The following is a 55,642-nucleotide window of genomic DNA, read 5'->3' as shown; positions in this document are numbered from 1 at the left end:
CCGACACGGCGGTGATCCAGCACGATCTGCACCTCAACTTCACCGGCGCGGCGGTGTTCAGCCGCGCGCTGCTGCCGGCGTTGCGGGGGCGGCCCGAGGGGGCGGCGGCGGTCTTCGTGGCCTCGGTCAACGGGATTTGCCACTTCGGCAGCCCGGCCTATTCCGCGGCCAAGGCCGGGATCATCGCCTGGGCCAAGGCGCTTGCGACCGAGGAGGGCAAGCATGGACTGCGCGCCAACGTCGTGGCGCCGGGGTCGGTGCACACGCCCGCCTGGGACGAGCGCAAGGCCCGCCAGCCTGACATCTTCGCGAAGGTCACCGCGCTCTACCCACTGGGCCGGCTGGTCAGCCCCGAGGAGGTGGCCAAGGCCGCGATTTTCCTCGCCTCGCCGATGGCGAGCGGCATCACCGGCGCGGTCCTGCCGGTTGATGCCGGGCTGACTGCGGGCAACCTGCCGTTCATCGACATCATCACCGCCTGATCGACAGCGCGGCCTCGATCGCAGAAACACTCTTCTGCGCCGCATTCCGCTGGGGCAGAAGCGTGCCTGGGGCTTTGCCCCCCTGCGCGGCTGTGGCATTCTGGGCCTCTCCGTCTTCCTCCCGCAGCGGGACACCTCATGGTCCGAGACTATTCAGCTTTCCTTCCCGGCAAGGGCGACGCCCCGCAGCCGGCCCGCCCTGCGCTCTCGGCGCTCGAGGCGCTTGGCTGGAGGAATTTCTTCGCCCAGCAGATCGACGCCGAGGCCCTGATCGAGACGCCGCCCGTCCGAGTGCTCTCGGTGCATCGCGGCGGGCTTCACGTGGCCGGAGACGGAATCGACACACTGATCCCCGCGGGACCCGACTCGACGGTGGGCGACTGGCTGCTGCTCGACCGCGCGCTGCCGAAGTCGAGCCGGGTGCTGGAACGCGCCTCGCTGATCAAGCGGCGCGCCGCCGGACACGACCGGCAGGTCCAGCTCATCGCCGCAAATATCGACACGCTGTTCATCGTCACCTCCTGCAACCAGGATTTCAACGTCGCGCGGCTCGAGCGTTACCTCGCGCTGGCCTTCGATGCAGAGATCGAGCCGGTGATCGTGCTGACCAAGACCGACCTCGTGGACGACCCGGCGCCCTATGTGGAGGAGGCACGAGGCCTGTCGGACCGCGTGCAGGTGGTGGGGCTCGACGCCCGCGGTGGCGCGCCCGCTCAAGCGTTGGCCGATTGGTGCACGCCGGGACGGACGGTGGCCTTCGTCGGCTCCTCGGGTGTGGGCAAGTCGACGCTGACCAATGCGCTCTCTGGCGCGCAGCACGTGGCCACGCAGGGCATCCGCGAGGACGACGCCAAGGGGCGCCACACCACCACCCACCGCGAGCTGCACCCGGTGCCGGGCGGCTGCCTGCTGCTGGACACGCCGGGAATGCGCGAGCTGCAGCTGACCGATGTCGCCGCAGGGATCGCCGAGGTTTTCGAGGATATCGAGGAACTGGCGGCGGGCTGCCGGTTTCGCAACTGCGGGCATGAGACCGAGCCGGGCTGCGCGGTGCGCGCGGCGATCGACGACGGCCAGCTCGACGCGCCGCGTCTTGCCCGCTGGCGCAAGCTGAAGGCAGAAGACGAGTTCAACTCGGCCAGCCTGCAGCAGCGGCGCGTGAAGGACCGGGCCTTTGGGAAGATGGTCCGCGGGGTGATCAAGGACAAGTCACGCCAAAAACGCTGAGCGCCGGGCGTGGCGGCGCGATGTCCCTGCGGAGGCGCTGCGCTGGGGTGGCCCCTATTCGTCGCCGACGAAGAACGACGGGCGGATGACACGCAGGGTGATCGCCCCGACCCCGGTCAGAACCATGGCCAGTACAAAAAGCCAGCCGAGGAAGGGAATGAGCCCGATGATGCCCGCGGCCAGCGCGCCGAGACCCGCCGAGAGGGCACGTGCGCCAATGCTGAGCGGCTCGCTTCGGCCAAAGGCGAGGAAGAGCCCCACGCCGAAGGCATAGGCAGCGACCAGGTAGCCCGCGAAGCCCCCCACAAGGGCCAGCAGGATCATCGCCGGGGTGAGCAGCAGGCCGATGAGCGTCAGGGCGAAGAGCACCCCCGCGCCGATCACCGCCGATTGGGTCAGGAAACCGAGCCAGAGCGTGTGGAAAGGCCGGTCGAGGATCTGCCGCCGCATTTCGGCGAGCCGCTCGGGCACCAGCACGGCGATCAATGCACCGAGCGCGGCGATCCCCACCACGCCCAGCAGGAAACCGATGATCGCCCGCCGCCAGCTCGGCGGCGTCGGCCCCTCCCAGGCCTCGATCTCGCGGCGCTCGATGCGGGCGTCCGGTGCCACCCGGTCGGGTACGTCGAGATCGCCTGGGGTCTCCTCGTAGACGATCAGCCGCCCGCGAATGCGCGCCGCCTCACCCCAGATCACCTGCTCGGCGGCAAGGCTCACATCACCGGCGACCTCCGCGTCGAAGCCGACCTTCTCGCCGGCCACCATGGCATAGCCGGCGACCGGGCCGGTGAGCTGCAGGTCCGACCCGGCAATGCGCAGGTCGCCCCCGATCGAGGACACCGAAAGCGCCCGTCCGAAAAGGGTCGCGTCGCCACCGACGGGGCCTTGCTGCGTGACCTCGTCGCCCGCCGCGTAGAGATCGCCGCCAACAGCGCCTTCGACCCGGACCTCGCGCCCCGCAAGATGCGCGGAGCCGGTGATGTCGCCGGTCACGGTAACGATCTCTCCGGCCAGGAAAAGGTCGTCCGACCCCGCGCCATCGACCTCGACCGAGCGCCCGGCGCGGAAGACATCTGCGCCGATCGCGAAATGCGCCATCTCGCCCTCGGCCAGGGCGGGCAGGGCCAGCAGGCAGGCGGCCAGGCACAGAATTACTTTCTGCATGGGTTCCTCTCTTCGCACCGAATGGAGCTACCCTAGGGTCAATCTGGCGGCGGCGTCTTGCTTTAGATCAACCCGGCGGTCGGAAGTCATGCGGCGGGGCGACTTTGACGCCTCGCGCTCACGCATTAGGTTGACTGGAAATCATGGTCCGGCCTTTGCGGCGGGCACGCGTGCGCCGCGCTTTTCTGGCGCGCCCCTCCCGCCATCTCGGGAGCCACCGGGTTTCTTGGCCGGACCGATGCCAAAAAGGGAGCAAGGGCTTATGCAGCACTCGCAGCGACGCACACTCCAGACTGAGCACGATAAGGACCGGCCCCATGCGCCTTCGCGGTTCGGCCCGATCCTCGGCGAGCTGGACGTCCATCTCATCGCGGAGGGTCGTCACGGGCGCCTCTGGGACGCGCTCGGCGCCCATGTGATCACGCATGAGGATGTCCGGGGCACGCAGTTCGCCGTCTGGGCGCCGAATGCGCAGCGGGTCTCGGTCGTCGGCCCGTTCAACGACTGGCAGGGCGGGGCGGACGCCCTGCAGCAGCGCGGCGCGGGCCTTTGGGAGCTGTTCCTGCCGGGGCTGGGCGAGGGCACGCTCTACAAGTACGAGATCGTCGACGCCGCCGGAAACACCCTGCCGCTCAAGGCCGACCCAATGGGATTCGGCAGTCAGCACCGGCCCGAGAACGCCAGCGTGGTGCGCGACATCACCGGCTACGGCTGGCACGACGCCGACTGGATGGCGGCGCGCGCGGCCCGCAATGCGCCGGACGCGCCAGTGTCGATCTACGAGGTCCACCTTGGCTCGTGGAAGCGGGATCACACGCAGAACGGCCGCCCGATTTCCTACAGGGAGGCGGCAACGCAGCTGGTCGACTACGTGGCGGACATGGGCTTTACACATATCGAGCTGCTGCCCATTGCCGAGTATCCCTTCGACGGCTCGTGGGGGTATCAGCCTACGGGCCTCTATGCACCTACCGTACGTCACGGCCCGCCACATGAGTTTCGCGACCTCGTGGATGCCGCGCACCGCAAGGGGCTCGGGGTGCTGCTTGATTGGGTGCCGGCGCATTTTCCATCAGATGCGCATGGGCTCGGGCAGTTCGACGGCACCGCGCTTTATGAGTACGCCGATCCGCGCGAGGGGTTTCACCGCGACTGGAACACGTTGATCTACGATTTCGGCAAGCCGCAGGTGGTCAATTTCCTTGCCGCCAACGCCCGCTACTGGCTCGAGGAGTACCACGCCGACGGTCTGCGCGTGGATGCGGTGGCTTCGATGCTCTACCGCGACTACTCGCGCAATGACGGCGCATGGGTGGCGAACAAGGACGGCGGGCGCGAGAACTACGAGGCGATCGACCTGCTGCGCCGGATGAACGCCGAAGCCCAGGAGGCGATGCCCGGCATCATGACCGTCGCCGAGGAGAGCACCGCCTTTCCCGGCGTCTCGCGCCCCGTCGAGCAGGGCGGGCTTGGCTTCGGCTTCAAGTGGAACATGGGCTGGATGCACGACACGCTCAGCTATGTCGCGATGGACCCGATTTACCGGCAGCATCACCATCACCAGATGACCTTCGGTCTGACCTATGCCTTTTCGGAGAACTTCATCCTCGCGATCAGCCACGACGAGGTGGTGCATGGCAAGGGTTCGCTCTTGGGCAAGATGCCGGGCAGCGACTGGGAGAAATTCGCCAACCTGCGCGCCTATTACGGGTTCATGTGGGGTCACCCGGGCAAGAAGCTGCTGTTCATGGGGCAGGAGTTCGCCCAGCCCACCGAATGGGACTTCGAGGGCGAGCTGCCGTGGGACCTGCTCAAGCAGCCGGACCACATGGGCATGCGCTCTCTGGTTCGCGATCTCAACCGGCTCTACCGCGAGCTGCCTGCGCTTCACCGGCGCGACTGCGAGGCGCAGGGTTTCGAGTGGATCCTCGCCGATGCCGCGGCCGAGAATGTCTTCGCCTGGGTCCGCAAGGGGGCCGAAGGTGATGATCCCGTGGTCATCGTGTGCAATTTCTCCCCTGTGACCCGCGGTGACTTCGAACTGGGCTTGCCCCACGCGGGCGTCTGGCGCGAAATTCTGAATACCGACGCCGAGATTTACGGCGGCTCGGGAGCCGGAAACATGGGGCAGGTCGAAGCGGGCGCGCCGGGCGCGCAGGGCCGGCCTGCCGCGACGCGCATGACCCTGCCGCCCCTGTCGACCATCATGCTCACCCCGGCGCGCTGAGCGCGGGCCGCACGCAAGGGCCGAGGCGCCCGCAGATCACACAGGAGACCCGGACGTGTACGACCGCATCGAAAGCCTGTCCCACGACGCAGACGCAACTCTCGAGCTTTCGCGATGGTGCGAGCGCATTCTGACCACCGCAGAAGACCGGTTCTCGGCCGGGCGCACGATCGCGCGCAGGCTCGGCGCGCAGGTCGAGGGTGACCGGGTCGTCTTTGGCTTCTGGGCGCCAGAGTTGCAGGACTGGAGCGTCTCGGACGGCGACATCTTCGTCGAGATTCTACGCCCCGAGGGAGCGCTCGACCTCACGCTGTCGCATAGCGAGACGAGCTTCGACCGGATGCTACTGCCGGTCGAGAGGTGCGAGGCCTTCGTGTTTTCCATTGCCACGGGGGTCAAGGCGGGCAACCGCGCCGAGACCGGCGACTTCTACGCGCTTGTCTGGCGAGATGCCGAAGGCAAGATGACCCGCATCCTCGACCCGCTTGCCATGTCGGTGCCCTTTGGCGCGCTGGCCCCCGCCGAGGTTTACGACGTCGCCGCGATGCAGAAGGACCGCCCCGACAAGGGGTATTTCGAGGCGCTGAAGCGTGACGGCCCGCATAAGTTCGGCGCTCCGACTTCGATCCTGCAGCTGCATATCCCCACCGCCACCGCAGGCGGCACCATCGCGAGCCTCACCCGGCAAATCCACCGCATCGGGGAACGGGTGGCCAACGGTCTGCCGCTGGAGCCGGCGGACGAGCTTTTCATCGGCTATGACGCGGTGCAGCCGCTGCCGCTCGAGCCGACCACCGTCTACGAGGCGGGGCCGGATTTCTGGACCGAGAGCCTGAGCGAGGAGGGGCGCGTCGAGGCCACGCTGATGCGGCCCAACACCACCAACTGGGGCTATGACATCGTCATCGCCGGCATGGCGACGGTAAATCCGGTGCTGCTGGAAAGCGCCCGGCCCGACGAGCTGGTCGATTTTGCCGCCGCGCTGCACAATTTTCCCGGTACACCCAAGAAGCTGATCCTCGACGTGGTTTTCGGTCATTCCGACAACCAGGGGCTCAATGCGCTGTCGAGCCACTACTTTGCCGGGCCCAACATGTACGGGCAGAACCTCGACTACCTGAACCCCTATGTGCGGGCGATCCTGCTCGAGTTGCAGCGTCGCAAGGTGAACTTCGGCGCCGACGGGGTGCGGGTCGACGGCGCACAGGACTTCAAGTGGTGGGACTGGGCGGCGCAGACCCTGCGCCACGACGATGACTACCTGCGCGAAATGTCGGGCCTTGTGCAGGAAGTGGCGGGCACCGAGTACCTGCCCTGGTTCGTTTTCGAGGACGGCCGCCCCTGGCCCGACGAAGACTGGGAGCTGAGCTCGACCTACCGCGCCGTGATCGAGGAGCAGACCCACGACCCCGACGTGTTCCAGTGGGGGCCGCTGACTTTTGCCCACAACACGCCGTTCATCTACACCTTCTGGTTGTCGAAGTACTGGCGGATCAAGGAGATCCTCGCGCACGGGGCGAATTGGATCTCGGGGACGGCGAACCACGACACGTTGCGCCGGGGCACTCAGGTGAACCCCAAGCTGAACATCAACACCCGGCTCGGCGACACCAAGATGGAGATTCTCGACAAGGCCTATGACAACCCGGCGGTGTCGATCCTCACCTACGCGGTCTTCCCAGGCGTGCCGATGGATTTCCTCAACGCCACGGCGCGGGCAAGCTGGGGCTTCATCCGGAACCAGGACGATAAATACGGGGTCAAGGTGGTGGCTGAAGAGGCGATCAGCCTCAAGTGGCAGGTCGACACCTACAGCTACTCGATCCCCGGCAATTTCCGCCGGCTCAAGGAGATGGGGTTCGAGACCCGCGAGGACCTGGCGCGCTTCTTCGAGTTCCTGCCGGCGCTGGTCGAGGTCACCGACTACGACCTCAACACCATCGCCGCCCTGCTGAGCGCGGTCGAGCCGCCGCTGGCCGGGCCGGAGCGCTACACCGTCGGCGCGCTCAAGCGGATCGCCTGCGCCTGGATGGATGACATGCACGAGTACTGCAATGTCTCGCACTACCTGTCGTGGCTCGATCCGACCCAGACCGGCTTCATGCGGCGGCTGCGCGATTTCCGGCAGCAGAACCCCTGGCTGCGCGGCAACTTCGGCCCCGACGACAGCTTCCGTTATCTCGAGCCGATCGAGGGCCGCACGGTTTTTGCCGCCCTGCGCCACGGGCCCGATGGGCGGCGGGTGTTTTCCGTTTGCCACATGGAGGGTCGCGAGACCGAGGAGATCGACCCGCTCGACCTGCTGCCCGAGGGGGCGCGCGGCGGCGACTGGCGGCTGATCCTGCGCAGCCCCGGCATCGGCGAGGACTACCTTGGCGGGCCAATCACCCTGCGCGATTCCATGGGGCTGGTCTTCGAGGCGGGGTGAGCGCGCTCGGGTCACGGGAAAAGGGGCCGTAACGGGGTGCGGCCCCTTTCGTGCGTCTGCGTGGACGCAGTGTTTACCGGTCGGACAAGGCTCGGATGATGCCCCGCTTTTCCACTTCGGGTCGGCTCGAATGCACGACCGCCAAAGCGTCCCCGATGTGCTGGCCGGACATGCGGGACAGCTCTTCATCGGTGAGATATCTGCCCACGAGATCGAGTTGCGTGCGCGAGTAGGTACGCGGCGCGGACCCGCTGGTGGCGATATAGGCGACCCGTGACGCCTTCTGCGCGTTGGTCTCGCGGCTTGTCGACATGCTGAAAGCGGTCAGGATCTCGGATTCGCTCAGCAGCGACAGCACGGAGTCGGGCACATATTGCGACAGCTGGTCGACAAGGCTCTGTTGCGCCGTGGCCGGGGATGTCGTGGCCAGGGCGAGAGAGAGGGAGGAAATGGCGAGAAAGAACTTCATGGCTATTCCTTTCAGGATTCAGAAATCGTCTCTGACAAGGAATTCACGCGACAAGGTCCGGAAATTGCGGGCCCTGGGACAATTGAAAACGAGGCGGGAGAGGCGAAAGAGCCGCCGGAGGTGCTCCGGCTTTTTCACTTGGGAGGTGGGGAAAACCGAAGGTGTCCCAGAGCTTAACCTTACCATAATTCCGCTGTGGATAACATGAGTCTTCGGCGAGCTTCACGAAAATGAGATCGCGTCCGTTCTCCGGGCACCGCTGCAGAGTGCATTTTTACCGGGGGAGCCAAGCGGGTCAGACGCCCAGCCAGCGCCGCCCCGCCATGCGCCCGACCAGCCCGCAGAGAACGATGGCCAGCCCATACCACAACAGGAAGAACGCCGCGCTGTCTTCGTCGCAATGCACGGCGTAGACCGCCGCCGCCGCGCCACCCGAGAATAGCCCTGCGAGCAGGCCGCTGCGCGCCGGGCGGGTCTCGACCCGGTGCCGCAGGCCACGGAAGAGCGCAAGGGCAATAGGAAGGGCGAGCGCCGGGATCGACAGCAGGCAGGCCCAGAGCGTCTGGCCCAGAATGTCGCCGCCGCCGAGCACCGAGAGCCCCCAGCCGGCGGCGCTGACCCCTGCCAGCAGCCAAAGCGGCCAGAGCGGCGCCTGCGCCTCGGGATCGCTCCGGCGCAGCAGCGGCCAGGCCGCCAGTGCCACGAGGATCGGCAGGCTCTGCTTGACCAGCAGCGGTGCCATCATCAGCATGCCCGGCCAGCCCGGGCGCATGCCCCAGAACACCAGCAACAGCGCCAGCGACACCGCAAGGCCAAAGGCAACGCGCCACAGCAGGTGCGGGCGCTTGGCGGGCACGTCATCGGCGGCGAGCGCAGCGATCAGCTCATCGGTGTCCATTCTTCCTCCTTCCTGGCAGCATCGGCCAGACGTCTCAGCGCCCGGTGCAGGGCGACGCGCAGGGCGCCCGGGCTGAGATCGAAATCCTTCGAAAGCGTCTCGGGGTCGGCGCCGCCGATCGCATGTTCCCGCACCAGCGCGGCATCCCGTGGCGAGAGCCGCGACAGTGCCTGCTCGAGGTGCAGCCCCGCAAGCGGGTCGACCGCCGGAGCATCGAGCCCGGGGTGATCCTCGACCGGGTCATGCGGCGCGCTCGGGGTCTTGCGCAGGGCGTCGATTGCCTTGTGCTTCACGATCACCCGCACCCATGGCAGCAGCGGCCGGTCCCGGTCCCAACTGCCCCGCTTGAGATGGATCGAAAGCAGCGCCTCCTGCACCACGTCCTCGGCCAGATGCCAGTGCTGCGCGGGCAGGTCATACGTGGCCATGACACGCAAGCGTGGTACCAAGCGCTGCAGGCAACCCGCATAGGCCCGCCGGTCGCCGTCCAGCGCCTTGCGCATCAGCGCCTCTATCTCGTCATCGCGTCCGGTCATCTGGGATCGCCCATGGGGTCGGCTCAAGTCCACCTCTAGGGGAGGTACCTGCGCATACGGGCGCGCGGGGCCACCCGTTACAACAGCGCGCGAATATTTCATCTCTATCACACAAGCGCGAGCCGCGTAACAAAGAGGCCTCCCGGTTCGAATACCCCGGTGCAGACGCGATGATCTGCCTGTCACACTGGAGAGACGGACATGACCCTTCACAGCAAACACCTCGCCCTCGCCGGAGCCGTTGCCGCCGGTCTTGCGCAATTCGCCGGGGCCGCCCAAGCCCAGGAGCAGGAGAAATGCTTCGGCGTCGCCATGGCGGGCCAGAATGGCTGCGCCGCTGGCCCTGGAACCACCTGCGCCGGCACTGCCTCGGTCGATTACCAGGGCAATTCCTGGACGCTGGTGCCCGCCGGCACCTGCGCCGAGATCGAGCTTCCGGCCATGGCCGACGGCACCCCGCGCATGGGCTCGCTCGAGCCGCTGATGCGCGATCTGCCCAAGGGCTGAGGCCCGCGGCTGACCCCGCGCGCGGCGGCCTGCCGGTTGCCGCGCGCGCCCCATCCCGCCCAAGCCCAGGGAGGCATCCCATGCAGAGCAGCACGCTCCCGAACACCGCGGGCGTCGGCTTCAAGTCGGCACATTTTGCCGAGCTCGCCGACCCCGGCGCCGTCAGCTGGCTGGAAGTCCACGCCGAGACCTACATGGTCGAGGGGGGGCCGCGTCTGGCCATGCTCGACGATCTGCGCGCGCGGTTTCCCGTCTCCGTGCATGGCGTCGGCTTGTCGATTGGTGGCGAGGGGCCGCTCGATCCTGCGCATCTGGCGCGCCTGAGGCGGCTCATCGACCATGTGCGCCCGGCGCAATTTTCCGAGCACCTCGCCTGGTCTACCCACGAGGGCAGTTATTTCAGCGACCTGCTGCCGCTGCCCTACACGGCGGCCACGCTCGAGCGCGTCGCCGCCCATGTCGACGAGGTGCAGCAGCGGCTTGGCCTGCGCATGCTCTTGGAGAACCCGTCGAGCTATCTGGTCTTTGAGGAGAGCACGCTCTCGGAGACCGCTTTCCTTGCCGAGATCGCCCGCCGCACCGGCTGCGGGCTGCTGCTTGACATCAACAACGTCTTCATCTCTGCCAGCAATCTCGGCACCTCGGCGCAGGGCTACCTTGCCGACTACCCGGTCGAGCTGGTCGGGGAAATCCACCTTGCGGGCTACGCCGAAGAGGACGACGGGCAGGGCGGCCCGCTGCTCATCGACACCCATGGCGCGCCGGTGGCCGACCCGGTCTGGGCGCTCTACGCCGAGGTCATCGCCCGCACAGGTCCGCGCCCGACCCTGATCGAGTGGGACAACGACGTGCCCGATTTCCGCACCCTCGAAGCCGAGGCCGCGCGCGCCGCACGGGTAATGGCGCGGCGGAGGTCGGCATGAGCGGGCAGGGCGTGTTCGCGGGGGCGCTGCTCGCCCTCGAGGCACCGCGCCCCGAGGTGCTGCGCGATCCGACGGGCTCCGCCGCCACGCGCCGCTTCGACGTTTACCGCAATAACGTCGCTGTCGCCCTGACCGAGGCGCTGGCCGCCGCCTTCCCGGTGGTGCAGCGGCTGGTGGGAGAGACCTATTTCGCTGCCATGGCTCAAGATTTCGCTCGTGAGCACCCGCCGCGCAGCCCGGTCATGGCGCTTTACGGTGCCGAGTTGCCGGACTGGACTCAGCGCTTTCCGCCGCTTACCGCGCTGCCCTATCTGCCAGAAGTTGCCCGGATCGAGCAGGCCCGGCGCGAAGCCAGCCTGTCTGCCGATGCCGTCCCCCTGGATCCCCGCGTTCTGGCCGAGCTCTTGCCGGACGCGCTGGCCGCGAGCGCCCCACGCCTGCATCCCGCCGCACGGATTCTGCGGACGCGCCACCCGGCGCTCGCCATCTGGGGGCGCAACGCGGAGCGTCCGGATCTGGCGCAGAGCCCGCCGGGCGAGGTTCTGGTCACCCGTCCGAGGCTCGCGGTGCGGACCTGCGCCGCCCCGGCCGGCACCGCCGCGACGCTGGAGGCGCTGGCCCGGCGCCTGCCTCTGGGTGCCGCTCTGCCCGCGGGGGCAGACCATTCCGCGATCTTTGCCTGCCTCTTCAACGCGGGCGCCCTCATCTCCGAAGGAGACCCCGAGCCATGACCGAACTTGCCCCTCCCGCCGCCGGGGTCGCGTCCCTGCTCGCTCAGTTTGACCGTGCCGTGGGCACTGTGACGCGGAGCGCGCCCGCCGTGCTCGGCCTTACCGGCCGCGCCGTCTTCGCCGCCACGCTCGCCGGTTTCTTCTGGTCCTCTGCACTGACCAAGGTTGACGGGTTCGGCCTGTCGCTGAACGCCTACGCGCAGATCTATCCCCGCGCCATGGAGGCTGCTGGCTACGATGCCAGCCAGCTTGGATTTTTCGCACATCTGGTGGTCGCTGCGGGCACCGCCGCCGAATTCATGTTGCCGCTCTTTCTGATCCTCGGGCTCTTCACCCGGCTCGCGGCGCTTGGCATGATCGGCTTCCTGCTTGTGGTGAGCCTGACCGATATCTTCGGCCATGGGGTCGACGCCACGGCTATCGGTGCGCTCTTCGACCGCCAGCCTGATGCGCCGATCCTCGACCAGCGGGTGCTTTGGGGGTTCTTGATGCTGGTGCTGGTGTTCACCGGTGGCGGGGCGCTCTCGCTCGACCGCTGGCTGGGCCGCCGTCTGCCGCGCAGCTGAGCCGCCTCAGCCCTGTACGGCGGTCCAGCGCGCCTCAAGCCGTTCCAGCGCCGCGATGCGCTCCGAGGTCTTGGGGTGCGACAGCAGCCAGGCAGGCATTCCGCGCCCACCGCCACCGCTCAGCGCCTCGAGCTTGGCAAAGAGCGATTTCTGCGGCGCGACGCCGATCCCCGCCTTGTGCAGCAGCGCCGCGGCATAGGCATCGGCCTCGTACTCGTCGCCGCGCGACAGCCGCGCCGCCAGCAGCGAGGTCAGCGCGTTGGCGATCAGCGGCCCCAGCCCCGGCACCAGCCGCGCCAGCACCATGACCAGCACGGTGCGGATCGCGTTCTGGCCCGAGAAGTCGATCATCCGACGCCGCGAGTGCCCCAGCGCCACATGGCCCAGCTCATGGGCGATCACCGAGGAGAGTTCCTCGGCGCTGACTTCACCGGATTTGTAGCGGTCGTAGAAGCCGCGGGTGATGAAGATGCGCCCATCCGGCGCGGCCAGTCCGTTGACCGGCGCGATCTCATAGATGTTCACTCGGATGCGCGGCAGGTCCAATGCGGCCGCCATGCGGTCGGTCAGCGCCTTGAGCCTGGGATCGGCCAGCTCGGTCGAGCGCGAGTCCAGCTCCCGCGCGGTGCGCCAGGCCGAGAAGCGGTAGGCGATGAGGGCATAGGCGATGGCAAGAAGGATCGGGGTGAGCTTGAGCATGGGCGGAATATGGGGCCGCGCGCAGAGCCTGCCAAGGCCCCGCGCGCCACCGGGGCACCGCTGCGGCAAAAGAACTGCCCCGGCCTTCTTCTCTTTTCAATCACGCAAAGAAGAACGCCCGCCCCAGAGGGGACGGGCGTCACATTCAGATCGAGGTCGGGATCACGCCTCGGCCGAGCCTTCGCCCGCGTCCCCCTCGGCGCCATCCGCGCTTTCCTCGTCGTCCTGATCGGCGATCCAGGCGACCGAGACCACGGTCTCGCCTTCGCGGGTGTTGAACACTTTCACCCCGCCGGCGCTGCGCGAGCGGAAGGAGATGCCCTCGACCGGCACACGGATCGACTGGCCCGTGGAGGTGGCCAGCATGATCTGATCACCCATCTCGACCGGGAAGGACGCCACGATCTCGCCGCCGCGCATGGATTTCTCCCAGGCGGTGACCCCCATGCCGCCGCGTCCGCGGATCGGGTAGTCGTGGCTCGACGAGAGCTTGCCGAGGCCGCGCGCCGTCACCGTCAGGATCAGGTTCTCGACCGCCGACATCTCGGCGTAGCGCTCGGCCGGCAGCAGGCTGTCGGCGTTGCCCTCTTCCTCATCCGAGGCTTCGGCGTCATCGGCGATCCCGGCCATGGCTCGGCGCATCTTGAGGTAGGAGGCGCGCTCGTCCGAATCCGCCTCGAAGTGTCGGATCACCGACATCGACACGACCTCGTCGCCGTTGCTCAGCTTGATGCCGCGCACGCCGGTGGAGTTGCGCGAGTTGAACACCCGCACGTCCGGCACCGGGAAGCGGATGGCGCGGCCAGAGTCGGTGACCAGCATCACATCGTCGTCTTCAGAGCAGATGCGGGCGTTGATCAGGCGGGTGTTCTCGTCCTCGCCCTCGAACTTCATCGCGATCTTGCCGTTGCGCATGACGTTGGTGAAATCCGACAGCCGGTTGCGGCGCACCGAGCCCTTGGAGGTGGCGAAGACGATCTGCAGATCGTCCCAGTCGCTCTCGTCCCGGTCCACGGGCATGATCGCTGCCACCGACACGCCCGCCGGGATCGGCAGGATGTTGACGATGGCCTTGCCCTTCGAGGTGCGGCCGCCCTGCGGCAGGCGCCAGCACTTGAGCTTGTAGGCCATGCCGTCGGTGGTGAAGAACAGCAGCTGCGTGTGAGTGTTGGCCACGAAAAGCTGGGTGACCACGTCGTCCTCTTTCAGGCCGCCGCCGGACAGCCCCTTGCCGCCGCGCTTCTGGGCGCGGAAATCGGCGAGCGGGGTGCGTTTGATCCAGCCGGATTGGGTGACCGTGACCACCATGTCCTCGCGCTCGATCAGATCCTCGTCGTCCATGTCGCCGGCCCAGTCGACGATCTCGGTGCGGCGCGGCACGGCGAACTGGTCCCGCACAGCGATCATCTCGTTCGAGATGATCTCGAGGATGCGCTCGCGCGAGCCCAGGATTTCGAGGTATTCCTTGATCTTGCCCGCGAGCTCTTCGAGCTCGTCGGTGACTTCCTTCACGCCGAGCTGGGTCAGGCGCTGCAGGCGCAGCTCGAGGATGGCGCGGGCCTGCGTTTCCGACAGGTTGTAGGTCCCGTCGTCATTCATCTTGTGGGTCGGATCGTCGATCAGCCGGATGAAGGGCGCGATCTCCTCTGCCGGCCAGCGCCGGGTCATCAGCTTCTCGCGCGCCTCGGAAGCATCGGCCGAGCTGCGGATCGTCGCCACCACCTCATCGACATTGGCCACCGCCACGGCAAGGCCGCAGAGCACGTGGCTGCGCTCGCGCGCCTTGTTGAGCAGGAAGGCGGTGCGACGCGCGATCACGTCCTCGCGGAAGTCGAGGAAGGCGGTCAGGAAGGTGCGCAGGGTCAGCTGCTCGGGCTTGCCGCCGTTGAGCGCCAGCATGTTGCAACCGAAGCTGACCTGCATCGGGGTGAAGCGGTAGAGCTGGTTCATCACCACCTCGGCGGTGGCATCGCGCTTGAGCTCGATCACCACGCGCACGCCCGAGCGGTCGCTCTCGTCCTGTACGTGGGCAATGCCCTCGATCTTCTTCTCGCGCACGCATTCGGCGATGCGCTCGATCATCGTCGCCTTGTTTACCTGGTAGGGAATCTCGTCGATGACGATGGCGAAGCGGTCGCGGCGCAGCTCCTCGATCCGGGTCTTGGCGCGGATGATGACCGAGCCGCGGCCCTCGAGATAAGCCTTGCGTGCCCCGGAGCGGCCGAGGATCACGCCGCCCGTCGGGAAGTCGGGGGCGGGGATGTAGTCGATCAGCTGCTCGGACGAGAGGTCGGGGTTCTCAATCAGCGCCAGCGTCGCGTCGATCACCTCGCCGAGGTTGTGCGGCGGGATGCGGGTCGCCATGCCGACGGCGATGCCCTCGGCGCCGTTGACCAGCACGTTGGGATAGCGCGCCGGCAGCACCACGGGCTCGTTGCGCTCGTTGGCGTAGTTGGGCACGAAGTCGACCGTGCCCTTCTCGATGTCCTCGAGCAGCGCCTCGGCGGTGCGGTCGAGACGCGCCTCGGTGTAACGGTAGGCGGCGGGCGGATCGCCATCCATCGAGCCGAAGTTGCCCTGCCCGTCGATCAGCGGCAGCGACATCGAGAAGTCCTGCGCCATGCGCACCAGCGCGTCATAGACCGCCGAGTCGCCATGCGGGTGATAGCGGCCCATGACGTCACCGACGGCGGTGGCGCACTTGCGGTAGTTCTTGGACTTGGTCTGTCCGTTCTCCCACAGCGTGTAGAGAATGCGTCGATGCACAGGTTTTAGGCCGTCGCGCAGATCGGGAATCGCGCGGCTGACGATGACACTCATGGCGTAGTCGAGGTAGCTCGACTTCATCTCGTCGATGATCGAGATCACCGGGCCACCATGACCGCTCCGCTCGGGGCGCGGAGTTTCTTCTTCGTTTTCGGGGGTTTCCGGCGTGTCGGTCACGTTGCTCGCCTGTCCGTGCTGTCTCTATATGTAGTTGGGACTACCTATATCAGAGGCTAGGTGTGGGGCGCAATGCCGGCGGGTTGCTTATTCTGGCAGCCAACTCGCCACCTGGCTAACATGCTGTTTTATTTGAAAACTAACCGCGCATTGGGCACGCTTGTTACACGGATGTCATGCGAGGTAAAGCGATGGACGAGATTCCCACAGAACTCATGCTCAAGGGCTACGGGCTGACCACGGCGGAACTCTTTTACCGGATGCCCGACTACCAGAACGTGCTGAACACCTTCGTCTGGCAGGAGTACGACCTGGCGCCCGACCATCCGCGGCTGTTTCGGTTCATCGAGTTCTGGCAGGAGGAGATCGAAGGCCCGCTGCACTCGGTGCGCTTTACGCATAGAAAGATGATCTCGGCGGGGGAATGGCGGCAGGTGGTGGGGGAGTTCCGCTACCACTGACGCCTCGCGGACGGTGCCGCCGGTGCGCGTGCATTTGCAAAGAGAAGAAGCCGAAGGGCCTCGAGAGGCCGCCGTCTTCTCGGCAGAAACATTCTAAGGGGAGGCAGGGGGGCGGCGCCCCCCTGCGGCGGATTAGGGAATGATCCGCGTGTATTTCACGCCTTCCAGAGTCGCGCCCATGTGCAGGCCCGACTTGCCGAAGATCACCGCGATGATCGGCGCGAGCGAAGTGGTGGTCTCGGCCGCCAGCGTCTCGCCGCCCTCGGGGATCGCGTATTCGATGTTGGCGCCCGCGGCCCAGCCCGGCGAGCGGCGGAAGTTGGAGAGCGCGTCTTGGGTCATGAAGAACAGCACATGCGCGTATTGCTGCGCGCCGATCTGCAGTCCGCCCGAGCCCTTGACCACCGAATAGTAGTCCACCGTGGCGTTGTTCACCTTCAGCGCCCCGCGTCCATAGGCGCCGCCGAGGCCGAGTCCGGCCTCCGTGATCAGCGGCATGACCAACATGCCGGCGGATTTCGCCGCGAGATCGCGGGTGCCCGGATATTGCGCGTACATCTGGTTCACAGTGGCGTTCACCCGCGCGTCGATGGTCTGCGCGCCGCTGCCACCCACGCCGTTGCCACAGGCGGCCAGCGCGCCGGTCGCGCCAAGCGCGCCGAGAGTCAGGAGGAGTCCCCGTCGATTAAAGGTCATTCTGCTCAATCCTCGTTGATGTCCGGTCGTCTGGACCGGCCCAAGCCTCTTCTCCGGCTGTCCCGCCGGTTTTCCCTTCCTAGTATAGGCAGCCCGGCCCGGCCTGTCACTAGATCATGTGGGCCGTCACAAAGGCGCCCGCTAGCCGTTGAGGAGCCGCGCTGCGGCCGGGGCGAAATAGGTCAGCACCCCGTCGCAGCCGGCGCGCTTGAAGGCGGTGAGGCTTTCGAGCATGACCTTGTCGCGATCGAGCCAGCCGTTCTCGAAAGCCCCCGCCAGCATCGCGTATTCCCCGGACACCTGGTAGGCGAAGGTGGGCGCGCCGAACATCTCCTTGGCGCGGCGGCAGATGTCGAGATAGGGCATGCCGGGCTTGACCATGATCATGTCGGCGCCTTCTTGCAGGTCGCGTTCGATCAGCCGCATTGCCTCGTCGGAATTGCCGGGCTGCATCTGGTAGGTCTGCTTGTCGCCGCCCATCGCGCCCTTGAGCGCGCCCGCCGCGCCCACCGCATCGCGGAACGGGCCGTAGAAGCCCGAGGCGTATTTTGCCGCGTAGCTCAGCAACAGCACGTTGTGGAAGCCCTCGGCCTCCAGCGCCGTGCGGATCGCGCCGATGCGCCCGTCCATCATGTCCGACGGGCCGATGATGTCCGCCCCGGCGCGGGCCTGGCTCAGCGCCTGCTTGACCAGCGCGTCGACCGTGCGGTCGTTGACGATCTGGCCGTTCTCGATGAAGCCGTCATGGCCGGTGATGTTGTAGGGATCGAGCGCGACGTCGGTCATCACCGCGATCTCGGGCACCGCCTCCTTGATGGCGCGGGTGGCGCGATTGCTGAGGTTCTCGGGGTTCCAGGCCTCGGCACAATCCTCGGTTTTCAGCGAAGCGTCGGTATAGGGGAAAAGGCAGATCGCCGGGATGCCGAGCGCATGCGCCTCGCGCGCCGCCTCGACCACCTTGTCCACCGACAGCCGGTTCACCCCGGGCATCGAGGCGATGGGCTCGACGATCCCCTCGCCGTCGCGCACGAAGACCGGCCAGATGAAATCGCCCGGCGTCAGCAGCGTCTGCTGGGTCAGCGCCCGGATCGCGGGGGAGCTGCGCAGTCGGCGCAGGCGTGTGGCAGGAAAGGCGGAAATCACGGGTTTCATCGGGCGTGTCCTTCGTATCCCTTGTCAAGGTTACCCTTGGGTGGCATGGAAAGACGCGTGTCACAAGGGCTCCCGCCGGGGTGCCTGCCTTGCGCTCGGTGCGGGGCCGGATGGACCAAGCGCCGGGACGGGCGGCAAGTGAGAGGGGCCCAGCCGCCCCGAAGGAAAGAGTGGGGACGCCGTGGACTGGACCGGGCTCGTTTTCGAAACCATCGACATGCGGTCGTTTTCCAACCTCTGGTTTTGGATCGCGCTTGCGGTGTTCTGGTCGAGCAACAGCCACTGGGTGCTCGGCGTGCCCTTCGACATGGTCGGCCGCGCCCGCAGGCAGGGCGGACAGGCGGCGCAGGACCTCGAGGACATGGTGCGCATCCAGGTGAACCGGCGCCTCTTCATCGCCGAGCAGGCGGGGCTCTGGCTGGTCGCCATCGTCTCGGCGCTCTTGGCGATGCTGGCGAGCCTTGGCTTCTGGTACGACATCGAACTGGCGCAGGCGCTCTTTTTGCTGGGCTTTCCCATGGCGCTCGTCGGTGGCCTGAGCATCGCCGCCGCCGCGCGCATCCGGAGCCAGAATTTGACCGGCGAGGCGCTGTGCCACAAACTGGCGGTGCTGCGCTTCTGGGTGCAGGTGATCGGCATGATCGCGATCTTCGTCACCGCCATGTGGGGCATGTACCAGAACCTCGCGCACGGCGTTCTCGGTTGACGAAGCCCCGGCGGCGGGTCATTTGAGCGGTATGTCCCAGTCGCTTACCAGATCGGCCCGTATCACCAAGGGCGGCGCACCCGAGGGGTTCGACGCCAGGCTCCTTCTTGCCGAGGTCGAACAGACCGGCGGGCCGGTGCTGCACATCGCCCGCGACGACAAGCGCCTCGCGGCGCTGCGCGAGGCGTTGGCGTTTTTCGATCCCGGCATGCCGGTGGTCACCTTTCCGGGCTGGGACTGCCTGCCCTACGACCGGGTCTCGCCCAATCCCGACATCTCTGCCACGCGCATGTCGACCCTTGCCGGGCTGGTGCACGGCATGCCGGAGCGCTTCGTGCTGCTCACCACGCTCTCGGCCGCCATGCAGCGCATCCCCGCGCGCGAGGTACTGCGCGAGGCGGCCTTTGCCGCGCGGGTCGGCGACCGGGTGGACGAGGCCGCGTTGCGCAATTTCCTCGTGCGCATGGGCTTTTCCAACGCGCCCACGGTGCACGAGCCGGGCGATTACGCGGTCCGCGGCGGCATCATCGACATCTTCCCGCCGGGCGAGGGAGGGCCGGTGCGGCTCGATCTCTTCGGCGACGTGCTGGACGGCGCACGGCGTTTTGATCCGGTCAGCCAGCGCACCACGGAAAAGCTCGACGTTGTCGAGCTGGCGCCAGTCTCGGAGGTCATCCTCGATGACGCGGCGATCACCCGCTTCCGGCAGAACTACCGCATCGAGTTCGGCACCGCCGGCTCGGACGATCCGCTCTACGAGGCGGTGAGCGCGGGGCGCAAGACGCAGGGGATGGAGCACTGGCTGCCGTTCTTCCATGAAAAGCTTGAGACGCTTTTCGACTACCTGCCCGGTGCGCCGGTGCTGATGGACGACCAGATCACCCCGGCGCGGCTTGCCCGCTGGGAGAGCATCGAGGACCAGTACCAGACCCGCCGCCACGCGATGACCCAGAAGGGCAGGCTCGACTCGGTCTACAAGCCGGTTCCGCCTCAGCTTCTGTACCTCGACGAGGCGCATTGGGACGCCGCCGTCGCGGACCGCCGGGTGGTGCAATTCTCGCCACTGCCACAGGCCAGCGGGCCGGGGGTGGTGGACGCGGGCGGGCGCATCGGGCGCAGCTTCGCCCCCGAGCGCCAGCAGGAGAGCATCAGCCTCTTTGCCGCGCTCGCCGACCATGTGAAGAAGCAGATGGCCGAGGGGCCTGTGCTCATCGCCTCGTGGTCCGAGGGCGCGCGCGAACGCCTGACCGGCCTCATCGAGGACGAGGGGCTGGCCGAGGCGATCCCGGTGATGGACGGCACGCGTATCGGCAAGCGCGGCCTGCACCTGGCGGTCTGGGGGCTGGAGCAGGGCTTTGTCGCGCCATGGGGCGATCCCAAGAGCGGCCTGAAGCTCACCGTGATCTCCGAGCAGGATGTGCTGGGCGATCGGCTGATCCGCGCGCCCAAGAAGCGCCGCAAGGCCGAGAACTTCCTCACTGAGGCGCAGTCGCTCTCGCCGGGCGATCTGGTGGTGCACGTCGATTTCGGCATCGGCCGTTACCAGGGGCTCGAGGTCATCACTGCCGCCGGCGCCGCCCACGAGTGCCTGCTTCTGGAATACGCCGAAAGCGCACGGCTCTACCTGCCGGTCGAGAATATCGAGCTCTTGTCGCGCTATGGTCATGACGAGGGGCTGCTCGACAAGCTCGGCGGGGGCGCGTGGCAGGCCAAGAAGGCGCGCCTCAAGGAGCGTATCCGCGAGATGGCGGACAAGCTCATTCGGGTGGCGGCGGAGCGCGCGCTGCGCAAGGCGCCGATCATCGACCCGCCGCCCGGCGCCTGGGAGAGTTTCTGCGCGCGTTTTCCCTATACCGAGACCGACGACCAGATGGGCGCCATCGAGGACGTGCTCGGCGACATGACCAGCGGCCAGCCGATGGACCGGCTGATCTGCGGCGACGTCGGCTTCGGCAAGACCGAGGTCGCGATGCGCGCCGCCTTTGTCGCCGCCATGTCCGGCGTGCAGGTGGCGGTGATCGCCCCCACCACGCTGCTCGCCCGCCAGCACTACAAGAGCTTTGCCGAGCGCTTCCGCGGCTTCCCGATCAACGTCGCGCCGCTGTCGCGCTTCGTCTCTGCCGGGGACGCCGCCAAGACCCGTGACGGTATCTCGAAGGGCTCGGTCGATATCGCCGTCGGCACCCACGCGCTGCTGGCCAAGGGCATCCGGTTCAACAACCTTGGCCTCTTGATCATCGACGAGGAACAGCACTTCGGCGTCTCGCACAAAGAGCGGCTGAAGCAATTGCGCTCGGACATCCACGTGCTGACACTGACCGCGACACCGATCCCGAGGACGCTGCAGTTGTCGCTGTCGGGTGTGCGGGATCTCTCGATCATTGGCACGCCCCCCGTGGACCGCCTGTCGATCCGCACCTATGTCTCGGAATTCGACGCGATCACCGTGCGCGAGGCGCTCCTGCGCGAGCACTATCGCGGCGGGCAGAGTTTCTACGTCGTGCCACGCCTTTCGGACCTTCCCGAAATAGAGCAGTTCCTGCGCGAGCAGGTGCCCGAGGTCTCGTTCGTGGTGGCGCATGGCCAGATGGCAGCGGGGGAACTCGACGACCGGATGAATGCGTTCTACGACGGCAAGTACGATGTGTTGCTGGCGACCACGATCGTCGAGTCCGGCCTCGACATCCCCACCGCCAACACCATGATCGTGCACCGCGCCGACATGTTCGGCCTTGCCCAGCTCTACCAGATCCGCGGCCGGGTCGGGCGCTCGAAGACCCGCGCCTATGCCTACCTGACGACCAAGCCGCGCACCAAGCTCACCGACACTGCAGAGAAGCGGCTGCGGGTGCTTGGCTCACTCGACACTTTGGGGGCAGGCTTCACGCTGGCCTCTCAGGATCTCGACATTCGCGGCGCCGGAAACCTGCTCGGCGAAGAGCAGTCCGGCCAGATGCGCGACGTGGGTTACGAGCTTTACCAATCGATGCTCGAGGAGGCGATCGCCAAGATCAAGTCGGGTGAGCTCGAAGGGCTCACTGACGACGATGGCCAATGGGCGCCGCAGATCAACCTCGGCGTTCCGGTGCTGATCCCCGAGGATTACGTGCCCGATCTCGACGTCCGTCTCGGGCTCTACCGGCGTCTGTCGGAGCTGACCACCAAGGTCGAGCTCGAGGGCTTTGCGGCGGAGCTCATCGACCGTTTCGGCAAGTTGCCGAAGGAGGTCAACACGCTGATGCTCGTGGTGCGGATCAAGGCGATGTGCAAGCACGCCGGGATTTCCAAGCTCGACGGCGGGCCGAAGGGCGCGACGGTGCAATTCCACAATGACAAGTTCGCCAAGCCCGAGGGGCTGGTGGAGTTCATCCAGGCGCAGAACGGGCTGGCAAAGATCAAGGACAACAAGATCGTCGTGCGCCGCGACTGGAAGAGCGACGCCGACAAGATCAAGGGCGCCTTCGCCATCGCCCGCGACCTCGCCGAGAAGGCCGGGGCGATCAAGGTCCGCAAGGACAAGGGCTGACACCGGTCGGACAGAGGGGTGCCCCCCTGTCCCGGCTCAGAGATTCTCGATGGTCGACAGAAGCTCGGATTCCGAGATGGGCTTCGAGAGCCGCGGCACACCTGTGCGCACCTCGCCGTCGTAGCCCGAGATGATCACCACCGGCACGCCCCTGGCGAGCAGGTGGTCAAGAAGCGGCGTGGATTTCTCGCCGCCGAGGTTCTCGTCGAGCAGCACGAGATCGGGCAGGCTCTCGGCGGTTCCGGTGAGCCCGGCGGCAACCGACGCGAACTGGCCAAAGATCGCGTAGCCCGCATGTTCCATCATGCCCACCAGGTCCATCGCGATGATCGGCTCGTCCTCGACGATCATCACCGCGCGGCGTGGTGAGCTGGCGGGGCCGGCATCGCCTACCTCCATTTGCGGCGCGTCGGCCCGCGCGGACCAGGCGCCTCTGGGCAGGGTGATCTCGTAGCGCAGGTGGCCGGAGCCGATCGTCCTCGCGATGCGCCCGCCGAAATGGTCCTGCGCGATGCGGGTTAGCAACTGCGTGCCGAAACCGCCGCCCTGAGAGGCCACCTCGGGGGCGCCATCCCCCGGGAAGTTCTCGTCCCAATGCAGCGACAGGACTCCGTCGGTCGCGAGGGTCCAGCGCAGGCGCAATGTCCCTTCGGTCGTGCGAAGCGCCCCGTGTTTCACCGCGTTGGTGGTCAGCTCGTGAATGAGCATGGCGACCATCTGTGCGTCGTTGGGATCGAGCGGCACGCAGGGGCCCTCGAGGGTGACCCGCTGGTGGATCTCGGAGCCATAGGGAGAGAACTCTTCCTCGACCACCTCGCGCAGCCGCACGTCCTCCCATTTCTTGCGCGACAGCAGCCCGTGGGTGCGGGACAGAGAGGTGATCCGCTCGTCCAGTTTCTCGCGGAACTCGGCGACCGTCCCGGCCTTGATCAGCCGGGCGGTGGACCGCAGGATTGCCAGCATGTTCCGGGCGCGGTGGTCGATCTCCTGCGCCATGACCGCTTCGCGCGCGAGAGTTTTCTCGCGGGCGACCCAGCCCATGACAAGATCCATCACCCGCTCGACCAGTGATACATCGAGCACGCTGTAGGCCCGGAGCCGGGTCCAGTGCAGGACCATCGCCTGCTCCAGCCGGCCGCCGACGATCCAGGGCACGAAGATCGCGTTGGAGATCCGCCGGGCATCCAGGTAGGCGCGGCCTTGCGGGTCGAGGTCCGGGTCTCGTCGGGTCAGGAACAGCGTCCTGCCGCCGCGCAGCTCCGCTTCTGCGGCAGAGCTGATCCATGGCAGGTTCGTGTCGGCGTGCAGTCCAGCCTGCGGGGCGGTCCAGGATTGGGCAATCTCGAAGCTCTCGCCCGCGCCGGCGGGAACGGTAAGCCGGACTCCCACAGCCGAAAGATGCAGGCCGAGTCGCTCGATCGCTATCCGCAGACCTTCCTGCGCAGAGTTTGCGCCGCGCAGCGCCTCGTTGAGCTTGACCAGAAATTCGGCGTTGCGCCGCTGGATGACATTGTCGGTCGTCTCGCTGCCGGTGTTCCAGACGCCGACGATATTGCCCTGCTCACCGCGCAGCGGGGTGAAGCTGTAGCTCCAGTAGGTCTCCTCCTCGAAGCCGTAGCGCTGCATCGGAAGCATGTTGTCCTGGAGAAAGACCCCCTTGCCGGAGCGGATCACCTCGGAGAACTGTGGCTCGATGATCGGCCAGATGTCGCTCCAGACCTCCTTGGCCGGAGCGCCGAGCGCCGCCGGATGGCGCGGGCCGGGGATGGGCGCCCAGGCATCGTTGTAGAGCAGGCGCAGGTCGGAGCCCCAGTAAATCGCCGTCGGGAAAGCGGAGTTCAGGCAGATCGCCAAGGCCGAGCGCAGCGATTGGGGCCACTCCTCTGAGGGGCCGAAAGGATGCTCGCTCCAATCCGTCTCGCGGATCAGGCTGGCCATCTCGCCGTCCCCGGCAAGAAAATCCATGGGCCCGAAAGCCGGGCTCTGTTGACGAAGCATGCGCGCCTTCCAGATAAGGATGAAGCACAAGGATAGCATCTAATGTCGCCGTGGCGACTAGGCGAAAGTGTAGTTTTAAAAATATGTTAGGTTGTTTGCATTTTTGCCTTCGGGCGGCTGCGCCCATGGCGAGGCCGGGTTCCGTAGGGGTGCCTTGACGCGAAGAGATCCCGCAGCACCGCCGGGGGGGCAAATTCGGCGGTCGAAGGGGCGGACTTACTCGGCAGGCAGCCGCTCCGCGTCGGCGGCACCCGCATCGGACCGCCCCGAGAGCTTCCAAAGCCCGCCACCCACAAGCCCGCCCACCAGGGCCGGCAGCAGCCAGGCGAAGCCCGAGGTGGAGAGCGGGATCACCTCGTGCATGTGTTGAAGCGCGGCCGGCATCGCGCTGCCCATCTTCTGGGCGAGGCTGGCGACAAGGCCATAGACCCCCATCAAGATCGCCAGGATCGTCGCGCCCTTCCAGACGCCGTCGTTGAGCCAGGCACGCGGCAGCAGCCCGAGGATCACGATCGCGATGCCTACAGGGTAGAGCAGAAGGAAGATCGGCTCGGCCAGCGCGACGATGTAGTCGACACCGCCAAAGGCCTGCACCAGCGAGGTGAGCGAGACCGCGAGCACCCCGGCCTTGTAGCCGACCCGGCCGCGCGTCCACTTCTGGATGTACTCTCCCAGCACCGCCGTCGCCCCGACTGCCGTCGTCAGACAGGCAAGCAGCACGGCGACGGCCAGCATGTTGGCGCCGATCTTGCCGGCCAGCTGCGCGACCAGCGCGGTCAGCAGCCCCGCCTGCGGCACGCCCAGGTCCAGCACGCCACTGCCGGTGGCGCCGAGGTATTCCAGCCCACCGTAAACGAAGAAAAGCCCGAGGAAGGTCACCATCGCCATACCCCAGAGCGCCGCGGTGTAGCGCGGGCCGGGGGTATAGCCACGATCCCGGAAGGCCTCGATGAAGATGATGCCGAACATGATGCCGCCGAAGACGTCGCCGGTCTGGTAGCCGGTCAGCAAGCCGAGCCGGAAGGGCGCGGCCTCGCCGGTGTCGGCGGGCAGGCCGAGCGGCGAGAGCACCGACCAGACCACGATGAGCCCCAGAAGCCCCAGCAGCAGCGGCGTCAGCACCCGGCCGATACGGTCGATCACCCGCGAGCGGTCGAGGGCGAAATAGGTCGAGACCAGGAAGAAGAGCGGTACGAAAGCCCAGATGCCCATCTTGGGGTCGAGCGCCGGGGCGAGCGTGCGGAAGCCGGTCTCGAAGGCGACGCTGGCGGTGCGTGGTACGGCGATCAGCCAGGCGAGCCCGAGCATGGTGACAAAAAGCAGGGCGGCGCCGAACCAGGGCGCGATCGGGGCGCAGAGCCGCTCGACAGTGCCGCCCCGCAATCCGAGCGCCACGACCGAAAGCACTGGCAGCACCATGCCGGTGATCAACAGGCCGACCAGCGCCGCGCTCCAGCCGTCGCCTGCGAGAAAGCCGATCTGCGGTGGGAAGATCAGGTTCCCCGCACCGAAGAAGACGGCGAACATCGCCAGCCCCACGATCACGGAATCCCGTATCACCCGCTGTTGTCCAGTCTGCGCCATTCGACTTCTTCCATTCAGCTTGCGTTCTGGAGGGCACCCGGTGCGGCCCGAATGGCGGCACCTGAACTGGAAAAGACTGCGCCCTGCGATCTGGCTGCCCTAGACGCTCGGCCGGTGGATCGGCGCGTTTGGCGTCAGGCGGAAACGGCTGGGGCCTGTCGGCGGGTCCTCGGCACTGGCGGGAACGCGCTGCGTGGGCGCCGCTATAGAGATGGGGGCGGCCGAAGGGAACCCCGACGGCGCGCCCACATGTGCGACCTAACGTCCCCGTGCCAGAGGGCAGGCTGCTGTTCGCCACCGGTCGAGATGGTTGCGCCGCGGGCGCGCCAAGCAGGCTTGCCAGAGGGGACCGGATGACGGTATTATTAAGTCTATACAAATAGTGCGAGGGATCATGGCTACACAGGTTTTCGCCAGGCAGGCGCTGCTGCCGGAGGGTTGGGCACGGGACGTTGTGATCGGCTACGACGCGGCGGGAACGATCACGCGGGTCGAGGCCGGTGCCGCGCTTGCGCCCGGCATGGAGCGCGCCGAGATCCTGGTTCCGGCGCTGAGCAATCTGCACTCGCATGCGTTCCAGCGCGCCATGGCGGGTCTTGCCGAGGTCGCCGGCCCCAGCGCCGACAGCTTCTGGACCTGGCGCGACCGCATGTACCGCTGCGTGGCCAGCATGACCCCGGACGATATTGAGACGGTTGCGCTCTACCTGCAGATCGAGCTTCTGAAGGGCGGCTTCGGGCATCTCGTCGAGTTTCACTATCAGCACCACGATGGCACCGGCGCCCCCTATGCCACCCCTGCCGAGACCTCGCTGCGCCAGTTCGAGGCGGCGCGGCAGAGCGGCATCGGCCTCACCCTGCTGCCGGTGTTCTATGCGCAATCCGACTTCGGCGGCGTGCCGCCGGTCGAAGGGCAGCGCCCCTTCCTGCATGACGTCGACGGCTACCTGCGGCTGATGGAAACCGTGCGCGCCCGCGCTGCCGAGGATGGCCAACTTGCCGGCTGCGCCATCCACTCGCTGCGCGCAGCGACGCCCGAGCAGATGCGCGCGATCTTCGCCGCGCTGCCCCAAGAGGCGCCCATCCATATCCATGTCGCCGAGCAACAGCGCGAGGTCGAGGCCTCCATTGGCTGGTCCGGCCGCCGCCCGGTCGAATGGCTGCTGGACGAGATGCCGGTCGATGCGCGCTGGTGCCTGATCCACGCGACCCATCTGACCGAGACCGAGGTCACCCGGATGGCCCAAAGCGGTGCCGTGGCGGGCCTTTGCCCCGCGACCGAGGCCAACCTCGGCGACGGCATCTTCGAGGCGCGTGATTTCCTCGCGCAGGGCGGGCGCTTCGGCGTCGGCACCGACAGCCACGTTGCGACCTCGGTCGCCGAGGAACTGCGGCTGCTGGAATACAGCCAGCGCCTGCGCGACCGTGCCCGCAACTGCCTCGCGGCGGGGGAGGGCAGCTCGACCGGGCGCCGCCTGTTCGATGGCGCGCTGGCCGGGGGCCACCAGGCGGCGGGGATCGCCAAGGCGGGCCTACGGGTCGGGGCCCCGGCAAGCTGGCTGGCGCTGGATCACGCGCATCCGTTCCTTGCCACCGCGGGCGGCGATGCGCTGATCGATCGCTGGATCTTCGCCCTGGGCGACCAGGCGATCCGCGATGTCACCGTGCGCGGCAAGAAGGTCATCGACAACCGGCGCCATGCGCTCGACGACGAGATCGCACCGCGCTTCGCCGAGGTGCTCCGGAAGATTCAGGCATGAGCCTCTTTGCCCGGATTTACCGCGGCGCCGGGCGCGCCTTCGCCCCTTGGAAGAACGGCGGCGGCGAAACGGCAGAGATCCTTTGCGTGCCGCAGGGCGCCGGTTTCGATACATTCCACTGGCGCATCAGCACGGCCAAGGTCGCGCAGTCCGGGCCATTCTCGAGCTTTCCCGGCGTGCGACGGAACCTGACGGTGATCGACGGCGGGCCGATGCGCCTGAGCTTCCCGGATGGCACTGTTCAGGAGCTGGGGGCGCAAGCCGAGCCCTTTGCCTTCAGCGGTGAGATCGGCTGCGGCTGCGATCTGCTGGGGCCGGAGCTTCTGGACCTCAACGTCATGGTGCGCGCGCCCTATCGGGCCGAGGTCTTCCGGGGAGCGCCGCGAAGGCCGAGCACTGGCGCGCTGACCTGCCTCGTTTTCGCCCTCTCGGAGCTGCCCGACATCGGCCTCGATCGCCATGACCTCGTGGTGCTGTCCGAGGCGGAGGAGGTTGCCACGTTGGCTCCCCATGCCGCGCAGCTCATCACCGTCGAGATCAGCGCGGCTTGAAGGTCAGGAGAGCCTGCGTCGCAGGCTCTCCACCATCAGCTTGGTCGCCAGGTGGCGCTCCCAGTTTGGGCGCAGGGCAATCTGGAACCGGGCGTTGTAGGAAAAGAGGTCGGGCCGGATCGCGCGCAAGCGCACCATGTGCGACAGGGTCTGCGCCATGTGGTCGGGCAAATAGCCGAGGTAGCGCGCCGAGAGGATCAGATGCGCCTCGGCCTCCATGTCGACCACCGTGGCATGCGGCGCGCTGATCGCGAAGATGCGGGTGTCGCGCGAGCCCCAGTAGCCGCGTGCGATGATGCGGTGATCGCGGATGGTCTCGATGCCGATCTCGGCGTCGGGCACGTCGAAAAGCGGATGCCCTTCGGCGCAGTAGAAGTTATGCTGCTCGTCGAAGAGGTCGATGTAATCGAGCCCCAGCGCCACCTTCGGGAAGCTGCCGATCACCATGTCGACGCGGCGCGCGAGCACCTCGCTCAGCAGCTCCGAGGGATTGAGCGTGACCAGCTTGAGGTGCACCTCGGGTGCGCGGTCGGCGAAATCGGCGATGGCGCCCGAGACGCCGTTGTTCGGGTAAGAGATCATGTTGTCCACCAGCCCGAGCGTGAAATTGCGCGGCATGCGCGAGCCGAGCGCCATGGTGCGTTGCCCGAACTGGTCGAGCGCCGAGACCAGTTTTTCGCATTCCTGGTAGAACTGTTCGCCCGCCTCCGTGAGCGCAAAGCCGCTACGGCCCCGGCGGCAGAGACGCACCCCGAAGCGCTTTTCCAGCGAGGAGATTTTCTCGGAGACGGTTGAGAGCGCCAGGTTCAGCTCGCCCTGCGCGGCAGTCATGCCGCCGGCCTCGACCACGGTCATGAAGATCCGGATCAGCCGGATGTCGATGCTTTCGACGGAGAAGTTGACGCGCCGCCCGAGCGCGGCATTCGGGGTCTCGCGTTTCACCATGGCTCCGGCCTTGGACTGTGTGGGAAGATTTTGACGCTTTCACCAGAAAAGGCCAAGGGGTTAGAGGCTGGCGGCGGCGGTTCGCGCCCTTGATCGGAGCGCCCTGTCCAGCGTCTGTCTCTTGTCGGGCTGCAGGGCTTTCGGGGCAGCGCCGCATGGATCCACGACCATGGAATGACAGACGAGACCGGCCAGTCGTGCGAGTGGATCAGCGCAATTCCATTGATGCGCATTCGCCGCCCCGCATAGGCGCGCCGGCACCCGGCCGCGTCCTTCGTGCTCGGACCCGGCCAGCATCTCGATGTCCTTGAAGAACACTTGCGCGGCGTTCTTCGCAACAGAGCGCAAAAGATGCAAGTCACTTCGGGGTATGCCGAATGGTTCAGTGAGCGAGGGGTGGGCGTCGCGTGGAAGAGCGAAAAAAAACTTTATGACAATTGCCTTTCTTGAGATCTTCAAGACATGCCCGAGGAGATGTGGCACGGGAGGCGCAAACTGTCGCTACGGCATGGGGTGTTTCACAAGGCCCGGGTGCATAACTTCGAGGCAACCCGAAGTGCTTTTCGGATTTTGCTTATTTCCTCGAAGCGCGCGAGCGCGGAAGACTGGCGGGGATAGGAACTTCGAGGCTCTGATGTCAGAATTCAATCAACCACTTGGTGGAAACGTCATGCCGCGCACCGGCGGCCCGGGGACGATGATGCGGCTGCCGACGCAGTCCACGGCGGAAGGGCTTGATGCCTGCTTCGTCGGAATCCCGATGGATATCGGCACCTCGAACCGTCCGGGGACCCGTCTCGGTCCGCGGCAGATTCGCGACGAAAGTCGGATGATCCGCCCCTACAACATGGCGACCCGCGCGGCGCCCTTCGACAGCCTGCAGGTGGCGGACGTCGGCGATGTGCCGATCAACCTCTATGACCTGAAGAAGTCGGTCGACATCATCACCGCGCACTACACTGGGATCCTGTCGCATGACGTCGTGCCGCTGACCTTGGGCGGCGATCACACGCTGACCTGGCCGGTGCTGCGCGCCATCGCCGCAAAGCATGGGCCGGTGGCGCTGATCCACGTGGACGCGCATTCCGACACCAACGAAGAGATGTTCGGCGAGACCGTCGCCCACGGCTGCCCCTTTCGGCGCGCCCATGAGGACGGGCTGCTGCTCAATGACAAGGTGTTCCAGATCGGCCTGCGGGGCTCGGGCTACGCGCCCGAGGATTTCGACTGGGGCCGCGAAAAGGGGTGGACGATCATTCCCGCCGAAGAGTGCTGGCACAAGTCGCTGGCGCCCTTGATGGACGAGATCCGCGCCAAGATCGGCGATGCGCCGGTCTACCTCAGCTATGACATCGACAGCCTCGACCCGGCCTTTGCGCCGGGCACTGGAACCGTCGAGGTGGGCGGTCTGACGACCATCCAGGGCCTCGAGATCATCCGCGGCTGTGCCGGACTGAACCTCGTCGGCTGCGATCTCGTGGAAGTCTCGCCGCCCTATGATCCCGCCGGCAACACGGCTGTCATCGCGGCGAACTACCTCTTCGAAATGCTCTGCGCTTTGCCGGGCGTGGCGCGCGGCTGAGGTCGGGCGGGGGCCATAAGTGGTCCTTCTCAAAGTTTCCCGAAAAAAAGGAAGGGGGCCTCATTGCCCCTTTTCGTTGCTGCCAACGCGCCGCAGCTCGGGCGGGACGATGCGCGCGATCCTCGGGCCGGGGGATGCCTATTGTCTCGACAGCCGCGTGCCGCATCGTTTCCGTCAGGTTGGAGCGGAGCGCTGCGTACTCTTCTTCTTCGCCTGTACGCCGCCGACCTGCTGAGGCCTCTACTCGGCTCTGTGCTGCTCGAGGATGTCCCGCGCGACCACCTCAAGCGCCCGGGCGTGGGTCGACTCGAGCTGCACATTCGGCGCGCAGCCCTCGTCATGCGCCTGAAGGAAGCGCAGCGCGCAAAGGCACCATTGATCGCCCGGCTTCAGTCCCGGAAAGCGCAGCCCGGGGCGCGGCGTCGAAAGGTCGTTGCCGACGTATTTGGAATAGGCAAGGAACTCGGCGGTCATCACCGCGCAGACCGTGTGGCTGCCCGCATCCTCGGCGCAGGTGTTGCAATGGCCGTCGCGGAAATAGCCCGTCACTGGGTCGACCGAACAGGGGTGAAGCTGACCGCCCAATACGTTGACCGCCCGATCCTTCTGCATCGCGTCCTCCGCTGTCTGTGGTTTTGCCCCGGGACCAGCCTAGAGAGACGCCGCGCCTCGGGCAAGGTGCCGAGCTGCGAGGGCGGCCTCCATCAGCGGAACTTGTCGGCGAGCTTCTGCAGCGGGCTGCGGTTGTCCTCGGTCTCGGCTTCGTCGGCGGGTTTCGCATCGCCCTTCGCCTCGGCCTTGGGAGGTGATTTCGACGAGCGTGGCGGTGCCACGCGCAGGGCGACGGCGTTCTGGAAGCCGGGCTTGTCGCCCTCGGCCAGAGCCTTGGCGCCGTCGGAGATGCCGCGCATCAGATCGTCCAGCCAGCCTTCCTCGGCCTTGGCGAAGTCATGCAGCACGTAGCCCGACACCGCCTCCTTGCGCCCGGGGTGGCCGATGCCGAGGCGGATGCGGTGGTAGGCCTCGCCGATGTGCTGGTGGATCGAACGCAGACCGTTGTGCCCGGCATGGCCGCCGCCGGTCTTCACCCGGCACTTGCCCGGCGCGAGATCGAGCTCATCGTGAAAGACCGTCACGTCGCCCGGCTCGAGCTTGAAGAAGCGCATCGCCTCGCCGACCGACTGGCCCGAGAGGTTCATGAAGGTCTGCGGTTTCAGCAGCAGCACTTTCTCGCTGCCCAGACGGCCCTCGGCGACCTCGCCCTGGAAGCGCGCGCGCCAAGGGGAGAAGCCGTGATCCTCGGCGATCCGGTCGACCGCCATGAAGCCGATATTGTGCCGCGTCTTCGCGTATTTGCCGCCGGGATTGCCCAGACCCACGAAAATCTGCACCGCGTCTCTCCGAATTGCTTCCGTTCGGCCCTAGATAGGGCGGGGACGGCGATAGCACAGACAGGAAGGAGAGACCATGTATCTCACGATGAACCGCTTCAAGGTGATGCAGGAAAAGGCGGCGGAGTTCGAGGAGGTCTGGGCGCAGCGCGACAGCCAGCTGAAGTCCGTACCGGGATTCCGCAGCTTTGCCCTGTTGAAGGGTCCGGAGCGCGAGGATCACATCCTCTACGCCTCGCACACCATCTGGGAGGACGAGGAGAGCTTCATCAGCTGGACCAAGAGCGAGGCCTTCCGCATCGCCCACAAGGGCGCCAAGGGTCGGGCCGAGATGTACCGTGGCGGGCCGGAGTTGGAGATCTTCGAGTCGGTGATCGAACTGCACTGAAGGGCGCGCGCGGCACTGAAACGCAAACGGCCCCGCCGATCTGGCGGGGCCGTCAATCCGTCGGAGGGCGCGAGGATCACTCCTCTGCGGCGGCCTCTTCAGCTTCTTCTGCGTCGTCCGCAACAAGACCGCGCGGCGCCGAGATGTTGGCGATCACGAAGTTGCGGTCGATGGTCGGCTTCACGCCTTCCGGCAGGACAACGTCGCTGATGTGGATCACGTCGCCGATTTGCTTGCCGGCCAGGTCCACGGTGATGTGGTCTGGGATGTCGCCGGCCAGAACGTTCAGCTCGACTTCCTGACGCACGATGGTCAGAACGCCGCCGCGCTTGAGGCCCGGTGCCTGCTCGTCGTTGATGAAATCAACGTGGATGAACAGGTTGATCCGCGAGGTGCGGCGCAGGCGCATCAGGTCGAAGTGCGTCGGAAGGTCCTTCACGACGTCGCGCTGGACGTCACGGCAGATCACGCGCACATCCTCGTGGCCATCGACCTTGAGGTTGAAGAGGGTCGACTTGAAGCGACCGGCCTTCAGGGTCTTCAGCAGCGAGTTGAACGGGATCTGGATCGGAAGCGGCTCTGCTTCACCACCAAAGACGATCCCCGGAACCATGCCGTCGCGACGAGCTTGCCGAGCGGCGCCCTTGCCCGTCCCCGACCGTTCCAGGGCTACGAGATCAGGAATCTCACCAGCCATAATGTATCTCCAATGTATCTAGGGCAGGGTGCCTCCAAGGCTGTCACCCCGCGATGAACGCAGCCCCATAGACCGGATCGCGCTTTTCGGCAAGGGCTGAATCGCCACACGCCCGGGGCAGGCGCGACGCGGGCGCGGTTTTTACCTATCTGGACGTTCCGCGCGGCCCGTGTCACGGCTTGCGGCATGAGCATCCTGTCCGATATCCGCCTGATCCGCCGCCCGCTCGCGGGCTTTGCTGCCATCGGCATTTGCTGGGGCGTTTTTGCAGGCTGCGTGCCGGCGATCAAGGCCCAGGTGGGGCTCTCGGACGGGGCCTTCGGTGCGGCCATGCTGGTCTCGACCTGCGGCGCGATCCTCGCCATGTGGCTGGCGCCCTGGGCCGAAGAGCGTTTGCGGGCGCTGGCCATGCCGCTCTTCACCGCGCTGCTCGGCTTGGGTTTCCTGTTGCCCGGTCTCGCCGGGGACTGGGGGCAATTCGCCGGGGCGATGCTGCTCTGCGCCGCGGCTGCGGGCACGGTGGATGTGGCGATGAACGCGCAGCTGTCGCAACTCGAGGCGCGCTCGGGTCGGCCGCTGATGAACCTCGCGCACGGCGGCTACTCGCTGGTCTACGCCTGTGCCGCGCTGGCGGCGGGCATCGCGCGGGGCGCCGGCGTGCCGATCTGGGGCATTTTCCTCGGTGCCACCGGCGTGACGTTGGTCGCGGCATTTGTGGCGCGCGGCGGCGAGGTCGTGGTGCCCCAAGAGGAGGCCGGGAGCGGAAGCCGCGCGCCGCTGCCCTGGGGGATCATCGCGCTGGCGGGTGTGGTCATCTGCATCGGCTTCATGGCCGAGCAGGCGACAGAGGCCTGGTCAGCGCTGCATCTCGAGCGCAACCTCGGCGCGGGGGCCGTGGGCGGCGCGCTTGCGCCGACGCTGCTCGGCCTCACCATGGGCGCGGGGCGCCTCTCGGGGCAGGGGCTGATCCGGCGCCTCAACGGCGCGGGTGTGCTGGGCGCGGGCGCCGGGCTCGCGGCGTTGGGATCGGTGATCGCGGCGCTGGCGCCAACGGCGCTGATCGGCTGGATCGGCTTCGCGGTGCTTGGATTCGGCGTGTCGGTCCTGGCACCCATGGCCTATGCCTGGCTTGGCGCGCGGCTGACACCGCAGGCGCGGGCACGGGCGATCAGCCGGGCGACGGTGATTGGCTATACCGGCTTTTTCATGGGACCGCCGATGATGGGCGGGCTGTCGGAACTGTTCGGGCTGCGCGTCTCTTTCGGAGCGGTGGCGCTGCTGCTTCTGCTCGTTCCGCTGGTGCTGCTGCCGCTCATGGCGCGGCGCTGAGGCTCAGCGGCCCCGGCGCAATTCCGTCCAGAGGAACAGGCCCCAGGCGGCCACCACCATCAGCGCGAGGCCGGCCCAGGTGAGCGCGTAGCTGAGGTGGGCGTTGCGGAAACTGACCACGGTCTGACCGCCACGCGGCCAGGCCCTGGGATCGGTGCCCATCTCCTGATCGACGAAATACGGCGCGGCATTTTCGAGTCCCTTGGCGGCGGTGATCGAGCCGATGTCGCGCCGGTACCATTGCCCGTTCTCGGGATCGTTGTCGCGCGAGAAGAGCCAGCCGCGGTTCTCCGACAGGCGCAGCAGGCCGGTCACGGTTCGCGGTCCCTCGGGTGCCGACCGGGTGGCGGGATCCCTGAGGTTTTCCGGTACCAGCCCGCGGTTGACCATCACCACCGTACCGTCGTTGCGGCGCAGCGGGGTCAGGACCCAATAGGCAGGGCCGAAATCCGCGGGAGTGTAAATCTGCACTTCCTCGTCGTTGAGGAAGGTGCCGCGGAGAGTGACATGCCGGTACTCGGCGCTCTCGGCGGTGATCCCGGCCCAGTCATCCGGGCCGGGAGCGGGGACGGGCGCGGCATGGACACGCGCCTCGACCCTTTCGATCAGGGCCACTTTCCAGTGCAACCGGTTCACCTGCCAGATCGCCAGCGAGGTGAAGCCGATCAGACCGGCAAGGGCGATGAGCGTGACCACCACGATGAGTGGCCAGCGGCGGCGCTGCTCGCCGGGCTTACGCGCCGCCGCGCCGCTCATTTGCCGTGGTCCATCTGGCTGTGATCCACTTCGCCATGGCCTGCGTGGCCGCCTTCGGCTTCACCGTGGGTCATGCCCTGCATGGACGCTCCGGGCGTGGCCTCGGAATCCATGGTCATGTTGCCCTCGCTCATCGGCATCATGTTGGTGTTCATGTTGTACATGACCCAGAGCGAGCCTGCGAGGACGATCGCCACGATCACCACCGCGAGGATGGTCGCCGCAAGGGTCCAGCCCTCTTCGGTGCTGCTCTTGAGGTGCAGGAAGTACACGAGGTGAACGACGATCTGGACGGCGCCCAGACCCATGATGATCGCGACGATGGTTCCGGGCGCGAGCCCGGTGTCCATCATGACCAGCGCGAAGGGGATGATGCTCAGGATCGCCGCGAGGGCGAAACCGATCATCAGCTGGCCCATGGTGCCGTGCGATGTGTCGGAATGTGCGCTCATCAGATCAGCCTCACGAGGTAGACGAAAGAGAACACCCCGATCCAGACCAGATCGAGGAAGTGCCAGAACATGCTCAGCGTCGCGAGACGCTGCATGTTCGCCGGGATCATGCCCTTCATGCGGATCTGCGCGATCATCACGCAGAGCCAGATCAGGCCCGCTGTCACGTGCAGACCGTGGGTGCCGACCAGCAGGAAGAAGGCCGACAGGAAGGCCGAACGGTCAGGACCCGCGCCGATGTGGATCAGGTGGTTGAACTCGTAGAGTTCCATCCCGATGAAGCCCGCGCCGAAGAGACCGGTGACGACCAGCCACAGCGTGGTGCCGTCCATGTCGTGCTTGTCGGCTTTCAGCATGGCGATGCCAAAGGTGACCGAAGAGATCAGCAGCAGGGCGGTCTCGATGAGCACGAAGCCCGGCTCGAAGAGATCCTTCGGACCCGGCCCGCCGGCGAAGTTGTTGCCGAGCACAGCGTAGGCGGCGAAGAGCGATGCAAAGATGATGCAGTCGCTCATCAGGTAGATCCAGAACCCGATGGGGGTGGGGCTCTCGTGGTGATGATCGGGGTGGTGGTCGGGGCCGTCAGGCCCCGCCACGCGTCCGGTCAGCGGAGTGTCGAGCATGGTCATGCGACGTCTCCCTTCGCTTCCATTTCAGCGACCTTTGCCGCCGGGATCCAGTGATCCTGATTGTAGTTGAACGTATGCGCGATCACCGTCGCGATCATCGCGATGAACGAGATCGCGGCGAGCCACCAGATGTACCAGATCATCGCGAAGCCGAAGACCAGGGCCATGGCGGCGACGATGACGCCGGTGGCCGTGTTGTTGGGCATGTGGATGTCCTGATAGTTGGTCGACCACTTGAAGCCGTCCTGCTTCATCTTCCAGAAGTAGTCACGGCCGGAGACCACGATGTCCTGCGGGAAGTTGTAGTGGGCGGGCGGCGACTGGGTTGCCCAGTCGAGCGTGCGCGCATCCCAGGGGTCGTTGCCGACGGCCAGTTCCTTGCGGCGCAGGATCGAGACGGCGAAGTTGATGAAGCCGCAGGCGATGCCACAGGCGATCAGCACCGCGCCGAAGGCGGCGATGATGAAGTAGATCTGCCACGCCTGGTCCATGTAGCTCTGCAGGCGGCGCGTCACGCCCATCAGGCCGAGCGCGTAGAGCGGCATGAAGGCGAAGTAGAAACCGACGAACCAGAACCAGAAGGTGCGGCGCCCCCATTTGTCGTCCAGCTTGAAGCCGAAGGCCTTGGGCCACCAGAAGGTGACGGCGGCATAGACCCCGAACACCACGCCGCCGATGATGACGTTGTGGAAGTGGGCGACCAGGAAGAGCGTGTTGTGCAGCTGGAAATCAACCGGCGGAACCGCCAGCAGAACGCCGGTCATGCCGCCGATGGCGAAGGTCACGATGAACCCGGTGGTCCAGAGCATCGGCACTTCGAAACGCACGCGACCCCGGTACATGGTGAAGAGCCAGTTGAAGACCTTCACCCCGGTGGGGACTGCAATGATCATCGTGGTAATGCCGAAGAAGGCGTTCACGTCGGCGCCGGAGCCCATGGTGAAGAAGTGGTGCAGCCACACGATGAAGGACAGAACCATGATACAGGCGGTCGCCCAGACCATCGTCTTGTAGCCAAAGAGCGGCTTGCCCGAGAAGGTCTGCACGATCTCCGAGAACACGCCGAAGATCGGCAGAATCAGGATGTAGACCTCGGGGTGACCCCAGATCCAGATCAGGTTCACGTACAGCATGGAATTGCCGCCGAGATCGTTGGTGAAGAAGTTGAAGCCGAGGTAACGATCGAGCGTCAGCATGGTCAGCGTTGCGGTCAGCACAGGGAAGGCCGCGACGATCAGCACGTTGGTGCAGAGCGTGGTCCAGGTGAAGACCGGCATGTCGAACATCTTCATGCCCTTGGCGCGCATCTTGAAGATCGTCGCGAGCAGGTTCACGCCGGACAGCGTTGTCCCCACACCGGCGATCTGCAGCGACCACAGGTAGTAGTCCACACCGGGACCATGCGAGAAGGACGATCCCGACAAGGGCGGGAAGGCCAACCAGCCGACACGGGCGAATTCGCCGACAAAGAGCGAGATGTTCACCAGCAGCGCGCCGGCCACCGTCATCCAGAACGAGAAGTTGTTCAGGAAGGGGAAGGCGACGTCGCGGGCACCGATCTGCGTCGGCATGACGAAGTTCATGATGCCGGTGACGAACGCCATCGCGACGAAGAAGATCATAATCACGCCGTGGGCGGTGAAGACCTGGTCGTAGTGGTGCGGGGGCAGGTAGCCCTCGGCGCCGCCTGCGGCTAGGGCCTGCTGGGCACGCATCATCAGCGCGTCGGCAAAGCCGCGGATGAACATGATGAAGCCGAGGATCATGTACATGATCCCGATCTTCTTGTGGTCGACGCTGGTGATCCAGTCACGCCAGAGCGGACCCCAGAGCTTGAAATAGGTCATCAGGACCAGCGCGGCGATGCCGCCCAGCACGATGGCCGAGAAGGTGCCCACGAGGATCGGCTCGTGGTAGGGAATCCAATCGAGGGTCAGTCGGCCGAAAAGCGGCGACCAGGTCTCGGGGGCTTGGACATGGGCTTCAGAGGCCATCGTGCGCTGCTCCCTCATGCGAGTTCATGGAAAGGGTGTCGCCCTCCGCGTGGCCGCCATGGGCCGGAGCGGACGGGGTTGCCGGCACGCCGATCGGATTGCCGAAGCCGTCGATCGCGCGCTGTTCGTCGTATTGGTACTTGTGCTTGTCAGCGATCCCCTCGAGGCCGCCGCCGCCCATCTCGTCCTGCATCATCATCTGATCCATGCAGACCTTGCCTTCGTCGACGCAGAGGCCGCGGATGCGGTCGAAGAGGGTGGCGTCGACGCCGCTGTAGTACTGCACGTCGTTGGCCATCGTCGGCACCTCAAGCTCGAGATAGGCTTCGCGCGACAGCTCGTCGTTCGATGCGCGGGCCTTCTCGACCCATTGGTCGAAATCGGCGTCGTTCATCGCCAGCGTTTGGAAGTGCATCTCCGAGAAGCCGGGGCCCGAGTAATGCGCCGCCTGGCCGAAGTAGGTGCCTTCCTCATCTGCGATGAGGTGCAGCTTCGTCTCCATGCCCGCCATGGTGTAGATCATGCCGCCGAGCGCCGGGACCGAGAAGGTGGTCATCACGGTCGAGGAGGTCAGGCGCAGGTTGATCGGACGGTTCGCCGGCACTGCCAGCTCGTTGACCGAGGCCACGCCCTGCTCGGGGTAGATGAACAGCCATTTCCAGTCCAGCGAGACCACGTCCACCTCGATCGGCTCGCCGATCTCCCTGCCGATCTCTGCGGCATCCAGCTGCCGGTACGGGTCGAGCCGATAGGTGTAGATGTAGGTGTAGACGCCGAGGATCGCGACGATGACGATCGGCACACCCCAGAGCACGTATTCGAGCCGGGTCGAGTGCGCCCAGGTCGGGGCGTAATCGGAAAGGTCGGAGCGATCGGCGCGGTAGCGCAGCGGGAACCAGACGGCCATGAAGATGACCGGGATGATCACGATCAGCATGAGCAGGGTCGAGATGACCAACAGGTCACGCTGCTCGGCGGCCACCCAGCCCGACGGCGCTAGCACGTCGTACTGGCACGCCGACAGGCTCGCGACCGCTCCCAGCAGGATCGGAATTTTGAACGATAGTCTCAAGTCAGCCTCGCAGGTCTTTCCGGATCGGCGGGTGAGAGGAGGAGGCCGCTCCGGGAGAACATTATCGGGCACGCTCAGCACGGGCGCGTCCGTTACAGGTGGTCCGCGCGTAAAATGCTGCGGGCGCGAACCGAATAGGTCATTCCGTCGCACATCTTTGCTGATCAGCTTTGCGTGACGGAACGTGCGGCGCTGCGACTCGCTCGCCGCGCGGGCCGGAAATAGACCGGGGACCTCTGGAGATTCTAGGGAAATCATGCGGAAACCCGCATCATTTTGCGCGGCCGCGCGCTCGCGGTCCGGCGCGGTTCAAGCGGGAACGAGGCTGCTCGTTGCGGGAGCTTGAACACTTCACACAAAAAGTTGAACATTTTCCTCCGAGGCTTGCGGTGCTTTGTTCAGAAGTCGTGCAGGCTGCCGTTGCGGGAAGCCGCAATTGCCGCCGCGCTCTGTGGTGCAGATTCGCCGCCGCTTGGCGGGCACCCGGCGATGGTCTAAGCCTTCGCGCGCCGCCGGCGGCTTGCCGGACACAGTTCCCTGCCGGAGAGTTCCCATGTCCATCCCGACCCATCTGTCCGATTTTGTCGCTGCAGTGCAGCGCGCACATGAGACCGGGGTGCGTTTCGCGCCCACCGCACGCGGCATGACAGTGCCTGTAAGTCGGGACGAGTGCCTTGCCGTGCAGGCGGCCATCGCCGGGGCGCGCGGCGCCGTGGCCGGGTTCAAGGTGGCCGCGGGGGCGGGCCAGGTAGCGCCCGTGGTCGCGCCCATCGCCGCGGCCGATGTGGTGGCGAAGGGCGGCAGCGTCGCGGTGACGGACCTCCTTGGCATCGAGCTGGAGATTGGCTTCGAGCTTCTCAAGCCGCTGCCCGGCCCGGGCCTGCCCGAGCCGGTGGCCGAGTATTTCAAGCCGCGCCCGGTGATCGAACTGGTCGACACGCGGCTCGAGGGGGAGGGCGCCGACACGCCGTTGCTGAAACTTGCCGACATGCAAATCAATGCGGGGCTGGTGTCCGGCACCGCGCTCGAGAGCTGGGATGGCAGCGATTTTGCTACTGTCGAGGCCCGGCTTGTCGCCGGAGGGACGGTGGTTCTGGATGGCGCGGCATGCGTGCCCGGCGGCTCTGCACTGGCGAACCTCCGGCTGCTTTGCGAGGTGCTGGGGGATCATTGCGGCGGGCTGCAGCCGGGCCAGGTGGTGATCACCGGCTCGCTCTGCGGGCTGCCCTACTTCCCCGCCGGCACCGAGGTCTCGGGCGAGATCACGGGGCTCGGCACCGTTGCGGTCTCGCTGATCTGAGACGGCAACGCGATGAACAAAAAGAAAAACCCCGCGCCGGTTGGCGCGGGGTTCATCATTTGGGGACCAGCCGCGCTCAGCGCAGGTAGCTCATCGGGTCAACGCTGTCGAAGCCCTTGCGGACCTCGAAGTGCAGGAAGGCCGGGTCGGCGGCGCGCACCGAGCCGATGGTCTGGCCGCGGCTTACTGCGTCGCCCTTCTTGACCTGCAGGCCGTCAAGATGAGTGTAGATCGACAACAGCTCGTCAGGGTGGCGGATGACCACGATCTGCACGTTGTCGGTGTTGCGGGTGATCGCCGCAACCGTGCCGCTGGCGGCGGCCTTCACGGCGCTGCCTGCAGGGGCCGAGATGTCGATCCCCTCGTTCTTGCCCTTGGAGTATTCGCGCACGATCGAGCCGTTCACCGGCATGGCCATGAGCGCGTTCGACGTGGCCTGACCGATGTCGGCCACCGGCTTGGCGGCGGCGGTGGTCTTGGCGGCGGAGACCTGCGCGGTTCGTGACGGCTCATCCTGCGGCAGCGGTTGCGCCGCGGAGGGCGGCTGCGGGGTCGGCGAGCCGGTGCCGGGCGCCACGGTCACCGCCTCGGCGCGGGTGGCGCGCTGCTCGACCACGGGGATCAGCAGGTACTGGCCTTCACGCAGGGTGAAATTGGCATCGAGCCCGTTCCATTCGGCCAGCGACTTCGGGGTCACGCCGTAAAGCCGCGCCACGGTATAGGCGGTCTCGCCGCGCTGCACCTTGTGGCGGATCGGCTCGACGCCGCCGGTCTGCGCGACGGCACTGGGCGCGCGGCTCTGACCGCTGGTCTGGGCCGGGGCGAGCGTGGTGGTGGTCACTTCCGAGGTGCGCGCGGTGGCCGGGGCGTTGTTGATCGCATTGCCGGCGAGCGTGGTGATGTCCACCGCGCCGGTCGGCACAGCCACCCCGACGCGGCTCGGCAGCGCGATGATCTCGTCTGGCCGAAGCGGATCGTTTGGCTGCATGCCGTTGTAGCGAGCGACCTCTCCGGCGGGCAGGCCAACGCGGTTCGCCACGTCCGCCACGGTGTCGCCGGTTCGGGCGACGGCCACCTGGTAAGTCGGGTAGGACAGCACGCCGCGCGCATCGGGCACGGGCCGGTCGGCGGTGCTGGCCGAGAGCGCGGCCTGAGATGTGTCGAGCGAGCCGCCCATGCGGCCGCGCATGTCGTAGTCGATCGGGCCGGCACAGGCCGCCAGCAGGGCGGCCGCGGCCAGCGGCCCGGCGATGCGGGTGGCGGATGTGCGGAATGCGTCGTCCATCTGTCTCGATCCTCACCTGCGCCCCTTGTCCCGGGACGTCATGTCAATTGCCGCCTGCGGGGGTCAGCTTTCCTTGGCCAGACCTTCCACAAGCGGCACGAAGCGCACGGGGCGCAGCTCGTCATAGTCAAAGCCCTGTTCCGTGCGGGTGACCCGGATGAGGTGCTGCACGGTGTCGGACTGCCCCACGGGCAGGACCATGATACCGCCAATCCGCAGCTGGGCCAAGAGCGGGCCGGGCGGGTCTTCTGCCGCGGCGGTCACCAGAATGCGATCAAAGGGCGCCTGGTCGGGAAGGCCAAAGCTGCCATCGGCAGTGAAGGCGGTGATATTCGAAAGATCGAGGGTGTCAAACACCTTGCGGGCCTCGACCACGAGACGGCGGTGACGGTCCACCGTATAGACCCGCCGCGCCAACTGGCTGAGGATTGCCGCCTGATAGCCCGAGCCGGTGCCCACCTCGAGCACCTTGTCGCGGTTCGACACGTTCAGCGCCTGGGTCATCAGCCCGACCACCGAGGGCTGCGAGATGGTCTGCCCGCAGGGGATCGGCAGCGGCATGTCCTCATAGGCGCGGTCGGTGAAATAGCCTTTCACGAAGAGCCCGCGGTCGATCTTCTCCATCGCCTCGAGCACGAGGCTGTCGGTCACCCCGCGCGAGCGCAAGGCGAAAAGAAGCTGCATCTTGGCGTCGGCGTCGAAACTCATGTGAAGGCCCCTTCAAGGGCGGCCAGCGCGGCATGGTCGGTCAGGTCGGCGCGCATCGGGGTAACCGAGATGTAGCTCTCGAGGTTCGCCGCCGCATCGGTGCCCGCGGGCGCGGGCCGTCGCTGGTCGCCGCCCCGGATCCACAGGAAGCGCCGGCCCGAGGGCGAGAGGTGCGGCTCGACCGAGTAGTTGGTCTCGGCCCGGCGGCCCTGCGGCACGACGCGGGTGCCCTTGACCTCCTCCGCGGGGCAGGGCGGGAAGTTTACGTTCCAGAACAGCCGATAGTCGCCATCGCTCTCGGTGCCCGCTGCGAGGATGCGACGGATCACCTCGGCGCCATGGGCGGCGGCGGTCTCGAAGGGGTTCGTCAGGTCGCGGGTGCGCGGCCCGAGGTACTGCGACAGCGCAATCGACGGCAGCCCCTGCAGCGCGCCTTCCATGGCGCCGCCGAGTGTGCCGGAATAGAGCGCGTTCTCGGCCGAGTTGTTGCCCCGGTTCACGCCGGAGAGCACGAGGTCGGGCGGGCAGTCCTTCATCACGTCATGCAGGCCGGCCAGAACGCAGTCGGCGGGGCTGCCCTCGGCGGCCCAGCGGCGTGGTCCCATCTCGGCGATCATCATTGGGTGGGTGTAGCTGATGCAATGGGCCACCCCCGATTGCTCGAAGGCGGGCGCCACTGTCCAGACCTCGCCCTCGGGTCCGGCGAGCTCTTCGGCGATGGCCTGCAGCACCGCCAGCCCCGGGGCGTTGATGCCGTCGTCATTGGTGATGAGAATGCGCATGATGGGATCCCTGTTATGGACCTTCCATAGGCAATGGCCCGCTGTGGAGCAAGGCGCAGCAGGGCAGCAGGGCGCCTCCGGTGCGTTCCGGGGTCGAGGTGTGACTCAGAAGTTGCGGAGGCGCCGCGTCTGCCGCGACACAGCCGTGTGATCACAACCCGCGGCAAAGGCTTCGCAGGGGGCCGGAACATGCTATCGTCCGCCGACATCGCATTATGAGGCGAACCCGATGCCATCGCAGGAACTTGTCATACTCGTGCCGCTGGCGATCAAGTCGGTGATCGGCTCGCTGCGCGGGTGCATCGAACAAGCGGCGGGCGTCTCGCTGCGCCCGGTACATGATCTCAATCCCGCGATTGCCGAGCGTGTCTTCTCGGGCCGCCGTGGCGACATCGGGCTGAGCAATCCGCAATACGTCCGGCAGCTCACCGACGCGGGCTATGTGGATCGTGCCGCGCATCGGGCCTTCGGCAGGGTGCGGCTCGCGGTGGCGCGCCAGCACGGAGCCGGCGGGCCGGTGGTGACCGGAACCGAAGAGATCGTCGCGCTGCTGACGTCGGCGCAGAGCATCGGCTACACCGGGGCGGGCACCAGCGGGCGGACCTTCCTGGGCGTCTTGGGGCGGCTCGGGCTCGTGGCGAACGTGGGGCCGCGCTGCCGGCCCATGGGGGGCGGCGCGCCGGTCCTCGCCGTGGCCGCAGGAGAGATCGAGTTCGCGGTGGTGCCGCTGACGACGATCCTCGGCAGTCCGGGTGTCGAGCCCGCAGCGATCTTTCCCGACGAGCTCGACACGCATATCGACATGTCTGTCTTTGTCACGCGGACAGCGGCGCCCGAGGCGATGGCTGTCCTTGACTTCCTGACCTCGCCGGAGCTCGACGCGCAGCTGGCGGCCAACGGGGTGTCCCGCTTCACGCTGGGCTGAGACCAGTCCGGCGCCGAGCGGTCAGATAAGGTGCAGATCAGCCAGAAGCCGCGACGCCTCGGCGTAGGGCGAGGCGAGCACGGTCTTGTCCTCGCCGGGGTGGAAGACCACGCGGGTGGTGGTGTGCATCGGCCTGGGGCTGACGATGTCGACCTTCGGGCCGGTTTTGCCTGTCTCTGCCTGCCAGCTCCGCGCGAGCGCAATCTGCGCGCCCTTGGTGGTGCCGTAGTGGCCGTAAAACTTCTGACCCGAGTGGTCATCCTCGAAGAAGACGGCACGGCCCTCGGCGCCGAGCAGCGGGGTGATGTAGGGGATCAGCACGCCTGTCGCGGTCAGGTTGGTCGCGATCGACTTCGCCCAGTCCTTCTGGTCAAGGTGGTTGGCCGGGGCCAGCGGCGCCGCATGTACAGCGGTGTGCAGCCAGAGCGCAATTCCGCCCCAGCGATCCCAGACCGAACGGCAGAGCTGCGCCATGGCCTCGGGCTTGGTGATGTCCATGGGGGCGAGCGTCGCCGCCCCGCCCTTGGCCTTGATGCGGTCGTCGAGATCCTCGAGCCCGCCGACGGTGCGGCCGACGGCGACGATGTGGTATTCCGGTGCGAGCGCTTCGGCGAGGGCAAAGCCCAGCCCGCGCGAGGCTCCGGTGACAAGGGCGATCTTTTCACTCATGGCACGCCGTCTCGCCCGGACACGGACGAATGTCAATTCGCTCGAAATGCCGCAGGCCGCGCCTGCCGCCCGCCGTGTCCTGCGGGTGTCAGGGCAGCTTGATCCACTCGGCGGAGCCACCCTTGGAAAGGGCAATGCGGTCCTCGTCGATGGCAACGATCTTCTGGCGGCCGATCTGCGTGCCGACGCCGACGGTCATCACCCGGCCATCGGGAAGCCGCACCAGAGCGCGGGGATCGCGGTTCGAGCCGCGCACGCCTAGCAAGGCGATGCCGCGCGGCAAAGGCGCCTGCGTGGTGGCGCTGGCGGCAACCTTCGGGGGGGTGGAATTTGCCATGGCCTGCTCTCCTTGGTCTGGTTGCGGCGGATTGCAGCCAGATAAAGAAGGGGCGTGGGCATAAAAAGGGGGACGCGTGGTCACGTCCCCGTGCGGGCCGCAACGGAACATTGGAGGCGGCGGAAAGCGGCGCGCGCCTCGGCGAGGAGGCGCGCAGCCGATGCGTTACTCTGCCGCAGTCTTGAGCTTGAAGCCCTTCTCGATCATGTCCGCCGGCTCGACCGGGTACTCGCCCGAGAAGCAGGCGTCGCAATACTGCGGGCACTTGTTGTTGCGGCCCTCTTCGCTCGCCCCGACGGCGCGGTAAAGACCGTCGAGCGAGATGAACTTGAGGCTGTCGACGCCGAGGTGCTCGCGCATCTCGTCTTCGGACATCGTCGCGGCCAGCAGCTTTTCGCGCTGCGGTGTGTCGACGCCGTAGAAGCACGGCCAGGCGGTGGGCGGCGAGGCGATGCGGAAGTGCACCTCAGCGGCGCCGGCATCAAGGATCATCTCCTTGATCTTGCGCGAGGTGGTGCCGCGCACGACCGAGTCGTCCACCAAGATAACCCGCTTGCCACGGATCAGCGCGCGGTTGACGTTGAGCTTGAGGCGCACGCCCATGTTGCGGATCTGCTCGGTCGGCTCGATGAAGGTCCGGCCCATGTACTGGTTGCGGATGATCCCCATGCCATAGGGAATGCCGCTTTCATGGGCATAACCGATCGCCGCGGGGGTGCCGCTGTCGGGCACCGGGCAGACGAGGTCGGCCTCAACCGGCGCCTCTCGAGCCAGCTCGACGCCAATCTGCCGGCGGGTCTCGTAGACCGAGCGGCCGCCGATGATCGAGTCGGGCCGCGAGAAGTACACGTGCTCGAAGATGCAGAACTTCGAGGGCTGGGCGCGGAACGGACGGCGGCTCTCGACCTTGCCCCCCGAGATGACGACCATCTCGCCGGGCTCGATCTCGCGCACGAACTCTGCGCCGATGATGTCGAGCGCGCAGGTTTCCGAGCTCAGCACGTAGCCGTCGTCGGCCAGCTTGCCGAGCACCAGCGGGCGCACGCCCAGCGGGTCGCGCACGCCGATCAGCTTGGTGCGGGTCATGGCGACCACCGAGAAGGCACCCTCGACCCGGCGCAGCGCGTCTTCCATGCGGGCCGGGATGTCCCGCTGCAGCGAGCGGGCCATCAGGTGGATGATGCACTCGCTGTCCGAGGAGCTCTGGAAGATCGAGCCGCGCTCGATCAGCTCGCGGCGCAGCGCGTCGGCATTGGTGATGTTGCCGTTGTGTGCGATGGCGGCACCGCCCATCGAGAACTCGCCAAAGAACGGCTGCACGTCGCGGATCGCCGCGCCTTTCGAGCCGGCGGTCGAGTAGCGCACATGGCCGATGGCAAGCTCGCCGGGCAGGGTTTCCATGAGCGAGGCGCGGGTGAAGTTGTCGCGCACGTAGCCGAAGCGGCGGGCCGAGTTGAACCCGTACTCGGGGTGGTAGGAGACGATCCCGCCGGCTTCCTGTCCCCGGTGCTGCAGCGCGTGCAGGCCGAGGGCGACGAAATTCGCCGCGTCGGTCACCCCATTGACCCCGAACACGCCGCACTCTTCGTGCAGCTTGTCGGCATCGACGGAGTCGAAATCAAAGGGATGGGCGGGGGGCATCTGGCGATCGGACAAGGGCGGCTCCGAATCCATAGGGCTGGGGACAGCCCCCTCATACTGGCATGAGGGGCGCGTGTCACGGAAGCTTCGCATATGGACGCCGCGGCGCGGCGTGGCAAGGCATGCGCTAACACGTCTGCGGGATTTCGTGATCTTTGTGCGGGTGCCTGCGGCAGGCTGGCAACGAAAGAGCCGCGCCCTAAAGCGCGGCTCAATGTCCGGTCAATGGTCCTGCGGCTCAGGCGTCGCTGGCGCCCGGCGCTTCGCAGACGCCCACGAGCTGCTCGTATTGCGCGGTGATCCAGCCGAGCGCGGCCTCTGGATTCTGCGCCTCGATTTTGCTGGTGAACTGGGCGAAGACCGCCGCCGAGCGCGAATCGTCGACCATGGGGATATCCTGCGCGGTGATCACCGTCTCGTAGACGAAGAAGGCGATCGCCACGAGCAGCACGCCGCGCGCCACGCCGAAGAGAAACCCGAGCCCCTGATCGAGCCCACCGAGCGCCGAGCGCTGCACCAGGCTGGAAAAGACCGGGGTGAAGAGCGAGACGACGACCAGCGCCAGCGCAAAGACCGCGGCGAAGGCGGCGATGATCGACAGCTCGCAGCTGTCGGCGAGGAAGTCGCCGAGCACCGGGATTTCCTTGACCAGCGGCTGCACCTGCGGCGCGAAGATAAAGGCAAGGATCGCCGCGACGATCCAGCCCAGGATGGCCAGCGATTCGCGCACCAGCCCGCGCGAATAGGCGAGCAGTGCCGACAGCACGATGACGAGCGCGACGACCCCGTCGATGATAGTGAATCCGTCCATGCGCTTCGCGCCCCTCGTCTGATCCGATTGATCGATGCCGGGCCTTAGCCGGCGCCGAACATCTCTCCCACCAGAGTGACCAGATCGGGCATCTGGCTGAGCGACATGCCGCTTTTGCCCGTGGCCTTTCCGCCCCTTGGCAGGATCGCGTTGGAAAAACCAAGTTTTTGCGCCTCTTTCAACCTGTTTTCGGTCTGGCCGACCGGTCTGAGGGCGCCAGAGAGGCTGATTTCGCCGAAAACAACTGTTTCCGGGGGTACGGCAATATCCTCGCGGGCGGAAAGCAGCGCAGCCGCCACGGCCAGATCCGCCGCCGGTTCGTTGATTTTCATGCCGCCCGCGACGTTGAGGTAGACATCGAGTCCCGCAAAGGGGATGCCGCATCGCGCCTCGAGCACGGCGAGGATCATCGCAAGGCGTCCGCCATCCCAGCCAACGACCGAGCGTCGCGGTTGCGACTGCGGCGTTGGGGCGACGAGCGCCTGGAACTCGACCAGCACCGGGCGGGTGCCCTCGATTCCGGAAAAGACCACCGACCCGGGCGCGGGGGTGCCCCGCTCCGACAGGAACAGCGCCGAGGGGTTGAGCACCTCGGCAAGCCCGCCGCCGGTCATCTCGAAAACGCCGATCTCGTCGGCCGGGCCGAAGCGGTTCTTGACCGAGCGCAGGATGCGGAACTGGTGGCCGCGCTCGCCCTCGAAATAGAGCACCGTGTCGACCATGTGCTCGACCACCCGAGGCCCGGCGATCTGCCCGTCCTTGGTGACATGGCCAACCATGATCACCGAGGTGCCGTGGCGCTTGGCGAAGGTGGTCAGCTCATGGGCCGCGGCGCGCACTTGCGCCACCGACCCCGGGGCGCTTGCGACGTTGTCGACCCACATGGTCTGGATCGAGTCGACGATCACCAGCCCCGGCTTCTCGGCCTCGAGCGTGGTGAGGATGTCGCGCAGGTTGGTTTCGGCGGCGAGCTGCACCGCGGCCTCGCCAAGCCCCAGACGCTGAGCGCGCATGCGTACCTGCGCGCGTGCCTCCTCGCCCGAGGCGTAGATCACCTTTTGCCCGGCGCCGGCAAAGGCCGCAGCCGCCTGCAGCAGCAGAGTCGACTTGCCGATGCCGGGATCGCCGCCCACCAGGATGGCCGACCCGGGCACCAGCCCGCCGCCAAGCACGCGGTCGAGTTCCTCGATCTTCGAGGCGGTGCGCGGCGGCGCGGCTTCGGTCGTGGCGAGATCCGACAGCGCCACTTTGCGCCCGCGCGTGGCGCCCAGCGTCTTGCCGCCGGGCCCCTGCGAGAGCGGCACCTCTTCGGTGATGGAGTTCCATTCCCCGCAGGCATCGCAGCGCCCCGACCATTTCGAGGTGGCGTTGCCGCAAGACTGACAGACGAAATTCGCGGAAGCTTTGGCCATGCGCGGGTTCTGCCTGCTTGCGGAGCGCTGTGCAAGCTGGCCAGTTCTTCCACGCGCAAATATCCCGAGGGGGACGGCGGCAAAGCCGCAGAGGAGGCAGTGCCCCCTCCGCCGCGATCAGCCCACGGCGCTCATTCGGCCGCGCGCGGCAGAGGCACGACGCGTTCCTGACGCGGCGCCTCGGTGAACTCGGGGGCGGGCGCGTCCAGGGTGACCGTGGTTTCGGGCAGGATCTCGGGCAGGATATCCTCGAGTTCATCCACCAGCCGGGCAAGCTGCGCCTGCGCGATCGCCTCGTCGAGCTCGAGCCGTTCGTGCCAGCGCCGGATCTCCACCGCGGCCGCCTTGGCCTTTTCGATGCGAATGTTGAAATCCTCGACCTCTTGCTGTCGGGCGACCAGGAAATCCTGCGCCCGCTGCACGTTGCGATCGGAATAGGTGCGGGCGAGATCGCGGGAGACGTGGCTCATCTGCGCCGCCACCTCGAGCACCGAGGGCTCGAGTTCGGCGAGGTCGGGATGGTCACGCAGGTAGGCGAGCCTCTCACGCACCGAGTCGAACTCGGATTGCAGCTTGAAAACCCCCTCGCGGTCGGCGCGGTGCGACATCGTATAGGCGCGGGCAATATCGCGCATTCCAATGTGGAACGACCGGTGCGACCGTTCCAACGCCATCACATGCACGGCGTTCGGCAGGAAGGACACAAGTATCAGGGCAAGTCCGGCCAAGGTGCATTGCACCCAAAGACCGGCATTCTCAATCGGTTGCCCACCAAGGCTGAGGTCAAGTTCGAGCCAGGGCGCAAGCCCGGCAGCCGCAGCGGCGGTCCAGATCAACAGCGCCACCCCGACGGTGGCCACGACAATGAATGCCAGCTTCTGGAGGATATAGTGCAGGGCCAGACCTGCGTCACGAAGTTGGGACACCATGGGGGACTCCCAAGAAAAAGCCAAAGAAAGAACAGTAGAGAAATAGAATAGGGCGAGTGTACCGAAAGGAGAGGGAAATGTTAACTTTAATGACCGGCGCTCAGTCCGTGTGCACAATCGCAGTGGCAGAATTGCAATTGTTGCGAGAAACCCGAGTTATTTAGTCGCCTCTTTTTGGCTTTCGAGCAAACCTATGGCCAGCGACGCCAGGACGCAAAAGGTGAAGAGGTAGAGCCCCCAGCCGATCTCTATCCGGCCTACGCCCATGCCCTTGATCAGTGTGACGTAGACTGCAACAAGAAAGATGTCGGCCATCGCGAGTTTGCCCAGGGCGTTGATCAGTGGCAGCGCGCGGCGGGGCAGCCCCCCGAACTGGACTAGCGCCAGCCCCCCGATCTTCACCAGCGGCGCCACCAGCGCAAAGAGCGCGACAACCAGCGCAAGGAAGATGTCGCTGTGCCAGAGCGTGGTGATCCCCGACAGGACGCTGATGTCCGACAGGCCGAAGAGCGGCAGCAGGCCCGCATGCATCAACGGCGCCCCCCAAGCGAGCGGGTAGAGCACGAAGAGCGCGAGGTTGACGTATTTCAGCATGGGCAGCCTCATGCCGGGGAAGGGGCGTCGCCCCTCGTCACCAGGCGGCGCCTTCACCCCGGCGTATTTGGAAAGAGAAAAAGGGCCGAGTTCAGACGAAGCGTGCCGCCAGCCCCAAGCCGACGAGCGCCGCGATGAGCAAGATATGCAGGATGTCGATCGCGCGGAAGCGTCTGCCGGGCAGCCCCGCGCTGAGCGCCAATGGGACGGAGGCGAGCAGCAGGGCCGGCAGGCCTTGCTGCCAGGTGAGCAGACGGGAGATCGCGGGCAGCAGCGGCAGGGCGGGTAGCCCCTGACTGGCGGCCAGCGTCGGCGCGAAGCTCGCGTAGATGCCGACGCCCGCAAGGCCCAGCGACAGCAGCGCAGCGTGACGCGATGGGCCGCGGGCGAAAAGACCTCGGACAAGCGCCAGCAGAGCCAATACCTCAAGGTAGACGAAGCTCTTGAAGAGGATGAACGCCACGAGCAGCGGGCTCGGCTCGAAGAAGCTCATCTCAGCGCCTCGATCGGGCCAGTCGCGTGCCCATGGATGAACTGTTGGACGTAAGGATCTGCTGTGGCGTCCATTTCTCCGACTGGACCTTCCCAGCGAATCTTGCCCGCATGCAGCATCGCGACGCGATCGGCGATGGCGCGGACCGAGCTCATGTCGTGGGTGATGGTTAGCGCGGTGGCGCCCATCTCGGTGACGATCTCGCGGATCAGTGCGTTGATCACCCCGGCCATGATCGGGTCGAGCCCGGTGGTTGGCTCGTCGAAAAAGATGATCTCGGGCTCGGCGGCGATGGCGCGCGCAAGCCCCACGCGCTTTTGCATGCCGCCCGAAAGCTCGGCGGGCAGGCGGTCAGCAACCTCGGGGCCGAGGCCAACGCGGCGCAGCTTCTCGATCGCGATCTCGCGGGCCTCGCCGCGGGGACGCTTGAGTGGACCGCGCAGCAGGCGGAAGGCGACGTTCTGCCAGACCGGGAGCGAGTCAAAGAGGGCCGCTCCCTGAAACAGCATGCCGAAGCGCGAGAGCAGCGCCTCGCGCTCGCCGCGTGTCGCGTCGTGCCCGTCGATGGTGATGCTGCCGCTGTCGGGGGTGACGAGCCCGAGGATGCACTTCAGCAGCACCGACTTGCCCGTGCCCGAGCCGCCGATGATCACCATCGAACTGCCCTTGGGCACATGCAGGCTGGCGCCGCGCAGCACGGGGGCGCCGTCAAAACTCTTGTGCAGCTCGGTAAGAGTGATCATGCCGAAAAGAACACCCCCGTGAGCAGGAAGTTGGCGGCAAGGATGAGGATCGCCGCTGCCTCGACCGAGGACTTGGTGGCGCGACCCACGCCCTGCGCTCCGCGGCCCGAGTGCATGCCGCAATAGCAGCCCATGAGCGCGGCGATGCCGCCGAAGGCGCACCCCTTCGCCAGCGAGGAGAGCACGTCGAGCGGCTCGAGGAAGTTCAGCGTGTTTGCAAGATAGCCCACTGGATTGAAGCCGAGCGCGCTGGTGGCCACGGCGTAGCCCCCGGCGATGCCGATCACGTCGCCCACCGCCACCAGCAGCGGCACCGTGACGAGCGCGGCCAGCAGGCGCGGCGCGACGAGGTATTTCATCGGGTCGGTCGAGAGGGTGACCAGAGCGTCGATCTGCTCGGTGACCTTCATCGTGGCGATCTCGGCGGCGATCGAGGACGTGACGCGCGCGGCGATCATCAACCCGACCAGCACCGGCCCCAACTCGCGCACCATGCCGATGGCGACGATTTGCGGCACCACCGCCTCGGCATTGAACCGCGCGCCGCCGGAGTAGATCTGCAGCGCCAGCGCGCCGCCCGTAAAAATCGCCGTCATGCCCACCACAGGCAGCGACAGCCAGCCAACGTGCAGCAGCGCCATGCCGAATTCACGCGGGTAAAGCGGCGGGCGGCCGATGTGGCTCAGCGCGGCGAGGGCGAAGAGCGTCAGCCGCCCGGCCGCCCCCAGCGCACGGATCACCGCGGCGCCGAGCGTTCCCAGCGCCGCTGCGGGCGCGGCGACGAGGGTTCGCATCAGGCTCATTCGCCTGCGTAGCTCCGCGCGTAGCGGCCCCCGAGCGAGGTGAGGATCTCGTAGCCGATCGTGTCGATGTGGTTGGCCAGCTGGTCGACGCTCTGGTGCGGGCCGAGCAACTCGAGCGCATCGGGAACGTTGTCGACCGCGGTGACGTCGACGGTGATGAGGTCCATCGAGATGCGGCCAAGCAGCTTGCAGCGGGTCTCGCCGGCCCAGAGATATGTCTTGGGGGCGAGCGCGCGCTGTAGCCCGTCGGCGTAGCCCGCCGAGATCGTCGCGACCTTCATCGGCGAGCGGGCAACGAAGTTGTTGCCGTAGCCCACCGACTCGCCGGTCTTGACCTCGCGGGTCTGGATCACCGGAAGATGCAGAGAGACCACGCGCCGGGCATCGCGGAAGGGCATCGCGCCGTAAAGACCGATGCCGGGGCGGGTGACATCGAAATGGTAGTTCTTGCCCAGCAGGATGCCGCCCGTGGCCGCGAGCGAGCGCGGCGCGTCGAGCCCGTCTGTCATCTCGCAGAAATTGCGCAGCTGGTGGGCGTTCATCCCATGGTTTGGCTCGTCCGCGCAGGCAAGGTGCGACATGATCAGCCGGGGCTTCTGCTTCATCGCCAGCTCGCGCAGTGCGGACCATTCTTCGGCCTCCATGCCGAGCCGGTTCATGCCGCTGTCGAGCTGGATGCCGAAGGGATGGCCGGGCAGCGCCTCGACGTGGCGCAACATCTGGTCGATGGAGTTCAACATCGGCGTCAGCCCGGCGGACTTGATCAACGCAGCATCCCCGGCCATGTGGCCGCCGAAGACGTTGATCTCGGGGCCGTCCCCCAGCGCCTTGCGCACCGCCGCGCCTTCTTCCACCGTGGCAGTGAAGAAGCGGCGCACGCCCTCGCGCCCCAGCATCGGCGCGACGCGATCGGCGCCGAGACCGTAGGAGTTTGCCTTGACGACGGCGCCGGTCTCGCAGTCGGAGAGGGCGTCGAGGGCGCGCCAGTTGGCGCGGATCGCGTCGAGATCGACGGTAAGCTGTGCCTGTGCCATGGCGCGTTGATTGCCGGGCGCGGGCGGGGCGTCAAGAGGGAAAGCGTTGGACCTCGGAGCCGAAGTTCTTCATCCTGCGGCTTCGATAATCGGCGGGCAGGGCGGGGTTTTCCAGTATGGACGATGTGGATATCAGGTTCTTCCTGGCCTTTCTCGCGCCGACCCTCGGCTTCCTCGTCTGGTTCGTGAAGCGGCTCATCGACGACGAGCGCGAAGAGCGGCGGCGCAAGAAGCAGCAGGACAGCCTCGTGCGGGCGCTGTTTGCCGAGATCGACTTCAACACCCGGGACATGGAACGTTTCTTGAAACGGTCACCCTCGGAAGCGGACCTGCTGAAGCGCTTCCGCGAGGATCGGGCGCTGATTCCCCATATCACCGACGCGCGGCACACGGAGATCTATCGCACCCGGATCAGCGAGGTGCACAACATCGCGGATGGCGCGCTGCACCAGACGGTGAATTTCTATGGGCTGCTCGAGAAGATCCGGGTGCAGATCGAAGGAGTTCAGCAGGCCAGCTACCTGACGCTGTCGCCGGAATCGCGGGTCAAGGTCATCGCGCTCATCATCGAGAGCGCCAGCGATGCGGCGGCCTGCGGTCAGGAGCTTCTCGGTAGCCTCGCGCATGACCATCGGGCGCTCGGTCTCGAAAGGTTCCGCTTTGACGACAGCCGGTCTCTGGCGGAGCTTTCGGCGCAGAGGATCGCGCTTGAAGGCAAGATAGACGCGCTAAAGCGCGGAAGGCAGCCGAGCTAGGCGATTTTCCAGGAGAGACGCGAAAACGGCAGCGCCGCGCTGATGATGGGTGCGCGCGCCGCCGAGTGAAGGTCAGATAATGATGGGATCCGGTCCGGTCATGAGACTTTCCTTCTTCGTTGCCTAAGAAATCTAGAGGGGGCAGCGGCGAAAATCAAGGATCTCCCGTGCCGCGCGCCCTCGGTGCGTTTGTTCGCGGCTCAGAAGTTGTCGCCTTCGCCGTTCTGCCAGGGGCGCACCAGGTTGCCGAAGCGGGTGAAGCGGCCCTCGAAACTGAGCTCCACGGTGCCGATCGGGCCGTGACGCTGCTTGCCAATGATCACTTCGGCCTTGCCGTGCAGGCGCTCCATGCGTTCCTGCCAGGCGGCCATCTCGTCGAGCCGGTCGTCCGAGGGCTTCTCGCGCTCCACGTAATATTCTTCGCGGAACACGAACATCACCACGTCGGCGTCCTGTTCGATCGAGCCAGATTCCCGCAGGTCCGAAAGCTGCGGGCGCTTGTCCTCGCGGCTTTCCACCTGACGCGAGAGCTGCGACAGGGCGATCACCGGAATGTTGAGTTCCTTGGCGATGGCCTTGAGGCCCATGGAGATCTCGGCGATCTCGTTCACCCGGTTTTCGGCGGTGCCGCGCACCAGTTGCAGGTAGTCGACCATCAGCACGTCGAGCCCATGCGTCCGCTTCAGGCGCCGCGCCCTGGCGGCGAGCTGGGCGATCGGGATGGCCGGCGTGTCATCGATGAAGAGCGGGCAGGCCTCGAGGCTCTTGGCGGCGTCGACGAAGCGCCGGAACTCGGCCTCGGTCATGTCGCCGCGGCGGATCTGCTCCGAAGGCACCTCGGCGGCTTCCGACAGGATACGTGCGGCCAGCTGCTCGGCGCTCATTTCGAGCGAGTAGAAGCCCACGACGCCGCCTTCGATCGCACCCTCGGTGCCATCGTGGCGGGTGCCCTT

Annotated in this window: 53 protein-coding genes (2 of these 53 cut by a window edge); 19 read left to right on the top strand and 34 right to left on the bottom strand. The window is 66.6% G+C overall.

Translation table 11 applies throughout. From position 1 onward, the window contains the following. Positions 1-482 carry the 3' portion of an SDR family oxidoreductase gene (locus CEW88_RS17990; RefSeq protein WP_108969442.1) on the top strand. The gene continues 262 nt to the left of window position 1, outside the view, so the window shows 482 of its 744 coding nt (coding positions 263-744); its start codon lies beyond the left edge, outside the window; its stop codon occupies positions 480-482. A 138-nt stretch (positions 483-620) separates the two neighbouring features. Continuing rightward, positions 621-1,709, top strand: a complete 1,089-nt coding sequence (gene rsgA / locus CEW88_RS17985) for a ribosome small subunit-dependent GTPase A (RefSeq protein ID WP_108969440.1) — start codon at positions 621-623, stop codon at positions 1,707-1,709. A gap of 54 nt (positions 1,710-1,763) precedes the next feature. Here rsgA and CEW88_RS17980 read toward each other — a convergent pair whose 3' ends face one another. After that, positions 1,764-2,873: a hypothetical protein gene (locus CEW88_RS17980; RefSeq protein ID WP_108969438.1), complete on the bottom strand. Its 1,110-nt coding sequence runs from the start codon at positions 2,871-2,873 to the stop codon at positions 1,764-1,766. A gap of 88 nt (positions 2,874-2,961) precedes the next feature. Between CEW88_RS17980 and glgB the strand changes: the two genes are divergently transcribed. Beyond that, positions 2,962-5,100 (top strand): 1,4-alpha-glucan branching protein GlgB, encoded by a 2,139-nt coding sequence (gene glgB / locus CEW88_RS17975; RefSeq protein ID WP_108969437.1) that lies wholly within the window; start codon positions 2,962-2,964, stop codon positions 5,098-5,100. A gap of 55 nt (positions 5,101-5,155) precedes the next feature. Next, on the top strand, positions 5,156-7,528 hold the full coding sequence (gene gghA, locus CEW88_RS17970; RefSeq protein ID WP_254694478.1) for a glucosylglycerol hydrolase: 2,373 nt from the start codon (positions 5,156-5,158) through the stop codon (positions 7,526-7,528). A gap of 73 nt (positions 7,529-7,601) precedes the next feature. Here the strand turns inward: gghA and CEW88_RS17965 are convergent, their stop codons facing one another. From CEW88_RS17965 to CEW88_RS17955, 3 genes are all read right to left on the bottom strand, one after another. Then, positions 7,602-7,997, bottom strand: a complete 396-nt coding sequence (locus CEW88_RS17965; RefSeq protein WP_108969435.1) for a hypothetical protein — start codon at positions 7,995-7,997, stop codon at positions 7,602-7,604. Positions 7,998-8,292: 295 nt separating this feature from the next. After that, a complete protein-coding gene (locus CEW88_RS17960) occupies positions 8,293-8,895 on the bottom strand; it encodes an NrsF family protein (protein WP_108969433.1) in 603 nt (200 codons plus the stop codon). Next, entirely contained in the window at positions 8,877-9,431 is a 555-nt protein-coding gene (locus CEW88_RS17955) for a sigma factor (RefSeq protein ID WP_159099656.1), read from the bottom strand. Before CEW88_RS17955 ends, CEW88_RS17960 begins: the two co-directional genes overlap by 19 nt. Before the next feature lie 201 nt (positions 9,432-9,632). Here CEW88_RS17955 and CEW88_RS17950 point away from each other — a divergent pair, with 201 nt between their 5' ends. The 4 genes from CEW88_RS17950 (at position 9,633) to CEW88_RS17935 (ending at position 12,158) form a co-directional block, all read left to right on the top strand. Then, the gene (locus tag CEW88_RS17950; protein ID WP_108969430.1) at positions 9,633-9,938 is read left to right on the top strand and encodes a BufA1 family periplasmic bufferin-type metallophore; all 306 of its coding nucleotides are present in this window, start codon (positions 9,633-9,635) and stop codon (positions 9,936-9,938) included. 80 nt (positions 9,939-10,018) lie between these two features. Further along, positions 10,019-10,861 (top strand): MNIO family bufferin maturase, encoded by an 843-nt coding sequence (bufB, locus tag CEW88_RS17945; protein ID WP_108969428.1) that lies wholly within the window; start codon positions 10,019-10,021, stop codon positions 10,859-10,861. Beyond that, positions 10,858-11,592 (top strand): HvfC/BufC family peptide modification chaperone, encoded by a 735-nt coding sequence (locus CEW88_RS17940; RefSeq protein WP_108969427.1) that lies wholly within the window; start codon positions 10,858-10,860, stop codon positions 11,590-11,592. The genes bufB and CEW88_RS17940 overlap by 4 nt, the downstream gene beginning before the upstream one ends. Continuing rightward, complete coding sequence (locus CEW88_RS17935) at positions 11,589-12,158, top strand: DoxX family protein (protein WP_108969425.1); 570 nt, start codon at positions 11,589-11,591, stop codon at positions 12,156-12,158. The genes CEW88_RS17940 and CEW88_RS17935 overlap by 4 nt, the downstream gene beginning before the upstream one ends. 6 nt (positions 12,159-12,164) lie before the next feature. Here the strand turns inward: CEW88_RS17935 and CEW88_RS17930 are convergent, their stop codons facing one another. Together CEW88_RS17930 and gyrA are read right to left on the bottom strand one after the other, a co-directional pair. After that, the gene (locus tag CEW88_RS17930) at positions 12,165-12,857 is read right to left on the bottom strand and encodes a M48 family metalloprotease (RefSeq protein WP_108969423.1); all 693 of its coding nucleotides are present in this window, start codon (positions 12,855-12,857) and stop codon (positions 12,165-12,167) included. Positions 12,858-13,019: 162 nt separating this feature from the next. Beyond that, positions 13,020-15,800, bottom strand: coding sequence for a DNA gyrase subunit A (gyrA, locus tag CEW88_RS17925; RefSeq protein WP_108969421.1), 2,781 nt, complete (start codon positions 15,798-15,800; stop codon positions 13,020-13,022). A 191-nt stretch (positions 15,801-15,991) separates the two neighbouring features. On the opposite strand from gyrA, the gene CEW88_RS17920 reads away from it, so the two are divergent. Then, positions 15,992-16,261: an usg protein gene (locus tag CEW88_RS17920; RefSeq protein ID WP_108969420.1), complete on the top strand. Its 270-nt coding sequence runs from the start codon at positions 15,992-15,994 to the stop codon at positions 16,259-16,261. Positions 16,262-16,393: 132 nt separating this feature from the next. Here CEW88_RS17920 and CEW88_RS17915 read toward each other — a convergent pair whose 3' ends face one another. After that, the gene (locus CEW88_RS17915) at positions 16,394-16,957 is read right to left on the bottom strand and encodes a YSC84-related protein (protein WP_108969418.1); all 564 of its coding nucleotides are present in this window, start codon (positions 16,955-16,957) and stop codon (positions 16,394-16,396) included. Between the two features lie 141 nt (positions 16,958-17,098). Further along, positions 17,099-18,109: a porphobilinogen synthase gene (gene hemB, locus CEW88_RS17910; protein WP_108969417.1), complete on the bottom strand. Its 1,011-nt coding sequence runs from the start codon at positions 18,107-18,109 to the stop codon at positions 17,099-17,101. A 181-nt stretch (positions 18,110-18,290) separates the two neighbouring features. On the opposite strand from hemB, the gene CEW88_RS17905 reads away from it, so the two are divergent. After that, positions 18,291-18,815 (top strand): component of SufBCD complex, encoded by a 525-nt coding sequence (locus CEW88_RS17905; RefSeq protein ID WP_108969415.1) that lies wholly within the window; start codon positions 18,291-18,293, stop codon positions 18,813-18,815. 31 nt (positions 18,816-18,846) lie between these two features. Next, positions 18,847-22,341, top strand: a complete 3,495-nt coding sequence (gene mfd / locus CEW88_RS17900) for a transcription-repair coupling factor (protein WP_108969414.1) — start codon at positions 18,847-18,849, stop codon at positions 22,339-22,341. A gap of 36 nt (positions 22,342-22,377) precedes the next feature. Here mfd and CEW88_RS17895 read toward each other — a convergent pair whose 3' ends face one another. Next, positions 22,378-24,339: an HWE histidine kinase domain-containing protein gene (locus CEW88_RS17895; RefSeq protein ID WP_159099655.1), complete on the bottom strand. Its 1,962-nt coding sequence runs from the start codon at positions 24,337-24,339 to the stop codon at positions 22,378-22,380. A 216-nt stretch (positions 24,340-24,555) separates the two neighbouring features. Beyond that, positions 24,556-25,923, bottom strand: coding sequence for a branched-chain amino acid transport system II carrier protein (gene brnQ / locus CEW88_RS17890; protein WP_108969411.1), 1,368 nt, complete (start codon positions 25,921-25,923; stop codon positions 24,556-24,558). A 394-nt stretch (positions 25,924-26,317) separates the two neighbouring features. Between brnQ and hutF the strand changes: the two genes are divergently transcribed. Together hutF and CEW88_RS17880 are read left to right on the top strand one after the other, a co-directional pair. Further along, positions 26,318-27,682, top strand: coding sequence for a formimidoylglutamate deiminase (gene hutF / locus CEW88_RS17885; protein ID WP_108969409.1), 1,365 nt, complete (start codon positions 26,318-26,320; stop codon positions 27,680-27,682). Further along, complete coding sequence (locus CEW88_RS17880) at positions 27,679-28,233, top strand: HutD/Ves family protein (protein WP_108969408.1); 555 nt, start codon at positions 27,679-27,681, stop codon at positions 28,231-28,233. Before hutF ends, CEW88_RS17880 begins: the two co-directional genes overlap by 4 nt. Before the next feature lie 3 nt (positions 28,234-28,236). Here CEW88_RS17880 and CEW88_RS17875 read toward each other — a convergent pair whose 3' ends face one another. Then, entirely contained in the window at positions 28,237-29,175 is a 939-nt protein-coding gene (locus CEW88_RS17875) for a LysR family transcriptional regulator (RefSeq protein ID WP_159099654.1), read from the bottom strand. A 637-nt stretch (positions 29,176-29,812) separates the two neighbouring features. Between CEW88_RS17875 and speB the strand changes: the two genes are divergently transcribed. Continuing rightward, positions 29,813-30,760 (top strand): agmatinase, encoded by a 948-nt coding sequence (gene speB, locus CEW88_RS17870; RefSeq protein WP_108969404.1) that lies wholly within the window; start codon positions 29,813-29,815, stop codon positions 30,758-30,760. Positions 30,761-31,000: 240 nt separating this feature from the next. Here speB and CEW88_RS17860 read toward each other — a convergent pair whose 3' ends face one another. Further along, the gene (locus tag CEW88_RS17860) at positions 31,001-31,372 is read right to left on the bottom strand and encodes a DUF2237 family protein (protein WP_108969402.1); all 372 of its coding nucleotides are present in this window, start codon (positions 31,370-31,372) and stop codon (positions 31,001-31,003) included. A 92-nt stretch (positions 31,373-31,464) separates the two neighbouring features. Further along, positions 31,465-32,151, bottom strand: coding sequence for an aminoacyl-tRNA hydrolase (pth, locus tag CEW88_RS17855; protein WP_108969400.1), 687 nt, complete (start codon positions 32,149-32,151; stop codon positions 31,465-31,467). 76 nt (positions 32,152-32,227) lie between these two features. Here pth and CEW88_RS17850 point away from each other — a divergent pair, with 76 nt between their 5' ends. Further along, a complete protein-coding gene (locus CEW88_RS17850) occupies positions 32,228-32,539 on the top strand; it encodes an antibiotic biosynthesis monooxygenase family protein (protein WP_108969399.1) in 312 nt (103 codons plus the stop codon). A gap of 76 nt (positions 32,540-32,615) precedes the next feature. Here the strand turns inward: CEW88_RS17850 and CEW88_RS17845 are convergent, their stop codons facing one another. Beyond that, positions 32,616-33,236: a 50S ribosomal protein L25/general stress protein Ctc gene (locus CEW88_RS17845; RefSeq protein ID WP_108969397.1), complete on the bottom strand. Its 621-nt coding sequence runs from the start codon at positions 33,234-33,236 to the stop codon at positions 32,616-32,618. 186 nt (positions 33,237-33,422) lie between these two features. On the opposite strand from CEW88_RS17845, the gene CEW88_RS17840 reads away from it, so the two are divergent. After that, a complete protein-coding gene (locus CEW88_RS17840; protein ID WP_108969395.1) occupies positions 33,423-34,565 on the top strand; it encodes an MFS transporter in 1,143 nt (380 codons plus the stop codon). A gap of 3 nt (positions 34,566-34,568) precedes the next feature. On the opposite strand, the gene CEW88_RS17835 is transcribed toward CEW88_RS17840, so the two are convergent. Genes CEW88_RS17835 through cyoA form a run of 5 tightly spaced genes read right to left on the bottom strand, consistent with a single transcriptional unit; the run spans position 34,569 to position 39,468 of the window. Next, on the bottom strand, positions 34,569-35,321 hold the full coding sequence (locus tag CEW88_RS17835; RefSeq protein ID WP_108969393.1) for an SURF1 family protein: 753 nt from the start codon (positions 35,319-35,321) through the stop codon (positions 34,569-34,571). Then, a complete protein-coding gene (cyoD, locus tag CEW88_RS17830) occupies positions 35,318-35,773 on the bottom strand; it encodes a cytochrome o ubiquinol oxidase subunit IV (protein ID WP_108969392.1) in 456 nt (151 codons plus the stop codon). The genes CEW88_RS17835 and cyoD overlap by 4 nt, the downstream gene beginning before the upstream one ends. Then, positions 35,773-36,402, bottom strand: a complete 630-nt coding sequence (gene cyoC / locus CEW88_RS17825; RefSeq protein WP_370457356.1) for a cytochrome o ubiquinol oxidase subunit III — start codon at positions 36,400-36,402, stop codon at positions 35,773-35,775. The genes cyoD and cyoC overlap by 1 nt, the downstream gene beginning before the upstream one ends. Then, on the bottom strand, positions 36,399-38,396 hold the full coding sequence (gene cyoB / locus CEW88_RS17820; RefSeq protein ID WP_108969390.1) for a cytochrome o ubiquinol oxidase subunit I: 1,998 nt from the start codon (positions 38,394-38,396) through the stop codon (positions 36,399-36,401). Before cyoB ends, cyoC begins: the two co-directional genes overlap by 4 nt. Then, positions 38,386-39,468: a ubiquinol oxidase subunit II gene (cyoA, locus tag CEW88_RS17815; protein WP_235940425.1), complete on the bottom strand. Its 1,083-nt coding sequence runs from the start codon at positions 39,466-39,468 to the stop codon at positions 38,386-38,388. The genes cyoB and cyoA overlap by 11 nt, the downstream gene beginning before the upstream one ends. Positions 39,469-40,021: 553 nt before the next feature. On the opposite strand from cyoA, the gene CEW88_RS17810 reads away from it, so the two are divergent. Then, positions 40,022-40,768 (top strand): hydratase, encoded by a 747-nt coding sequence (locus CEW88_RS17810; protein ID WP_108969386.1) that lies wholly within the window; start codon positions 40,022-40,024, stop codon positions 40,766-40,768. A gap of 76 nt (positions 40,769-40,844) precedes the next feature. On the opposite strand, the gene CEW88_RS17805 is transcribed toward CEW88_RS17810, so the two are convergent. The 3 genes from CEW88_RS17805 to surE form a co-directional block, all read right to left on the bottom strand. Beyond that, on the bottom strand, positions 40,845-42,053 hold the full coding sequence (locus CEW88_RS17805; RefSeq protein WP_108969384.1) for a LysM peptidoglycan-binding domain-containing M23 family metallopeptidase: 1,209 nt from the start codon (positions 42,051-42,053) through the stop codon (positions 40,845-40,847). Between the two features lie 63 nt (positions 42,054-42,116). After that, a complete protein-coding gene (locus tag CEW88_RS17800; protein WP_108969382.1) occupies positions 42,117-42,761 on the bottom strand; it encodes a protein-L-isoaspartate(D-aspartate) O-methyltransferase in 645 nt (214 codons plus the stop codon). Then, positions 42,758-43,543 (bottom strand): 5'/3'-nucleotidase SurE, encoded by a 786-nt coding sequence (gene surE, locus CEW88_RS17795; RefSeq protein ID WP_108969381.1) that lies wholly within the window; start codon positions 43,541-43,543, stop codon positions 42,758-42,760. Before surE ends, CEW88_RS17800 begins: the two co-directional genes overlap by 4 nt. A 229-nt stretch (positions 43,544-43,772) precedes the next feature. Here surE and CEW88_RS17790 point away from each other — a divergent pair, with 229 nt between their 5' ends. Next, positions 43,773-44,468: a molybdate ABC transporter substrate-binding protein gene (locus CEW88_RS17790; protein ID WP_108969379.1), complete on the top strand. Its 696-nt coding sequence runs from the start codon at positions 43,773-43,775 to the stop codon at positions 44,466-44,468. Positions 44,469-44,489: 21 nt separating this feature from the next. Here CEW88_RS17790 and CEW88_RS17785 read toward each other — a convergent pair whose 3' ends face one another. From CEW88_RS17785 to alr, 11 genes are all read right to left on the bottom strand, one after another. Next, positions 44,490-45,137 carry an SDR family NAD(P)-dependent oxidoreductase gene (locus CEW88_RS17785; protein WP_108969378.1) on the bottom strand — a complete coding sequence of 216 codons (648 nt, stop codon included), beginning with the start codon at positions 45,135-45,137 and terminating at the stop codon, positions 44,490-44,492. A gap of 88 nt (positions 45,138-45,225) precedes the next feature. Then, complete coding sequence (locus CEW88_RS17780; protein WP_108969376.1) at positions 45,226-45,474, bottom strand: amidophosphoribosyltransferase; 249 nt, start codon at positions 45,472-45,474, stop codon at positions 45,226-45,228. 165 nt (positions 45,475-45,639) lie between these two features. Further along, positions 45,640-47,115 carry an amidophosphoribosyltransferase gene (purF, locus tag CEW88_RS17775; protein ID WP_108969915.1) on the bottom strand — a complete coding sequence of 492 codons (1,476 nt, stop codon included), beginning with the start codon at positions 47,113-47,115 and terminating at the stop codon, positions 45,640-45,642. A 238-nt stretch (positions 47,116-47,353) separates the two neighbouring features. Further along, positions 47,354-47,926, bottom strand: coding sequence for a CvpA family protein (locus tag CEW88_RS17770; protein WP_108969374.1), 573 nt, complete (start codon positions 47,924-47,926; stop codon positions 47,354-47,356). 44 nt (positions 47,927-47,970) lie between these two features. After that, on the bottom strand, positions 47,971-49,338 hold the full coding sequence (gene radA / locus CEW88_RS17765) for a DNA repair protein RadA (RefSeq protein WP_108969372.1): 1,368 nt from the start codon (positions 49,336-49,338) through the stop codon (positions 47,971-47,973). Between the two features lie 131 nt (positions 49,339-49,469). Then, positions 49,470-50,267, bottom strand: coding sequence for a DNA repair protein (locus CEW88_RS17760; protein WP_108969371.1), 798 nt, complete (start codon positions 50,265-50,267; stop codon positions 49,470-49,472). 156 nt (positions 50,268-50,423) lie between these two features. Then, positions 50,424-50,861, bottom strand: a complete 438-nt coding sequence (locus CEW88_RS17755) for a paraquat-inducible protein A (RefSeq protein ID WP_108969369.1) — start codon at positions 50,859-50,861, stop codon at positions 50,424-50,426. Between the two features lie 91 nt (positions 50,862-50,952). Further along, positions 50,953-51,354 carry a hypothetical protein gene (locus tag CEW88_RS17750; protein WP_108969368.1) on the bottom strand — a complete coding sequence of 134 codons (402 nt, stop codon included), beginning with the start codon at positions 51,352-51,354 and terminating at the stop codon, positions 50,953-50,955. Further along, the gene (locus CEW88_RS17745; RefSeq protein ID WP_108969366.1) at positions 51,351-52,097 is read right to left on the bottom strand and encodes an ABC transporter ATP-binding protein; all 747 of its coding nucleotides are present in this window, start codon (positions 52,095-52,097) and stop codon (positions 51,351-51,353) included. Before CEW88_RS17745 ends, CEW88_RS17750 begins: the two co-directional genes overlap by 4 nt. Next, positions 52,094-52,900, bottom strand: coding sequence for an MlaE family ABC transporter permease (locus CEW88_RS17740; protein ID WP_438839474.1), 807 nt, complete (start codon positions 52,898-52,900; stop codon positions 52,094-52,096). Before CEW88_RS17740 ends, CEW88_RS17745 begins: the two co-directional genes overlap by 4 nt. Continuing rightward, on the bottom strand, positions 52,897-53,934 hold the full coding sequence (gene alr / locus CEW88_RS17735) for an alanine racemase (protein ID WP_108969364.1): 1,038 nt from the start codon (positions 53,932-53,934) through the stop codon (positions 52,897-52,899). The genes CEW88_RS17740 and alr overlap by 4 nt, the downstream gene beginning before the upstream one ends. 116 nt (positions 53,935-54,050) lie before the next feature. On the opposite strand from alr, the gene CEW88_RS17730 reads away from it, so the two are divergent. Continuing rightward, positions 54,051-54,689: a hypothetical protein gene (locus tag CEW88_RS17730; protein ID WP_108969362.1), complete on the top strand. Its 639-nt coding sequence runs from the start codon at positions 54,051-54,053 to the stop codon at positions 54,687-54,689. A 200-nt stretch (positions 54,690-54,889) separates the two neighbouring features. Here CEW88_RS17730 and CEW88_RS17725 read toward each other — a convergent pair whose 3' ends face one another. Next, a protein-coding gene (locus tag CEW88_RS17725) for a replicative DNA helicase (RefSeq protein WP_092428583.1) crosses the window boundary here: on the bottom strand, positions 54,890-55,642 show its 3' portion. It continues 735 nt past the right edge of the window; the window shows 753 of its 1,488 coding nt (coding positions 736-1,488); its start codon lies beyond the right edge, outside the window — the gene reads right to left on this strand; the stop codon is at positions 54,890-54,892.

The organism is Alloyangia pacifica (assembly GCF_003111685.1).
Lineage (GTDB): Bacteria > Pseudomonadota > Alphaproteobacteria > Rhodobacterales > Rhodobacteraceae > Salipiger > Salipiger pacificus_A.
This window is presented reverse-complemented; position numbering and strand designations above follow the sequence as displayed.

What these genes read in the sequence shown, in the direction of transcription:
- rsgA (WP_108969440.1), top strand. Translation starts at nt 621, where the DNA reads ATGGTCCGAGACTATTCAGCTTTCCTTCCCGGCAAGGGCGACGCCCCG.
- CEW88_RS17980 (WP_108969438.1), bottom strand. Translation starts at nt 2,873, where the DNA reads ATGCAGAAAGTAATTCTGTGCCTGGCCGCCTGCCTGCTGGCCCTGCCC.
- glgB (WP_108969437.1), top strand. Translation starts at nt 2,962, where the DNA reads ATGCGGCGGGGCGACTTTGACGCCTCGCGCTCACGCATTAGGTTGACT.
- CEW88_RS17965 (WP_108969435.1), bottom strand. Translation starts at nt 7,997, where the DNA reads ATGAAGTTCTTTCTCGCCATTTCCTCCCTCTCTCTCGCCCTGGCCACG.
- CEW88_RS17960 (WP_108969433.1), bottom strand. Translation starts at nt 8,895, where the DNA reads ATGGACACCGATGAGCTGATCGCTGCGCTCGCCGCCGATGACGTGCCC.
- CEW88_RS17955 (WP_159099656.1), bottom strand. Translation starts at nt 9,431, where the DNA reads ATGACCGGACGCGATGACGAGATAGAGGCGCTGATGCGCAAGGCGCTG.
- CEW88_RS17950 (WP_108969430.1), top strand. Translation starts at nt 9,633, where the DNA reads ATGACCCTTCACAGCAAACACCTCGCCCTCGCCGGAGCCGTTGCCGCC.
- bufB (WP_108969428.1), top strand. Translation starts at nt 10,019, where the DNA reads ATGCAGAGCAGCACGCTCCCGAACACCGCGGGCGTCGGCTTCAAGTCG.
- CEW88_RS17940 (WP_108969427.1), top strand. Translation starts at nt 10,858, where the DNA reads ATGAGCGGGCAGGGCGTGTTCGCGGGGGCGCTGCTCGCCCTCGAGGCA.
- CEW88_RS17935 (WP_108969425.1), top strand. Translation starts at nt 11,589, where the DNA reads ATGACCGAACTTGCCCCTCCCGCCGCCGGGGTCGCGTCCCTGCTCGCT.
- CEW88_RS17930 (WP_108969423.1), bottom strand. Translation starts at nt 12,857, where the DNA reads ATGCTCAAGCTCACCCCGATCCTTCTTGCCATCGCCTATGCCCTCATC.
- CEW88_RS17920 (WP_108969420.1), top strand. Translation starts at nt 15,992, where the DNA reads ATGGACGAGATTCCCACAGAACTCATGCTCAAGGGCTACGGGCTGACC.
- CEW88_RS17915 (WP_108969418.1), bottom strand. Translation starts at nt 16,957, where the DNA reads ATGACCTTTAATCGACGGGGACTCCTCCTGACTCTCGGCGCGCTTGGC.
- hemB (WP_108969417.1), bottom strand. Translation starts at nt 18,109, where the DNA reads ATGAAACCCGTGATTTCCGCCTTTCCTGCCACACGCCTGCGCCGACTG.
- mfd (WP_108969414.1), top strand. Translation starts at nt 18,847, where the DNA reads ATGTCCCAGTCGCTTACCAGATCGGCCCGTATCACCAAGGGCGGCGCA.
- CEW88_RS17895 (WP_159099655.1), bottom strand. Translation starts at nt 24,339, where the DNA reads ATGCTTCGTCAACAGAGCCCGGCTTTCGGGCCCATGGATTTTCTTGCC.
- brnQ (WP_108969411.1), bottom strand. Translation starts at nt 25,923, where the DNA reads ATGGCGCAGACTGGACAACAGCGGGTGATACGGGATTCCGTGATCGTG.
- hutF (WP_108969409.1), top strand. Translation starts at nt 26,318, where the DNA reads ATGGCTACACAGGTTTTCGCCAGGCAGGCGCTGCTGCCGGAGGGTTGG.
- CEW88_RS17880 (WP_108969408.1), top strand. Translation starts at nt 27,679, where the DNA reads ATGAGCCTCTTTGCCCGGATTTACCGCGGCGCCGGGCGCGCCTTCGCC.
- speB (WP_108969404.1), top strand. Translation starts at nt 29,813, where the DNA reads ATGTCAGAATTCAATCAACCACTTGGTGGAAACGTCATGCCGCGCACC.
- CEW88_RS17860 (WP_108969402.1), bottom strand. Translation starts at nt 31,372, where the DNA reads ATGCAGAAGGATCGGGCGGTCAACGTATTGGGCGGTCAGCTTCACCCC.
- CEW88_RS17850 (WP_108969399.1), top strand. Translation starts at nt 32,228, where the DNA reads ATGTATCTCACGATGAACCGCTTCAAGGTGATGCAGGAAAAGGCGGCG.
- CEW88_RS17845 (WP_108969397.1), bottom strand. Translation starts at nt 33,236, where the DNA reads ATGGCTGGTGAGATTCCTGATCTCGTAGCCCTGGAACGGTCGGGGACG.
- CEW88_RS17840 (WP_108969395.1), top strand. Translation starts at nt 33,423, where the DNA reads ATGAGCATCCTGTCCGATATCCGCCTGATCCGCCGCCCGCTCGCGGGC.
- CEW88_RS17835 (WP_108969393.1), bottom strand. Translation starts at nt 35,321, where the DNA reads ATGAGCGGCGCGGCGGCGCGTAAGCCCGGCGAGCAGCGCCGCCGCTGG.
- cyoD (WP_108969392.1), bottom strand. Translation starts at nt 35,773, where the DNA reads ATGAGCGCACATTCCGACACATCGCACGGCACCATGGGCCAGCTGATG.
- cyoC (WP_370457356.1), bottom strand. Translation starts at nt 36,402, where the DNA reads ATGACCATGCTCGACACTCCGCTGACCGGACGCGTGGCGGGGCCTGAC.
- cyoB (WP_108969390.1), bottom strand. Translation starts at nt 38,396, where the DNA reads ATGGCCTCTGAAGCCCATGTCCAAGCCCCCGAGACCTGGTCGCCGCTT.
- CEW88_RS17810 (WP_108969386.1), top strand. Translation starts at nt 40,022, where the DNA reads ATGTCCATCCCGACCCATCTGTCCGATTTTGTCGCTGCAGTGCAGCGC.
- CEW88_RS17805 (WP_108969384.1), bottom strand. Translation starts at nt 42,053, where the DNA reads ATGGACGACGCATTCCGCACATCCGCCACCCGCATCGCCGGGCCGCTG.
- CEW88_RS17800 (WP_108969382.1), bottom strand. Translation starts at nt 42,761, where the DNA reads ATGAGTTTCGACGCCGACGCCAAGATGCAGCTTCTTTTCGCCTTGCGC.
- surE (WP_108969381.1), bottom strand. Translation starts at nt 43,543, where the DNA reads ATGCGCATTCTCATCACCAATGACGACGGCATCAACGCCCCGGGGCTG.
- CEW88_RS17790 (WP_108969379.1), top strand. Translation starts at nt 43,773, where the DNA reads ATGCCATCGCAGGAACTTGTCATACTCGTGCCGCTGGCGATCAAGTCG.
- CEW88_RS17785 (WP_108969378.1), bottom strand. Translation starts at nt 45,137, where the DNA reads ATGAGTGAAAAGATCGCCCTTGTCACCGGAGCCTCGCGCGGGCTGGGC.
- CEW88_RS17780 (WP_108969376.1), bottom strand. Translation starts at nt 45,474, where the DNA reads ATGGCAAATTCCACCCCCCCGAAGGTTGCCGCCAGCGCCACCACGCAG.
- purF (WP_108969915.1), bottom strand. Translation starts at nt 47,115, where the DNA reads ATGCCCCCCGCCCATCCCTTTGATTTCGACTCCGTCGATGCCGACAAG.
- CEW88_RS17770 (WP_108969374.1), bottom strand. Translation starts at nt 47,926, where the DNA reads ATGGACGGATTCACTATCATCGACGGGGTCGTCGCGCTCGTCATCGTG.
- radA (WP_108969372.1), bottom strand. Translation starts at nt 49,338, where the DNA reads ATGGCCAAAGCTTCCGCGAATTTCGTCTGTCAGTCTTGCGGCAACGCC.
- CEW88_RS17760 (WP_108969371.1), bottom strand. Translation starts at nt 50,267, where the DNA reads ATGGTGTCCCAACTTCGTGACGCAGGTCTGGCCCTGCACTATATCCTC.
- CEW88_RS17755 (WP_108969369.1), bottom strand. Translation starts at nt 50,861, where the DNA reads ATGCTGAAATACGTCAACCTCGCGCTCTTCGTGCTCTACCCGCTCGCT.
- CEW88_RS17750 (WP_108969368.1), bottom strand. Translation starts at nt 51,354, where the DNA reads ATGAGCTTCTTCGAGCCGAGCCCGCTGCTCGTGGCGTTCATCCTCTTC.
- CEW88_RS17745 (WP_108969366.1), bottom strand. Translation starts at nt 52,097, where the DNA reads ATGATCACTCTTACCGAGCTGCACAAGAGTTTTGACGGCGCCCCCGTG.
- CEW88_RS17740 (WP_438839474.1), bottom strand. Translation starts at nt 52,900, where the DNA reads ATGAGCCTGATGCGAACCCTCGTCGCCGCGCCCGCAGCGGCGCTGGGA.
- alr (WP_108969364.1), bottom strand. Translation starts at nt 53,934, where the DNA reads ATGGCACAGGCACAGCTTACCGTCGATCTCGACGCGATCCGCGCCAAC.
- CEW88_RS17730 (WP_108969362.1), top strand. Translation starts at nt 54,051, where the DNA reads ATGGACGATGTGGATATCAGGTTCTTCCTGGCCTTTCTCGCGCCGACC.